This is a genomic window from Streptomyces sp. NPDC028314 (assembly GCF_055565795.1).
Genome location: NZ_JBVHTP010000006.1, coordinates 56216 through 112638, shown reverse-complemented (window position 1 = coordinate 112638; position 56423 = coordinate 56216). Strand labels below are relative to the sequence as shown.

49 protein-coding genes, 1 tRNA gene and 1 pseudogene (2 of these 51 running past the window's edge) are annotated in these 56423 nt (G+C 73.4%); 23 read left to right on the top strand and 28 right to left on the bottom strand.

Translation table 11 applies throughout. The annotated features are described in order from the left end of the window. Positions 1-258: the 5' end (the start) of a Tex family protein gene (locus ACZ4TG_RS15975; protein ID WP_468162921.1), read on the bottom strand. 2199 nt of this gene lie to the left of the window's left edge; only the first 258 of its 2457 coding nucleotides appear in the window; its start codon is at positions 256-258; its stop codon lies beyond the left edge, outside the window. Between the two features lie 114 nt (positions 259-372). Continuing rightward, positions 373-1236 carry an SCO6745 family protein gene (locus ACZ4TG_RS15970; protein ID WP_468162919.1) on the bottom strand — a complete coding sequence of 288 codons (864 nt, stop codon included), beginning with the start codon at positions 1234-1236 and terminating at the stop codon, positions 373-375. 448 nt (positions 1237-1684) lie between these two features. Here ACZ4TG_RS15970 and ACZ4TG_RS15965 point away from each other — a divergent pair, with 448 nt between their 5' ends. After that, positions 1685-3190: a M1 family metallopeptidase gene (locus tag ACZ4TG_RS15965; protein WP_468162917.1), complete on the top strand. Its 1506-nt coding sequence runs from the start codon at positions 1685-1687 to the stop codon at positions 3188-3190. Positions 3191-3226: 36 nt separating this feature from the next. Here ACZ4TG_RS15965 and ACZ4TG_RS15960 read toward each other — a convergent pair whose 3' ends face one another. Then, positions 3227-4123: an oxygenase MpaB family protein gene (locus tag ACZ4TG_RS15960; protein WP_468162915.1), complete on the bottom strand. Its 897-nt coding sequence runs from the start codon at positions 4121-4123 to the stop codon at positions 3227-3229. Positions 4124-4253: 130 nt separating this feature from the next. Here ACZ4TG_RS15960 and sph point away from each other — a divergent pair, with 130 nt between their 5' ends. Then, on the top strand, positions 4254-5243 hold the full coding sequence (sph, locus tag ACZ4TG_RS15955; protein WP_468162913.1) for a sphingomyelin phosphodiesterase: 990 nt from the start codon (positions 4254-4256) through the stop codon (positions 5241-5243). 78 nt (positions 5244-5321) lie between these two features. Here sph and ACZ4TG_RS15950 read toward each other — a convergent pair whose 3' ends face one another. Further along, positions 5322-7154, bottom strand: coding sequence for an AMP-dependent synthetase/ligase (locus ACZ4TG_RS15950; protein WP_468162911.1), 1833 nt, complete (start codon positions 7152-7154; stop codon positions 5322-5324). 79 nt (positions 7155-7233) lie between these two features. Between ACZ4TG_RS15950 and ACZ4TG_RS15945 the strand changes: the two genes are divergently transcribed. After that, positions 7234-7959 (top strand): MerR family transcriptional regulator, encoded by a 726-nt coding sequence (locus tag ACZ4TG_RS15945; protein WP_468162909.1) that lies wholly within the window; start codon positions 7234-7236, stop codon positions 7957-7959. Between the two features lie 175 nt (positions 7960-8134). On the opposite strand, the gene ACZ4TG_RS15940 is transcribed toward ACZ4TG_RS15945, so the two are convergent. The 6 genes from ACZ4TG_RS15940 to ACZ4TG_RS15915 all read right to left on the bottom strand — a co-directional run bounded on the left by ACZ4TG_RS15940 (position 8135) and on the right by ACZ4TG_RS15915 (position 15470). After that, a complete protein-coding gene (locus ACZ4TG_RS15940; RefSeq protein WP_468162907.1) occupies positions 8135-10321 on the bottom strand; it encodes a 3-hydroxyacyl-CoA dehydrogenase NAD-binding domain-containing protein in 2187 nt (728 codons plus the stop codon). 73 nt (positions 10322-10394) lie between these two features. Further along, on the bottom strand, positions 10395-11609 hold the full coding sequence (locus tag ACZ4TG_RS15935) for an acetyl-CoA C-acetyltransferase (protein ID WP_468162905.1): 1215 nt from the start codon (positions 11607-11609) through the stop codon (positions 10395-10397). 24 nt (positions 11610-11633) lie between these two features. Continuing rightward, positions 11634-12776, bottom strand: a complete 1143-nt coding sequence (locus ACZ4TG_RS15930) for an acyl-CoA dehydrogenase family protein (protein ID WP_468162903.1) — start codon at positions 12774-12776, stop codon at positions 11634-11636. 10 nt (positions 12777-12786) lie between these two features. Further along, a complete protein-coding gene (locus ACZ4TG_RS15925) occupies positions 12787-13812 on the bottom strand; it encodes an LLM class F420-dependent oxidoreductase (protein ID WP_468162901.1) in 1026 nt (341 codons plus the stop codon). Continuing rightward, a complete protein-coding gene (locus ACZ4TG_RS15920) occupies positions 13812-14972 on the bottom strand; it encodes a CaiB/BaiF CoA transferase family protein (RefSeq protein WP_468162899.1) in 1161 nt (386 codons plus the stop codon). The genes ACZ4TG_RS15925 and ACZ4TG_RS15920 overlap by 1 nt, the downstream gene beginning before the upstream one ends. A gap of 93 nt (positions 14973-15065) precedes the next feature. After that, positions 15066-15470 (bottom strand): MmcQ/YjbR family DNA-binding protein, encoded by a 405-nt coding sequence (locus ACZ4TG_RS15915; protein WP_468162897.1) that lies wholly within the window; start codon positions 15468-15470, stop codon positions 15066-15068. A 116-nt stretch (positions 15471-15586) separates the two neighbouring features. On the opposite strand from ACZ4TG_RS15915, the gene ACZ4TG_RS15910 reads away from it, so the two are divergent. Beyond that, entirely contained in the window at positions 15587-16798 is a 1212-nt protein-coding gene (locus tag ACZ4TG_RS15910) for a saccharopine dehydrogenase family protein (RefSeq protein WP_468162895.1), read from the top strand. A gap of 160 nt (positions 16799-16958) precedes the next feature. Here the strand turns inward: ACZ4TG_RS15910 and ACZ4TG_RS15905 are convergent, their stop codons facing one another. Next, positions 16959-17642 (bottom strand): endonuclease V, encoded by a 684-nt coding sequence (locus ACZ4TG_RS15905; RefSeq protein WP_468162893.1) that lies wholly within the window; start codon positions 17640-17642, stop codon positions 16959-16961. Positions 17643-17668: 26 nt separating this feature from the next. Here ACZ4TG_RS15905 and ACZ4TG_RS15900 point away from each other — a divergent pair, with 26 nt between their 5' ends. Next, positions 17669-17968: a YciI family protein gene (locus ACZ4TG_RS15900; protein WP_468162891.1), complete on the top strand. Its 300-nt coding sequence runs from the start codon at positions 17669-17671 to the stop codon at positions 17966-17968. A 47-nt stretch (positions 17969-18015) separates the two neighbouring features. Here ACZ4TG_RS15900 and ACZ4TG_RS15895 read toward each other — a convergent pair whose 3' ends face one another. Beyond that, positions 18016-19158 carry a WD40/YVTN/BNR-like repeat-containing protein gene (locus ACZ4TG_RS15895; protein ID WP_468162889.1) on the bottom strand — a complete coding sequence of 381 codons (1143 nt, stop codon included), beginning with the start codon at positions 19156-19158 and terminating at the stop codon, positions 18016-18018. 460 nt (positions 19159-19618) lie between these two features. Here ACZ4TG_RS15895 and ssgD point away from each other — a divergent pair, with 460 nt between their 5' ends. The 7 genes from ssgD to ACZ4TG_RS15860 all read left to right on the top strand — a co-directional run bounded on the left by ssgD (position 19619) and on the right by ACZ4TG_RS15860 (position 26337). After that, positions 19619-20035 carry a spore wall synthesis regulator SsgD gene (gene ssgD / locus ACZ4TG_RS15890; protein ID WP_468162887.1) on the top strand — a complete coding sequence of 139 codons (417 nt, stop codon included), beginning with the start codon at positions 19619-19621 and terminating at the stop codon, positions 20033-20035. Between the two features lie 226 nt (positions 20036-20261). Continuing rightward, a complete protein-coding gene (locus ACZ4TG_RS15885; protein WP_468162885.1) occupies positions 20262-21908 on the top strand; it encodes an ABC-F family ATP-binding cassette domain-containing protein in 1647 nt (548 codons plus the stop codon). 782 nt (positions 21909-22690) lie between these two features. Beyond that, positions 22691-23662 (top strand): acyl-ACP desaturase, encoded by a 972-nt coding sequence (locus ACZ4TG_RS15880; protein ID WP_468162883.1) that lies wholly within the window; start codon positions 22691-22693, stop codon positions 23660-23662. Positions 23663-23734: 72 nt separating this feature from the next. Then, positions 23735-24034: a hypothetical protein gene (locus ACZ4TG_RS15875; protein ID WP_468162881.1), complete on the top strand. Its 300-nt coding sequence runs from the start codon at positions 23735-23737 to the stop codon at positions 24032-24034. Next, positions 24027-25157, top strand: coding sequence for a hypothetical protein (locus tag ACZ4TG_RS15870; RefSeq protein WP_468162879.1), 1131 nt, complete (start codon positions 24027-24029; stop codon positions 25155-25157). Before ACZ4TG_RS15875 ends, ACZ4TG_RS15870 begins: the two co-directional genes overlap by 8 nt. Next, positions 25157-25774: a hypothetical protein gene (locus tag ACZ4TG_RS15865; protein WP_468162877.1), complete on the top strand. Its 618-nt coding sequence runs from the start codon at positions 25157-25159 to the stop codon at positions 25772-25774. The genes ACZ4TG_RS15870 and ACZ4TG_RS15865 overlap by 1 nt, the downstream gene beginning before the upstream one ends. After that, positions 25771-26337: a hypothetical protein gene (locus tag ACZ4TG_RS15860; protein ID WP_468162875.1), complete on the top strand. Its 567-nt coding sequence runs from the start codon at positions 25771-25773 to the stop codon at positions 26335-26337. The genes ACZ4TG_RS15865 and ACZ4TG_RS15860 overlap by 4 nt, the downstream gene beginning before the upstream one ends. Here ACZ4TG_RS15860 and ACZ4TG_RS15855 read toward each other — a convergent pair whose 3' ends face one another. The 3 genes from ACZ4TG_RS15855 to ligD all read right to left on the bottom strand — a co-directional run bounded on the left by ACZ4TG_RS15855 (position 26338) and on the right by ligD (position 28242). Then, positions 26338-26595 (bottom strand): WhiB family transcriptional regulator, encoded by a 258-nt coding sequence (locus ACZ4TG_RS15855; RefSeq protein ID WP_468162873.1) that lies wholly within the window; start codon positions 26593-26595, stop codon positions 26338-26340. It lies immediately after the preceding gene. 79 nt (positions 26596-26674) lie between these two features. After that, positions 26675-27190 carry an HAD domain-containing protein gene (locus ACZ4TG_RS15850; protein WP_468163436.1) on the bottom strand — a complete coding sequence of 172 codons (516 nt, stop codon included), beginning with the start codon at positions 27188-27190 and terminating at the stop codon, positions 26675-26677. A gap of 32 nt (positions 27191-27222) precedes the next feature. Then, positions 27223-28242, bottom strand: a complete 1020-nt coding sequence (gene ligD / locus ACZ4TG_RS15845; protein ID WP_468162871.1) for a non-homologous end-joining DNA ligase — start codon at positions 28240-28242, stop codon at positions 27223-27225. A gap of 75 nt (positions 28243-28317) precedes the next feature. Here ligD and ACZ4TG_RS15840 point away from each other — a divergent pair, with 75 nt between their 5' ends. Next, entirely contained in the window at positions 28318-29391 is a 1074-nt protein-coding gene (locus ACZ4TG_RS15840; RefSeq protein WP_468162869.1) for an ATP-dependent DNA ligase, read from the top strand. A 78-nt stretch (positions 29392-29469) separates the two neighbouring features. Here the strand turns inward: ACZ4TG_RS15840 and ACZ4TG_RS15835 are convergent, their stop codons facing one another. Together ACZ4TG_RS15835 and ACZ4TG_RS15830 are read right to left on the bottom strand one after the other, a co-directional pair. Continuing rightward, on the bottom strand, positions 29470-30882 hold the full coding sequence (locus tag ACZ4TG_RS15835) for an NAD(P)/FAD-dependent oxidoreductase (protein ID WP_468162867.1): 1413 nt from the start codon (positions 30880-30882) through the stop codon (positions 29470-29472). A gap of 135 nt (positions 30883-31017) precedes the next feature. Further along, on the bottom strand, positions 31018-32019 hold the full coding sequence (locus ACZ4TG_RS15830) for an NAD(P)/FAD-dependent oxidoreductase (RefSeq protein ID WP_468162865.1): 1002 nt from the start codon (positions 32017-32019) through the stop codon (positions 31018-31020). A gap of 125 nt (positions 32020-32144) precedes the next feature. Here ACZ4TG_RS15830 and ACZ4TG_RS15825 point away from each other — a divergent pair, with 125 nt between their 5' ends. Then, the gene (locus ACZ4TG_RS15825; protein WP_468162863.1) at positions 32145-32702 is read left to right on the top strand and encodes a nucleotide triphosphate diphosphatase NUDT15; all 558 of its coding nucleotides are present in this window, start codon (positions 32145-32147) and stop codon (positions 32700-32702) included. Positions 32703-32733: 31 nt separating this feature from the next. Here the strand turns inward: ACZ4TG_RS15825 and ACZ4TG_RS15820 are convergent, their stop codons facing one another. The 3 genes from ACZ4TG_RS15820 to ACZ4TG_RS15810 form a co-directional block, all read right to left on the bottom strand. Beyond that, positions 32734-34830 (bottom strand): MDR family MFS transporter, encoded by a 2097-nt coding sequence (locus tag ACZ4TG_RS15820; protein ID WP_468162861.1) that lies wholly within the window; start codon positions 34828-34830, stop codon positions 32734-32736. A 74-nt stretch (positions 34831-34904) separates the two neighbouring features. Beyond that, on the bottom strand, positions 34905-36254 hold the full coding sequence (locus ACZ4TG_RS15815; RefSeq protein WP_468163434.1) for a 6-phospho-beta-glucosidase: 1350 nt from the start codon (positions 36252-36254) through the stop codon (positions 34905-34907). Between the two features lie 150 nt (positions 36255-36404). Then, positions 36405-37277 (bottom strand): helix-turn-helix domain-containing protein, encoded by an 873-nt coding sequence (locus ACZ4TG_RS15810; protein ID WP_468162859.1) that lies wholly within the window; start codon positions 37275-37277, stop codon positions 36405-36407. Positions 37278-37613: 336 nt separating this feature from the next. Here ACZ4TG_RS15810 and ACZ4TG_RS15805 point away from each other — a divergent pair, with 336 nt between their 5' ends. The 3 genes from ACZ4TG_RS15805 (at position 37614) to ACZ4TG_RS15795 (ending at position 40085) form a co-directional block, all read left to right on the top strand. Beyond that, the gene (locus tag ACZ4TG_RS15805) at positions 37614-38282 is read left to right on the top strand and encodes a helix-turn-helix domain-containing protein (RefSeq protein WP_468162857.1); all 669 of its coding nucleotides are present in this window, start codon (positions 37614-37616) and stop codon (positions 38280-38282) included. A 64-nt stretch (positions 38283-38346) separates the two neighbouring features. Continuing rightward, positions 38347-38904: a toxin-antitoxin system, toxin component gene (locus ACZ4TG_RS15800; RefSeq protein WP_468162855.1), complete on the top strand. Its 558-nt coding sequence runs from the start codon at positions 38347-38349 to the stop codon at positions 38902-38904. Then, the gene (locus tag ACZ4TG_RS15795; RefSeq protein WP_468162853.1) at positions 38901-40085 is read left to right on the top strand and encodes an MAB_1171c family putative transporter; all 1185 of its coding nucleotides are present in this window, start codon (positions 38901-38903) and stop codon (positions 40083-40085) included. Before ACZ4TG_RS15800 ends, ACZ4TG_RS15795 begins: the two co-directional genes overlap by 4 nt. A 23-nt stretch (positions 40086-40108) precedes the next feature. On the opposite strand, the gene ACZ4TG_RS15790 is transcribed toward ACZ4TG_RS15795, so the two are convergent. Next, on the bottom strand, positions 40109-40888 hold the full coding sequence (locus ACZ4TG_RS15790; RefSeq protein ID WP_468162851.1) for a bestrophin-like domain: 780 nt from the start codon (positions 40886-40888) through the stop codon (positions 40109-40111). Positions 40889-40944: 56 nt separating this feature from the next. Beyond that, the gene (locus ACZ4TG_RS15785) at positions 40945-41517 is read right to left on the bottom strand and encodes a hypothetical protein (RefSeq protein ID WP_468162849.1); all 573 of its coding nucleotides are present in this window, start codon (positions 41515-41517) and stop codon (positions 40945-40947) included. Positions 41518-41676: 159 nt separating this feature from the next. Between ACZ4TG_RS15785 and ACZ4TG_RS15780 the strand changes: the two genes are divergently transcribed. Then, entirely contained in the window at positions 41677-42813 is a 1137-nt protein-coding gene (locus ACZ4TG_RS15780) for a cytochrome P450 (protein WP_468162847.1), read from the top strand. Here ACZ4TG_RS15780 and ACZ4TG_RS15775 read toward each other — a convergent pair. Beyond that, positions 42780-43676, bottom strand: a complete 897-nt coding sequence (locus ACZ4TG_RS15775; RefSeq protein WP_468162845.1) for a helix-turn-helix transcriptional regulator — start codon at positions 43674-43676, stop codon at positions 42780-42782. The two genes, ACZ4TG_RS15780 and ACZ4TG_RS15775, sit on opposite strands and share 34 nt — an antisense overlap. A gap of 138 nt (positions 43677-43814) precedes the next feature. On the opposite strand from ACZ4TG_RS15775, the gene ACZ4TG_RS15770 reads away from it, so the two are divergent. The 3 genes from ACZ4TG_RS15770 to ACZ4TG_RS15760 all read left to right on the top strand — a co-directional run bounded on the left by ACZ4TG_RS15770 (position 43815) and on the right by ACZ4TG_RS15760 (position 47451). Next, complete coding sequence (locus ACZ4TG_RS15770) at positions 43815-45353, top strand: YfcC family protein (protein WP_468162843.1); 1539 nt, start codon at positions 43815-43817, stop codon at positions 45351-45353. 194 nt (positions 45354-45547) lie between these two features. Continuing rightward, complete coding sequence (locus ACZ4TG_RS15765) at positions 45548-46795, top strand: sensor histidine kinase (protein ID WP_468163432.1); 1248 nt, start codon at positions 45548-45550, stop codon at positions 46793-46795. Continuing rightward, positions 46783-47451 (top strand): response regulator transcription factor, encoded by a 669-nt coding sequence (locus ACZ4TG_RS15760; RefSeq protein WP_468162841.1) that lies wholly within the window; start codon positions 46783-46785, stop codon positions 47449-47451. Before ACZ4TG_RS15765 ends, ACZ4TG_RS15760 begins: the two co-directional genes overlap by 13 nt. Before the next feature lie 335 nt (positions 47452-47786). Here ACZ4TG_RS15760 and ACZ4TG_RS15755 read toward each other — a convergent pair whose 3' ends face one another. The 3 genes from ACZ4TG_RS15755 to ACZ4TG_RS15745 all read right to left on the bottom strand — a co-directional run bounded on the left by ACZ4TG_RS15755 (position 47787) and on the right by ACZ4TG_RS15745 (position 53180). Then, complete coding sequence (locus ACZ4TG_RS15755; RefSeq protein ID WP_468162839.1) at positions 47787-49070, bottom strand: glycosyltransferase 87 family protein; 1284 nt, start codon at positions 49068-49070, stop codon at positions 47787-47789. A 156-nt stretch (positions 49071-49226) separates the two neighbouring features. Beyond that, complete coding sequence (gene metG / locus ACZ4TG_RS15750; RefSeq protein ID WP_468162837.1) at positions 49227-50942, bottom strand: methionine--tRNA ligase; 1716 nt, start codon at positions 50940-50942, stop codon at positions 49227-49229. Between the two features lie 282 nt (positions 50943-51224). Further along, positions 51225-53180: a hypothetical protein gene (locus ACZ4TG_RS15745; RefSeq protein ID WP_468162835.1), complete on the bottom strand. Its 1956-nt coding sequence runs from the start codon at positions 53178-53180 to the stop codon at positions 51225-51227. A gap of 258 nt (positions 53181-53438) precedes the next feature. On the opposite strand from ACZ4TG_RS15745, the gene ACZ4TG_RS15740 reads away from it, so the two are divergent. Together ACZ4TG_RS15740 and ACZ4TG_RS15735 are read left to right on the top strand one after the other, a co-directional pair. Then, entirely contained in the window at positions 53439-54032 is a 594-nt protein-coding gene (locus tag ACZ4TG_RS15740; protein WP_468162833.1) for a sigma-70 family RNA polymerase sigma factor, read from the top strand. A gap of 776 nt (positions 54033-54808) precedes the next feature. Beyond that, positions 54809-55528: pseudogene (locus ACZ4TG_RS15735) on the top strand (IclR family transcriptional regulator domain-containing protein); the annotation flags it as partial. Positions 55529-56073: 545 nt separating this feature from the next. Here ACZ4TG_RS15735 and ACZ4TG_RS15730 read toward each other — a convergent pair. Together ACZ4TG_RS15730 and ACZ4TG_RS15725 are read right to left on the bottom strand one after the other, a co-directional pair. After that, positions 56074-56161 (bottom strand) — tRNA-Leu (locus ACZ4TG_RS15730). Between the two features lie 182 nt (positions 56162-56343). Continuing rightward, positions 56344-56423, bottom strand: partial view of a beta-ketoacyl-ACP synthase III gene (locus ACZ4TG_RS15725; RefSeq protein WP_468162831.1) — the end only. It continues 862 nt past the right edge of the window; only the last 80 of its 942 coding nucleotides appear in the window; its start codon lies off the right edge, out of view; it ends in the stop codon at positions 56344-56346.

Here is a 56423-nt window from a genome sequence, read left to right as displayed (position 1 = left end):
CAGCTCGGCGTCGAGCTTGCCCTGCTCCCGCACGGAGTCGAGGACGGCCGCGCGCCGGTCCTCCAGCTCGCGCAGGTACCGCAGCCGCTCCTCCAGCGTGCGCAGCTGGGCGTCGTCGAGCATCTCGGTCGCCTCCTTGCGGTAGCGAGCGATGAACGGCACGGTGGAGCCGCCGTCGAGCAGCTCGACGGCGGCCTTGACCTGCCGTTCCCGTACGCCGAGCTCCTCGGCGATCCTGCCTTCGATGGACATCGTCACGTGCGGTCCTGCCTGCCTTCGTACGTCTGCATGGGATGCATGGGATGCATAGGAAGGCTGCCAATTGTGGCAGGTGACGGTGTCGGACGTCGGGAGCCGTGTCCGGTCCGGGTCTCAGGCCTTGCCGATGAGGTCGGCGGGGAAGGCTCCGGCGCCGAGGGCCTTCATGGCGAGGGCGCCGCCGAGCTCCGCGAGGCGGGCCAGGCCGGCGGCGCCGAGGTGCTCGTACGGGCCCGCGTCGAGGCGGTCGGTCTCGGTCTCCAGGGCCTCGCGCACGGCCTTGCCCTCGTCGGTGAGTTCGCCGTCGGCGTCGAGGATCCCGCGCTCGCGCAGCCGGTCGGCGGCCGCGGCCAGGTCGGCCGGTTCCCAGCCGCGCGTGGCGGTGAGCCACTTCGGGGTCATGCCGCGGCCGGTCGCGGTGTGGCTGATCAGGGCCTCGACGGGGTCGAGGCCGGCGAGCAGCAGGGCGGCGAGGTGGCCGTCGCCGCGGTGCTCGCGGAGCAGGGTGGTGGCGTGCCACAGCCGCAGGTGCGGCTCCTCGGGTACGGGGAGGTCCGCGTGGGCGGCGTAGAGGGTGCGGGCGTGCCGGGTACAGCCCTCGGCGGCGCGCAGGGCGAGGTCGGCGGTCTCCGCGATTTCGGCGGACCCGATGGTCTCGGTGCCGAGGAGGCGGCGCAGGGTGGAGTCGGCGGCGCGCAGCCTGGCGGCGAGCGCCTGTTCGGGCGTGACGGTGTCCCAGACGGCGGGCAGGTGCCGGGCGACCAGGTCGTGGCGGTAGTTGTAGAAGGTGGCGGCGACCGTGCCGGGGCCGACGGCGCCCATGGCCGCGGACCGGCTGGCGAGGTTGACGGCGACGCGGTCGGTGACGCCGAGGGCGGCGAATTCCTTCGCGAGGTCCGGCGAGAAGTAGATGACGGCGTGCAGCGGGTTGATCGCTGCGTGCCAGCAGTGACGGGCGGCGCGCGGAGGAAGAGTCATACGGGCAGATTACCGACTGCTTAGTATGCGCACTAGGGCGTTCCTCGGCCGTCCCGGCGCGCACGATCACACACCCGGTGGCGCCCGAACCGCCCCGTACGGGAGGGCGGGTTCCGGCCTTTCTCGGGCGGCGCGCGGACCCGGCCGCGGGCCGCCCGCGGCGGCGCCGGACCGGCTCCGGCGCGGCCGCGGCCGGCTCGCACGGCCCCCGCCCGCGCTGCGCCCCCGCCCCCGCTCTCCGGCCCGTCGGCCGCGGTCCGCCGGACCGGGCTGGTTCCGCCGGGTACGTGACGCCCGGCGCGTCGGGGGCCGTACCCACCGGCTGTGACGGCCGAATGGCGATCATGTGACAGCACGGGCCATGGACATGACGTGAGGCGCCACGCGTGAATACGGTCGGACGACCAAGCCCGAACGGACCTGTCTCCCCTACCCCTTGGAGCTCTTCGTGCACCGCAAAGTGATCGCCCCGAGCGTGCTCGCCGCCTCCCTGCTGCTGGTGATCCCGGCATCCGCGGCCAGTTCCGTCCCGGGCGCCCCGGGTGTCGGCGATCCCTACTACCCGGCCAGCGGCAACGGCGGATACGACGTGTCCCACTACGACCTGCGCCTCCAGTACCAGCCGAAGACCGACCTGCTGGAGGGCACCGCCACCCTCCTGACCACCGCCAAGCAGGAGCTGTCCCGCTTCAACCTCGACTTCGGCCTCAAGGTGAGCGAGATCCGGGTCAACGGGGTGAAGGCGAAGTTCGCCACCTCCGGCGCCCATGAGCTGGAGGTGACCCCCGCCCAGCCGCTCCAGAAGGACAAGCAGGCCACCGTCGTCGTCAAGTACGCCGGAAAGCCCTCGGAGTTCAAGATCGACGGCTGGTCGGCCTGGCAGCGCACCCCGGACGGCGGAGTGGCGGCGCAGGAGCCCGATGCGGCGGTCTGGTGGTTCCCGAGCAACGACCACCCGCTCGACAAGGCCACCTTCGACGTCTCGGTCAACGTCCCGGACGGCACCCAGGCGATCAGCAACGGCGTGCTCCAGTCGCAGACGTCGAAGCTGGGCTGGACCCGCTACAACTGGCGCTCCAACAAGCCGCAGGCCACCTACCTCGCCACCCTCGCCATCGGCAAGTTCGACATCACCACGGACAAGACGGCGAGCGGGCTGCCGGTCCTGAACGCCTACAGCAAGGACCTCGGCGACAACGCGGGTGCGGCGCGCGCGAGCGTGGAGCGGACCGGCGAGGTCGCGGAGTGGCTGGAGGGGGTCTTCGGCCCGTACCCGTTCAACGCGCTGGGCGGCTACGTCCCGAACGTGCCCAGCGGCTTCGCCCTGGAGACCCAGACCCGTCCGTTCTACAGCCCCAAGCAGTTCGCGAACGGCGCGAACGTGTCGGTCGTCGTGCACGAGCTGGCCCACCAGTGGTACGGCGACAGCGTGTCCGTGGACAACTGGAAGGACATCTGGGTCAACGAGGGCTTCGCCCGGTACAGCCAGTGGCTGTGGTCGGAGAAGGAGGGCGAGGGCACGGCGCAGGAGCTGGCCGACTGGACGTACGCCTCGCGTCCGGCCGACGACCCGTTCTGGCAGGTCAAGCCGGGTGACCCGGGTGCGGAGAACCAGTTCCACGGCGCCGTCTACGACCGCGGCGCGATCGCCATCCAGGCGCTGCGCAACGAGGTCGGCGACGAGAAGTTCTTCCAGATCCTCAAGGGCTGGCCGACCGAGCGCGCCTACGGCAACGCCAAGGTCGGGGACTTCGTCCGCTACGCGGAGAAGATCTCGAACAAGCCGCTGGCGCAGCTCTTCGAGACCTGGCTGTACACCCCGGGCAAGCCGGCCTTCACCCCGCCGGCCGCCGCGTCGCCGTCGGCGCGGTCCCTCAGGGCGCCGGCCGCCCAGCCGGTGGAGCCGAAGTCCTGGAAGAAGATCGCCGCGACGAACTCGGTCCACGAGCACTGATCCCCGCTCCCGCGCGGATCCGCGCGCCGGCGCCCCTCAGCGGGCGCCGGCGCGCCACCGCGCCCGGGCGGCGCGGGCGATCGGCAGGTAGCGCAGCCGCTCGGGGAGCAGGGGTACGAGGATCCGTACGGCCGTGCTCCACCGCCGGAGCCGGCGCTCCTGGGCCGGGGTCCACTCCAGCCCGATCGCCTCCCGGGCCTCGGGCGGCATGTAGCCGACGGTGACGAAGGCGCGCAGGTGCAGGAACGCCGCCCGCAGGAGGGGCCAGGTCAGCCGCAGCAGCAGCCGGACCGGCAGCGGGCCGCCCTCGGGGCGGGGCAGGGGCGTATCGGTGGCGACCAGTTCGCGGGCGACCGCGGTGGGCTCGATCTCCTCTGCCAGCATCCGGCGGTAGTAGACCCAGTACTCCTCGATGGTCTGCGGCATGTCCCGGTCGTGGATGCCGAGGATCCGGCCGACCTGGAGCCATTCCCGGTACAGCTGGCGCTCCTGGGCGGGGGTGAAGCGGCGCAGCAGGTACCGCCCGGCGTGGAGGTAGACCGGGAAGCCGGTGGCGTGCACCCAGGAGTAGCAGGCGGGGTCGAGCGAGTGGTAGCGGCGGCCGCGGGTGTCGGTGCCCTGGATCTCCTTGTGCAGCCGGCGCACCCTGCGCCCCTCCGCGGCGGCCTCGTCGCCCCCGTACACCCACAGCTGGACGGAGCGCAGCGAGCGCTCGCCGCGCCCCCAGGGGTCGGTGCGGAAGACGGAGTACTGGTCGACACCGGCTCCGATCGCGGGGTGGGCCACCTGCATGGTGAAGGCGGCGGGGAGCATCAGCAGGGCGCGGACGTCCCCGGCGATGGTCCACAGCACTCCGCCGGGCGCGGGCGGCTCGGGGTCCGGGCGGCGCGCGGCCGCGGGTCCGGCGGGGTGAACGGGGTCCGTCTTCGTCATGACACAAGTATGCGAGCACCGGACGGCCGTCCTGCGGACAGAAAGTCGCTGCATGGGTGTTACCCAGAGGTAACTGGTGCTGCTTTTATGACGGCGTCGATCTTCCCCCGCAGGAATGATGGAGACCTTCATGCTGCATACCTCGCCCCGCTCGCGCCGCGCCGCCGCCACGGCCGTCGCCGCGGTCGCCGCAGGCACGCTGGCCGTCACCGCCGCGCCGTCCGCCTCGGCGGCGGAGAGCGCCGCGACCCCGCGGCTCAGCGTTCTGTCGTACAACGTGTTCCTGATGAGCAAGAGCCTGTACCCCAACTGGGGCCAGGACCACCGGGCGACGGAGATCCCCAAGGCCTCCTTCTACCAGGGCCACGACGTGGTCGTGCTCCAGGAGGCGTTCGACAACGGCGCCTCGGACGCGCTGAAGGCCAACTCGGCCGCGCGGTACCCGTACCAGACCCCGGTCGTGGGCCGCAGCAAGAGCGGCTGGGACGCCACCGGCGGCGCGTACTCCTCCACCACCCCGGAGGACGGCGGCGTCACGGTCCTGAGCAAGTGGCCGATCGTGCGCAAGGAGCAGGTGGTCTACAAGGACGCCTGCGGCGCCGACTGGTGGTCCAACAAGGGCTTCGCCTACGTCGTGCTCGACGTGAACGGCGCGAAGGTGCACGTGGTCGGCACGCACGCCCAGTCCACGGACCCGGGCTGCGGTGCGGGCGAGGCGGCGCAGATGCGCAGCCGCCAGTTCAAGGCGATCGACGCGTTCCTGGACGGGAAGAACATCCCGGCCAACGAACAGGTCATCGTCGCGGGCGACATGAACGTCGACTCCCGCTCCCCCGAGTACGCCTCCATGCTCGCGGACGCGGACCTGGCCGGCGCCGACTCGCGCACGGGTCACCCGTACTCCTTCGACACGGCGCAGAACTCGATCGCGAACTACCGCTACCCGACGGATCCGCGCGAGGACCTGGACTACGTGCTCTACCGCAAGGGCAACGCCCGCCCGGCGGGCTGGGAGAACAACGTGGTCAAGGAGCAGTCGGCGCCCTGGACGGTCTCCAGCTGGGGAACCTCCTACACCTACGGCAACCTCTCGGACCACTACCCGCTGATCGGGCGCTGAGACCGCGCGCCGCTCCCGCGGGTGCCGCCCCGGCGGCGGTGCCCCGCGGGAGCGGCGCCCGGAAGGGCGGGCCCGGGGCTACGGGGTCTCGTACGGGGTCTCGTACAGCCCCTCGATAAGCCCGGCGTACTTCTCCCTGATCACGCGGCGGCGCAGCTTGAGCGAGGGGGTGAGCTCCCCTGACTCGGGGCCCCACTCCTCGCTGAGCAGCCGGTAGCGCTTGATCTGCTCCGTGCGGTTGAGCCGGGCGTTGGCCGCCGCCACCGCCCGGGAGACCTCCTCGACCACGGCGGGGTGCCCGGCGAGCGCGGCGAGCGTCGGGGCCTCGACGCCGCGCGCCGCCGCCCAGGCGGGAGCGAGCTCCGGGTCGAGGACCAGGAGGGCGACGAGGTAGGAGCGGCCGTCGCCGTGCACCAGGGCCTGGCCCACCAGGGGGTGCTCCTTGACGGTGTTCTCCACCAGGGCGGGCGAGACGTTCTTGCCGTTCGAGGTGATGATCAGCTCCTTCTTGCGGTCGGTCAGCCAGAGGAATCCGTCCTCGTCGAGCCGGCCGATGTCCCCCGTCGGGAACCAGCCCTCGGCGTCGGCGGCGCTCTCCAGCGTCCCGTCGGGCCGCAGGTAGCCGCCGAAGACGGTGGCGCCGCGGGTGAGTACCTCCCCGTCCTCGGCGACCCTCAGCTCCAGGCCCTCGATGGGGCGGCCCACCGAGCCCAGCCGGAAGGCGTCCGGGCTGTTGACCGTGCACACGCCGGAGGTCTCGGTCAGCCCCCAGGCGTCCATGATGGTGATCCCCCAGCCCGCCCAGAACCGGACCACGTCGATCGGCATGGGCGCGGTCGCGCTGCCCGTCCAGACGAGCCGGTCCAGCCCCGCCAGGCCCAGCAGCGGGTCCAGCACCCGTTCCTTCGCGGTGGCGTACGAGGCTTCGAGCGCGGCCGGGACCTCCTCGCCGCGCTCCCGGTGGCCGGCCCGGGCGCGCGCCAGGTCGCCCGCGGCTTCGATGGCCCGGCGCTGCTCCTCGGGCAGCCCCGCGAGGACCGCTCGTACGGAGGCGGCCAGCTTCTCCCACACCCGGGGCACCCCGAAGAACTGCACCGGGTGCAGCTCGCGGACCGCGCCCGACACGGCGGCGGGATCGGCGCAGAGCCGGACGTGCGCGGCACGCAGCAGGGGGAGGTAGATGCCGAGGATCCGCTCGGCGATGTGCGCGAACGGCAGGTAGCAGATGTGCTCGGCGTGCTCGGGCAGCTCCACGTTCCGGTCGAGGCGGACCGACTGGAGGATGAGGTTGCGGTGCGTCAGCCGGACCCCCTTGGGGTCGCCGGTGGTGCCCGAGGTGTAGACGACGGTGAGGGGGTCCTCGGGGCGGGCCTCCTGCCAGGCCTTCTCGAAGGCGTCGGCGCGGTGCAGCCGGGCGCCGCTCGCGTACAGGGAGCCGTACGTGCGGTGCGGGCCGGCCTCGGCGGCCTCGGCCACCACCAGCCGTTCCAGGGGCACGCTGTCGTCGGCCAGCAGCGGTTCCCACCGGGCGAGTTCGCGGGCGCCCTCGACGACGGCGACCCTGGCCCGGCTGTGGCGGGCGATGTGGGCGATCTGCTCGCGCGCGGAGGTTCCGTACACGGTGACGGGGACGGCGCCGATGTGGACGAGGGCGAGGTCGCTCAGCCAGTGCTCGGGGCGGTTGCCCATCATGAGCAGGACGTGTTCGCCGCGGGCGACGCCGAGGGCGGTGTAGCCGGCGGCGAGGACGGCGACCTTGCGGCGGACCTCGGTCCAGTCGAGGGTCGTCCAGCCGGGGCCCTCGCGCCACGAGAGGGCGGGGAGGTCGCCGTGCTCGGCCGCGTTGCGGGCCAGCAGGGCGGGGAGGGTGAGCTCCTCGGGTCGTCCGGGCAGTCGCAGGTTCGTGGTCATGGGCAGCTCCTGGCCGTTTCACATCATTGGTGCGACAGCAATACTGTTGAACCTAGGTACCGAGAGCGAGGCGGAGACCATGACCACCCAGGCACCCGAACCGACGCTCACCGTCGACGAGCTGGCGGCCCGGGCGGGCGTGACCGTCCGCACCGTTCGGTTCTACAGCACGCGCGGACTTTTGCCCCCTCCCGTGATCGGACCCCGTCGGGTCGGCCACTACGGCCCGGAGCACCTCTCCCGGCTGGCCCTGATCGAGGAGTTGCAGCACCAGGGCATGACGCTCTCGGCCATCGAGCGGTACCTGGACGCGCTGCCGGACGACCTGAGCCCGCACGACCTGGCGATCCACCGGGCCCTGGTGTCGGCCTGGGCGCCCGACGCGCCGCTGGAGTCCTCGCGGGAGGAACTGGAGAAGCGGGCCGGGCGGCCCCTGGCGGACACGGACCTGCGGCGGCTGGCCGCGATGAACGTCGTGACGCCGACCGCGGAGGGTTTCCGGGTGGACGTGGGGCTGCTGCGGCTCGGGGTGGCGCTGCTCGACGTGCCGATCTCGCACGAGACGATCCTTGCCGCGCGCGAGGTGCTGCTGGAGCACGCGCGGACGGCGGCGCACGAGCTGACGGCGCTGTTCCGGGACGAGGTGTGGGGGCCCTTCACGGAGGGCGAGAGCGATCCGGAGCGGGTTGAGGCGATGAAGGCGCTGTCCGCGCACATGCAGCCGATGGTCGTCCAGGCCCTGGTGACGGCGTTCCAGCGGTCGCTGAAGGAAGAGCTGCGGGCGGCGTTCGTCTCCGAGGGGTAGCTCCGAGGCCATGGCGTTCGAGGGCGGGAAACCGCCCGCCCCGCCCGCCCTCCTCCTGGCGCAGCGGCCGGAGGTCTCTGCCACCGCGCGGGGTACGGACGTCCTCGTACCGGGCACGGAGGCGGCCCGGCGGCGGCCGGCCCCGGGCGCGAACCCGGGGCCGGCCGACGGGTGTTCAGTCGCCGTACGTCTCGCCCCGCTCGGCCTTCGCCACCAGCGAAGCGGGCGGGGTGAAGCGCTCGCCGTACTTCTGGGCGAGCTCGCGGGCCCGGGCGACGAAGCCCGGCAGTCCGCCCTCGTAGCCGTTGACGTACTGCATCACGCCACCGGTCCAGGCCGGGAAGCCGATGCCCATGATGGAGCCGATGTTGGCGTCCGCGACCGAGGTCAGCACGCCCTCGTCGAAGCAGCGGACGGTGTCCAGCGCCTCGGAGAAGAGCATCCGCTCCTTCATGTCCTCGAAGGGCACGTCGGCGGCGGAGCCCTGCCCGTCCCGCTTGCCGAAGTGCTCGCGCAGGCCCGGCCACAGGCCGGCCCGCTTGCCGCTCTCGTCGTACTCGTAGAAGCCGGCGCCGCCGCTGCGCCCGGGGCGGCCGAACTCGTCGACCATCCGGTCGATGACGGTGTCGGCGGGGTGCTCGGCCCACGCCCGGCCCTCGGCCTCGAAGGCCTTGCGGGTCTCGTTGCGGATCTTGCGCGGCAGGGTCAGGGTCAGCTCGTCCATCAGGGAGAGCACCTTGGCCGGGTACCCGGCCTGGGCGGCGGCCTGCTCGACGGAGGCGGGCTCGACGCCCTCGCCGACCATCGCCACGCCCTCGTTGATGAACTGGCCGATGACGCGCGAGGTGAAGAAGCCGCGCGAGTCGTTGATCACGATCGGGGTCTTGTTGATCTGGCGGACCAGGTCGAAGGCGCGGGCGATGGCCTCGTCGCCGGTCTGCTCGCCCTTGATGATCTCGACCAGCGGCATCTTGTCGACGGGGGAGAAGAAGTGCAGGCCGATGAAGTCGGCGGGGCGCGAAACCCCCTCCGCCAGGCCCGTGATGGGCAGGGTGGAGGTGTTGGAGCAGAGCAGCGCGTCCGGCTCGATGACGTCCTGGATCTCCTGGAACACCTTGTGCTTGAGGGCGGTGTCCTCGAAGACGGCCTCGATGACGGCGTCGCAGCCGGCGAGGTCCGCGGCGTCGCCGGTCGGGGTGATCCGGGCGAGCAGCCCGGCGCGCTCGGCCTCGGTCGTACGGCCCCGGGAGAGCGCCTTGTCCAGCAGCTTCTCGGAGTACGCCTTGCCCTTCGCGGCGGCCTCGGCGGTGACGTCCTTGAGCACCACCTCGATGCCCGCGCGGGCGCAGGAGTACGCGATGCCCGCGCCCATCATCCCGGCGCCGAGGACGGCCACCTTGCGGACGGTGCGCGGCTCGATCCCCTGGGGGCGGCTGCGGCCGGCGTTGACGGCCTGGAGGTCGAAGAAGAACGCCTGGATCATGTTCTTCGCGGTCTGGCCGGTGACCAGCTCGGTGAAGTAGCGGGCCTCGATGGTCAGCGCGGTCTCGAAGTCCACCTGGGAGCCCTCGACGGCGCAGGCCAGGATGTTGCGCGGGGCCGGGTAGGGGGCGCCGTTCAGCTGCTTCTTCAGGTTCGCCGGGAAGGCCGGGAGGTTGGCGGCGAAGCGCGGGTTCGACGGGGTGCCGCCGGGGATCTTGTAGCCGGGTACGTCCCAGGGCTGGTGCGACTCGGGGTTCGCGTCGATGAAGGCGCGGGCCTTGGCCAGCATCTCCTCGGGCGTGGCGGCCAGTTCGTGCACAAGGCCGTTGTCCAGCGCGCGCCGGGGGCTGTACTGGGTGCCCTGGAGCAGCACCTTGAGCAGCGCGTCGGCGATGCCCATCAGGCGGACGGTGCGGGTGACGCCGCCGCCGGCCGGGAGCAGGCCGAGGGTGACCTCGGGCAGGCCGATCTTCGAGCCGGGGGCGTCGAGGGCGACGCGGTGGTGGGAGGCCAGGCAGATCTCGTAGCCGCCGCCCAGGGCCGCGCCGTTGATGGCGGCGACGACGGGCTTGCCGAGGGTCTCGATGCGGCGCAGGGAGCTCTTGATCGCGGTGCCGGTGTCGAAGGCCAGCTGGGCGTGCTCGGGGCGGAGCCGGATCATGTCCTTGAGGTCGCCGCCCGCGAAGAAGGTCTTCTTGGCGGAGGTGAAGATGATGCCGCGGATGGAGTCCTTCTCGGCCTCGGCGCGGTCGGCGATGGCCGCGATGGAGTCCTTGAAGGCCTGGTTCATCGTGTTGGCGGACTGGTCGGGGTCGTCGAGGACGAGGGTGACGACGCCGGTCTCGTCCTGTTCCCAGCGGATCGTGGTGGACTCGCTCATGTTCGCTACTTCCGTGTCAGACGTGTCAGAGGCGGGATCAGGCACCCGGAGGACTTCGCGGGGTCAGGACGATTCAGAGGCGTTCGACGATGGTGGCGACTCCCATGCCGCCGCCGACGCAGAGGGTGACGAGCCCGTAGCGCTTGTCCTGGCGCTCCAGCTCGTCGACGATCGTGCCGAGGATCATGGCGCCGGTGGCGCCGAGCGGGTGGCCGAGCGCGATGGCGCCGCCGTTGACGTTGACCTTGTCGAGGGACAGGCCCATGTCCTTGACGAAGCGCAGGACGACGCCGGCGAAGGCCTCGTTGATCTCGACCAGGTCGATGTCGTCGATGGTCAGTCCGGCCTTGGCCAGGGCCTTGCGGGTGGCCGGGGCGGGGCCGGTGAGCATGATGGTGGGCTCGGACCCGGACACGGCGGCCGAGACGATCCGGGCGCGCGGGGTGAGCCCGGCCCGCTCGCCGGCCTCGCGGGAGCCGATGGCCACGAGCGAGGCGCCGTCGACGATGCCGGAGGAGTTGCCGGCGTGGTGGACGTGGTCGATCTTCTCGACCCAGTGGTACTTCTGCAGGGCGACGGCGTCGAAGCCGCCGAGCTCGCCGATGTCCGCGAAGGACGGCTTGAGCTTGGCGAGGGTGTCGGCCGTGGTGCCCGGGCGGACGAACTCGTCGTGGTCCAGGACGACCAGGCCGTTGCGGTCGGTGACCGGGACGACGGACTTGGCGAAGCGGCCGTCCTTGATGGCCGCGGCGGCCCGCTCCTGGGACAGGGCCGCGTACTCGTCCACGTCGCGGCGGGAGAAGCCCTCGATGGTGGCGATCAGGTCGGCGCCGATGCCCTGCGGGACGAAGCCGGTGTCCCAGTTGGTCATGGGGTCGGCGAACCAGGCACCGCCGTCGGAGGCCATCGGGACGCGGGACATGGACTCCACGCCGCCGGCGAGGACCAGGTCCTCCCAGCCGGAACGGACCTTGGCGGCGGCCAGGTTGACGGCCTCCAGACCCGAGGCGCAGAAGCGGTTCTCCTGTACGCCGGCCACGGTGTCCGGGAGTCCTGCGGCGATGGCCGCGATCCGGGCGATGTCGGAGCCCTGGTCGCCGACCGGGCCGACGACGCCGAGCACGATGTCGTCGATGGCGGCCGGGTCCAGGCCGGGGTTGCGCTCGCGCAGGGCGTGGATGAGGCCGACGACCAGGTCGATCGGCTTGGTGCCGTGCAGGGCGCCGTTGGCCTTGCCGCGGCCGCGCGGCGTGCGGATCGCGTCGTATACGTAAGCTTCGGTGCTCACTGGTCAAGCCTTTCGAGGGGGAGGTTAGCCGAGCAGGGAACGGCCGATGATCTCTTTCATGATCTCGGTCGTGCCGCCGTAGATGGTCTGGATGCGGCCGTCGGTAAAGGCCCGCGCGACCCGGTATTCGGTCATGTACCCGTAGCCGCCGTGCAGTTGCAGGCAGCGGTCCGCGACCCGCTTCTGGAGCTCGGTGGCCCACCACTTGGCCATCGAGGCGTGGACGTGGTCCAGCTCTCCGTTGGAGTGGTCGGTGATGCACCGGTCGAGGAAGGTGCGGGTGACCGCGCACTCGGTGGCCATCTCCGCGATCTCGAAGCGGATGTGCTGGAGCTTGGACAGCGGCCGGCCGAAGGCCTCGCGGTCCTTGACGTACTGGGTGGTGATCTCCAGCAGGTATTCGGCGGCGGCGATGCCGGCCATCGCGATGCCCATCCGCTCCTGGGCGAGATTGGTCATCAGGTGGACGAAGGCGCCGTTCAGCTCGCCCAGCAGGTTCTCCTTGGGGACGCGGACGTCGTGGAAGAACAGCTCGGCGGTGTCCTGGGCCTTCTGGCCGATCTTGTCGAGGTTGCGGCCGCGCTCGAAGCCCTCCGTGCCGCGCTCGACGACCAGCAGGGACATGCCGTGCGCCCCGCCCTCCGGGGTGGTCTTCGCGACCACGATCACGAGGTCGGCGAGGATCCCGTTGGAGATGAAGGTCTTGGAGCCGTTCAGGACCCAGTGGTCGCCTCGGTCCTCGGCCGTCGTCCGGATGCCCTGGAGGTCGGAGCCCGCTCCCGGTTCGGTCATCGCGATGGCGGTGATGATCTCGCCGCTGCAGAAGCCCGGCAGCCACCGGCGCTTCTGCTCCTCGGTGGCCAGCGAGGTCAGGTACGGGCCGATGATGTCGTTGTGCAGGCCGATGGCGAGCCCGGCGGCGCCCGCCCGGGTGAACTCCTCGGCGATCACGGCGGCGTAGCGGAAGTCCTGGTTCCCGCCGCCCCCGTACTCCTGCGGGACGGCGAGGCCCAGCAGCCCCTGCCGGCCGGCCGCGAGCCAGGCCTCTCGGCTGACGATGCCGTCGCGCTCCCACTGCTCGTAGTGCGGCAGCACCTCCTTGTCGAGGAAGGTGCGGACGGTCCTGCGGAACGCCTCGTGGTCGGCGTCGAAGATCCGGCGCTTCATGATCGGCTCCTCACAGCCAGTTCTTGACGGTCTCGATGAGCCGGGCCGGCTCGGGCCCGACGGGCGTCACGTTGAGCATGGTGACCCCGGCGGCACGGAAGGCCTCGACGCGCTCGCGGACGTAACCCTCGGGCCCGCACAGCGTCATGAGCTCGCAGAACTCGTCCGGGACGGCCGCCGCGGCGTCGCGCTTGCGCCCCGACAGGTACAGCTCCTGGATCTTCCGGGCCTCCTCCTCGTACCCGTACGCGACGGCGAGGTCGTTGTAGAAGTTCTTGCCGGGCGCGCCCATGCCGCCCACGTACAGCGCGATCTGCGGGCGGGCGCGGTCCCGTACGGCGGCGGCGTCCTCGCCGATGGCGAGCAGGCCGCCCGCGACCGTCCCGAGCGGGCCGAGCTCCGGGGCGCGCTTGGCGGCGCCCTCGGCGAGGGCGCCGCCCCACACCGCCCCGGCCTTCTCCGGGATGAAGAGGGTGGGCAGCCAGCCGTCCGCGATCTCGGCGGTCAGCGCCACGTTGGCCGGGCCGAGCGAGGCCACGTACACGGGGATGGTGTCGCGCACCGGGCGGGTGAGGATCTTCAGCGGCTTGCCGTGCCGGCCGCCCTTCTCGGGCGGCAGCGGCATGTCGGTGATGCCGTGGTGGTCGATCGTCTCGCGGCGCCAGATCCGCCGGCACAGCTCGACGGTCTCGCGGGTCCGGCCGAGCGGCTTGTCGTACGTCTTGCCGTGCCAGCCCTCGACCACCTGCGGTCCGGAGGCGCCGAGGCCCAGCATGGCCCGGCCGTCCGACATCGCGTCCAGCCCGGCCGCCGTCTGGGCGATGAGCGCCGGGGTGCGCGAGTAGACGTTGAGGATGGCCGAGCCGATCTTCATCCGCTCGGTGCGGGCGGCCAGGTACCCCATGATCGTCGGGGAGTCGAAGCCCCAGGCCTCCGCAACCCACACGGCGTCGAGCCCGGCCGCCTCCAGCGCCGCCGCCTCGTCGGCGGCCCGGCGCGGGTCTCCCGCGTAGTCGAGCATCATCGACAGTTCCATCAGCTGTCCTTCCCGAGCAGGGCCGGCAGGTCCCAGTCCGCCGCGACGGACTCGGTGTCCGCGCCCGGCATGGCGGGGCCGCTGGTGACGGCGGCCCCGGTCACCGAGAACCGGGGCGCGGGCGCGGGCTGGGTGATCCCGCCGAAGTCGGTGAAGGTGCCGCGGGCGGCCAGGTGCGGGTGGGCGGGGGCCTCGCCCAGCGACAGGACCGGGGCCACGCAGGCGTCGGTGCCCTCGAAGACGGCCGTCCACTCGTCCCGGGTACGGGACTTGAAGCGTGCGGCGACGGCCTCGCGCAGCTCGCCCCAGCGGGCCAGGTCCTTGCGGGCGGGGGCCCGGTCCTTGATCCCGAGGAGTTCCACGAAGGTGTCGTAGAACTGCTGCTCCAGCGCGCCGACGGCCATGTACCCGCCGTCGGAGGTCTCGTAGGTGCCGTAGAAGGGGCAGCCGCCGTCGAGGAGGTTGGCCCCGCGCCGGTCCTGCCAGCCTCCGGCCGCCATCATCGCGAGGATCATCGCGGTCAGGTGGGCGGTGCCGTCGACGATCGCCGCGTCCACGACCTGGCCCGCGCCGCCCGGGGTGCGGGCGTGCTGGAGGGCGGCGAGGACGCCGACGACCAGGTACAGCGAGCCGCCCGCGTAGTCCCCGACCAGGTTGGCGGGGACCGCCGGGGGCTCGCCCGGGTTGCCGATCATGCCGAGGGCGCCGGTGACGGCGATGTACGCGATGTCGTGCCCGGCGGTGTGCGCGAGCGGGCCCTCCTGGCCCCAGCCGGTCATCCGGCCGTAGACCAGCTTCGGGTTGCGCGCGAGGCAGTCGGCCGGGCCGACCCCGAGCCGCTCGGTGACCCCGGGGCGGAACCCCTCGATCAGCACGTCGGCGCGCTCGACCAGGTCCAGGACCCGGGCCGGGCCGTCGGGGGACTTCAGGTCGATCAGTACGGACCGCTTGTTGCGGTTGGTGATGTCGTACGCCGGATCGACCGCGAGCCCGCCGCCGCCGGGCCGGTCCACGCGTACGACGTCCGCCCCGAGGTCCGCGAGCAGCATGGCGGCGAACGGGCCCGGGCCGATGCCCGCCAGCTCCACGACGCGCACGCCCGCGAGCGGGCCGCCGCGCCCGCCGTCGCCCGTCCCGTGCCCGGTACCTGTCGCTGCCATCGAGCCCCCAGCATCCTGGTGTGCATGTGTGACACAACTGATGTAACACCAGCGATGCTAGGAACGTGTTCCACTCAGCACAAGAGCAAGCGCTTAGCCATCTGCCTCGATCCGTGCGTCGAGCTCCTTGACGTGCCGTTTGAGCGCCACCGTCCGGTAGCTCTCCTCCACCCACTCGCACAACACGTCCGCCGACGGCGCGCCCTTCTCCCCCAGCGGTACGAAGACCCACCCGGCCTTGCCGAGGCCGTACCCGGTGGGCTGCGCGCCCGGGGCGGTCATCGCGTGCCCGTGCAGCGCCTCGTCCTTGAGCTTCACGGAGATGCCGGGAGGCTGGGGGCCGTCCGCGTTCCCCAGGAAGACGAAGATCTTCTTGTTGACCTTGACCACGCAGTCCTCGGGGCCCCACGGGAACTCCTCCGCGGCCTCCGGCAGTCCGCGAGCGAACTCGCGCACCTTCTCCCACTTGCGCACCGCAGCCTTCACCGACACCTCCACTCACCGCAGGCAGCGCCGGGCACCCACGCGGTGCGCACCTGGCGCGAACCTGCCCGTACGGACAGCCGTCCCTCACGCTAGCCTCAGCCACCGACACCAGCTGGGAGGAGCGTTCAATGAACGAGCGGGTTCGGCACGGCGACGGGGAACGGGCCTACGACGTCGTGCTTTTCGGAGCGACCGGATTCGTCGGGGCGCTCACCGCCGAGTACCTGGCCGCGAACGCCCCCGCGGGCTGCCGGTGGGCCCTCGCGGGGCGCGACCTCGGCAAGCTGGAGCGGCTGCGCGAGCGCCTCGCCGCCCTCGATCCGGCCTGCGCGTCCCTGCCGCTGATCCGGGCGGACTCCGCGGACCCGCGGGCCCTGCGGGAACTGGCCGCCTCCACCAGGGTGCTGGCCACCACGGTCGGCCCCTACCTCTGGTACGGGGCGGAGCTGGTCGCGGCCTGCGCCCGGGCGGGCACCGACTACGTGGACCTCACCGGCGAGCCGGAGTTCGTGGACCGGATGTACGTCGAGCACGACGCCCGGGCCCGGGAGACCGGCGCGCGGCTGGTGCACGCGTGCGGGTTCGACTCGATCCCGGCCGACCTCGGCGTGTACTTCACGGTGAGCCGGCTGCCGGCCGGGGTCCCGCTGGAAGTGGACGGGTTCATGCGGTCCAACGCCCTGCTGTCCGGCGGAACCCTGGCCTCCGGGCTCACCGTGATGAGCCGCGGCCCGCAGACCCTGGCCGCCGCGCGGGAGCGCCGGCTGCACGAGCCCCGGCTGCCGGAGCGCCGCGTACGGGCCTACGGGGGCGCCCCGCGCTTCAGCCGGGAAACCGGCACCTGGGCGCTGCCGCTGCCGACGCTGGACCCGCGGATCGTGGCCCGTTCGGCGGCCGCCCTGGAGCGGTACGGGCCCGACTTCCGCTACCGCCACTACGCCTCCCTCAAGCACCTCCCGAGCGCCGTGGGCGGCACGGTGGCGGCGGGCGCGACGGTGGCCCTGGCCCAGGTCCCGGCGGCCCGGCGGTGGCTGATGAGCCGCTGGGAGCCCGGCCGCGGCCCGGACGCGGAGCGGCGGGCGCGCAGCTGGTTCACCGTGCGCTTCGTGGGCTCGGGCGGCGGCCGCCGGGTGTTCACGGAGGTCTCGGGCGGCGACCCCGGCTACGGGGAGACGGCGAAGATGCTGGCGGAGTCGGCGCTGTGCCTGGCCTACGACGCCCTCCCGGACACTTCCGGGCAGCTGACCACGGCCGTGGCGATGGGCGACGCACTGCTGGACCGGCTCCAGAAGGCGGGCATCCGCTTCCGGGTCGCGGCCGGCGACCGGGCGGCCGCCTAAGGGCTGTCCCGTAATCCCCGGCGGGCGCACGACGACAGCTACGGCACCTCGCCGCGTTGTCGGAGCGCCCGGATACGCCCAGTATGAGGACGCTCCTCCGCCTTGCGATGCACCGCATCTGACGCCGCGCGCTGATCCACCGGGGATTACGGGACAGCCCTTAGGAAGCCGCGGCTTCGCGCAGGGCGCGCCGGCACAGGGAGTCGGCGTGCCGGGTGGTCTCGGGGATCCGGTAGCGGGGGCTCAGCGCGAGGGTGTGGGCGCAGGCGTTGTCGAGCGAGACCCGGTGGCCCACCGACACGTACACCGGCTTGATCCCGTCCTGCGTGCGCAGGGCCCGCCCGACCACGGTCCCGTCGGGCGCGAGCAGCGGGGCGCTCTCGGCGCGCGGGGCGCCCGGTTCCTCGTACGTGAAGGTGAAGGGGTTCTTCGCGACCCCGATGCTCGGCAGTCCGGTGACCACCCCGAGGTGGCAGGCCAGGCCGAAGCCGCGCGGGTGGGCCAGGCCGTAGCCGTCGCAGACGACGAGCCCGGGGGTGACGGTGAGGGCGTCGAGCGCGGCCAGCACCGTCGGCAGCTCGCGGAAGGCCAGCAGTCCGGGGACGTAGGGGAAGCTGACGTGCCCGACGGCGGTGGTCTGCTCCACCACTTCCAGGGTGGCCGCGTCGAGGACCACGGCGGCGGCCGCGACCAGGTCGCGTTCGTCGTCGTACGCGACGTCCACACCGGCGACGAGCCCGCTCCCGGGCGGCGGACCCGTCTCGTCCAGCACCACGTTCTTGCGCAGTTCGTCCTGTATCGCCCGGGCCTCGGCCTCGTCGGCGGGGGTCTTCGCAGTCGTCATGATGGAGCGAGAGTAGCCTGGCGATCATGTTCGTCATGGAGCTCACCTACACCGCGCCCGTGGAAGCCGTCGAAGAGCAGATGGATGCGCACATCGCCTGGCTGGACGGCTACTACGCGGCCGGCGTCTTCCTCGCCTCGGGTCGCAAGGTCCCGCGCGACGGCGGGATCATCCTGGCCGGCGGGGTCTCCCGTGCGGAGATCGAGAAGATCGCCGCCGAGGACCCCTTCACCGTGGCGGGCGTCTGCGTCTACCGCGTCACCGAGTTCCTCGCCACCAAGACCTCGGCGGACCTCGCCACGGTCCGCGAGAACCCGGCGGTGTAGCGCGGGGCCGGATGCGCGGACCTGGAAGTCCCGCCCCCGGTCCGGCGTCAGCGCCGTTCCAGGCGTCCCACCCGGCCCTTCTCCCCCGAGGCCCAGCAGCTGCCGTCCGCCGCGCAGTCGACCGTGTCGTACGAGCCCGTGTCCAGCGGCCGCCAGGTCCTGCCCCCGTCGAGGGTGACGTCCGTACCCGTCGGGCCCACCGCGAGGGCGGCTGCCCGGGCGTACGGGTGCCAGGCCGCACCCGACCGGTAGGCGGGCGGCGGGGTGGCCGCCGGGCGCCAGGTGCGGCCCGCGTCGGAGGACACGGCCGCGGCCCGGGGCGAGGCCTGGTCCGTGCGGTAGTCACCGCCGACCGCGAGGCCCGTCGTACGGTCGCGGAAGGCCAGGGCGAAGACCCCCCGGGCCGGATCGCCGGCCGGGACGGGGGATTCGGCCGCCCGCCAGGTGCGGCCGCGGTCCGCCGAGTGCAGCACCCGGGCGGCCGCTCCGCCGCCCGTGGCCAGCCAGACGTCCCGCGACCCGGCGCTGACCAGGCACTGGCCGCTCGCCGCGAAGCCCGCCTCGCCGGGGAGGGCGGCGGGCATCCCCGCGTCCGGCAGCACCTGCCAGTTCCGGCCGCCGTCGTCGGTGGACAGGATGCGGAACTTGCCGTCCACGGGGTCGCTCATGGCCAGCCCGTGCCGGGAGTCGAAGAAGGTCAGGCAGTCGTAGAAGGCCCGCGGGTCGGGGTTGCGGAAGCTCTCGGTCCAGGTCGCCCCGCCGTCGTCGGTCCGCAGCACCCGGGAGGCCTCTCCCTCACCGATGGACAGCGCCACCGCCCGCCGCGCGTCGAAGGCCTCGATGTCGCGCAGCTCCAGGCCCTCGGCGACGGCGCCCGGCGGCGAGACGTCGCGCCAGCTGCGCCCCCCGTCGGCCGTGCGCAGCACCGTCCCCTTCGAGCCGGCCACCCAGGCGGTGGAGCGGTTCACGGCCGCGAGCCCGCGCAGCCGTACGGTGTCCTTGCCCGTCGTCTTCAACGCCCAGCCCACGCCCCGCAGGTCGCGCAAGGCCCCGTCCGATCCGGCGTCCCGGCCGGCGTCGGCGGCCGTACCCGCGCCCGCATCCGCGCCCGCACTCGCGCCCGCATCCGGACCGCTGTCCGCCTGCACCGGTGAGGCCGGCACCGCCACCAGCAGAGCCGCCGCGAACATGCCAACTCCCAGAAGTCTCATGGCGCCGGAAGCTAACGCACGCCCGATGCGCCGTCCAGGGCGCGTCCGGCCGCCCCGGCCGACGGACGGGCCGCCCGGAAGCCGGGCCGGCCGACCGGTGTCGAAGGGTCGCCCGTCGGCCGACTGATCGTGCGCGGTGAACCGAGCGTGACGATGCCTGACGGCAGCGTGCGCGCCGGGATCTGAGCCCTGCTTTGCGCCTGTGGAGTGAGCGGGAACCAGCCTTACTGTGCCCACGCCCTGGCCTGCGGCTCCGGCCGGGTTCCTTGCCTCACACCTCCCCCACGGTCACTCTGTGCGATCACACGGGCGCGATCAAGCCAATCGGTGACACAGCTCACGCAACCGCGCGTGCACGGAATTGGCGATTCCGGCGTCTATCCGGTTGCCGGGTTCCACCCCACAGCCCGGCAGCAGATCCGCTGCAAGGGAGCGAGCCTTGATCACTGTCATCGAGCAGGCCGTGCAGGCCCGACTGGTCGCCACCGCACCTAAGGTCGAAACCGTGCCCGTCACGCTCTGCTACGACCGATCGGATCCCTTCGCCGTCCGCATGGCCTTCCCCGCACCGGCCACCCTGGAGGGCATCGAGATCTCCTGGACGTTCGCGCGCGAGCTCCTGGAATCCGGGCTCCAGCGCCCGTCCGGCTACGGCGACGTGCGCGTGCGCCCGTACGACGGCGAGCGGACCACCATCGAGTTCCACGCCACCGAGGGCGTCGCCATCGTCCTGATGACCACGGCCGATCTGCGCCGCTTCCTGGAGCGGGCCTCGACGGTCGTGCCGCCGGGGCTGGAGCACCTCTACCTCGACGTGGACCACAGCCTGGCCGAGCTGATGCGGGGCTCCTGCTGAGGCCCCCCGCCCACTAATCCGCTTGCGGGCGGCTCCGGCCGCCCGTAGCTTCGTGAACGCCCCATCGCCGCCGAAACGGAGCAGGACATTGCTCGTCTGAGGTCCGAGACACCGACCATCGTCATCCCTGTCACCGCCGTCCCCACCCGACCGCGCTGACAGACCGTCATGACCGTCGGCCGTCTCCCCGAGTTGCACGCGCCATTCACGCAACCTGGAGGCCTCCATGAGCCATGCCCCTACTTTTCTCACCTGCTCCGACCTGTCCTTCGCCTGGCCCGACGGGACGCCCGTCCTCGACGACTTCCAACTGACCGTCGGCCCGGGACGGACCGGCCTGATCGGACTCAACGGCTGTGGCAAATCAACCCTGTTGAAGCTGTTCGCCGGCCAGCTGACCCCCTCGGAAGGCAGGCTCTCCGTCGCCGGGACGGTCGGCTACCTCCCGCAGAACGTCACCCTCGACACCGCCCTGTGCGTGGACGAGGCGCTCGGCATCCACACCACCCGCGCCGCGCTCCACGCCATCGAGGCGGGTGAGGCCACGGAGGCGAACTTCACCGCCGTCGGGGACGACTGGGACGTGGAGGAACGCGCCCTGGCCACGCTCGACCAGCTCGGTCTCGCGCAGATCGGTCTCGACCGGACGGTGGGCGAACTGTCGGGCGGCGAGAGCGTCCTGCTGCGGCTGGCGGCGCTGCTGCTCGCCCGCCCGGACGTACTGCTGCTCGACGAGCCCACCAACAACCTGGACCTGCGCGCCCGGCGCCGCCTCTACGCGGCGGTCGAATCCTGGTCGGGGGTGATGGTGGTGGTGAGCCACGACCGGGAACTGCTGGAACGGGTCGACCAGATCGCCGAGCTGCGGGACGGCGAAGTCCGCTGGTACGGAGGGAACTTCACCGACTACGAGGAGATGCTCGCCGCCGAGCAGGAGGCGGCGGAGCGGATGGTCCGGGTCGCGGAGGCCGATGTGCAGCGGCAGAAGCGCGAACTGGCCGACGCCCAGGCCAAACTGGCCCGGCGCAAGCGCTACGGCCAGAAGATGTACGACACCAAGCGCGAGCCGAAGATCGTCATGGGTGCCCGCAAGCGCGCGGCCCAGGTGTCGGCCGGCAAGCACCGCATCATGCACACCGAGAAGCTGGCGGGCGCCCGGGAGCGGCTGGACCAGGCGGCGGAGGCGGTGCGCGACGACGACGAGATCCGGATCGAACTGCCCGCCACCCAGGTCCCGCCGGGCCGCCGCGTCCTGACCCTGAGCGGGCTGCACCTCGCCCACGGAGCCTCGGTCCCGGGCGAGTGGGAACTGCGCGGCCCGGAGCGGATCGCGCTCGTGGGCCGCAACGGCTCGGGCAAGACCACCCTGCTGCGCACGATCGCCGGGCTGCTCCCGCCGGTGTCCGGGGAGGCGGTCACGCACGTGCCGACGCGCTTCCTGCCGCAGCGGCTGGACTCGGCCCTGCTGGTCGACGACCGCTCGGTGGTGGAGAACGTGGCGCGGGTCGCCCCGCACGCGACGAACAACCTGATCCGGGCGCGGCTCGCGCACTTCCTGTTCCGGGGCGCCCGGGCGGACCGGACGGCCGGCACCCTCTCGGGCGGCGAGCGGTTCCGCGCGGCGCTGGCGGCCCTGCTGCTGGCGGAGCCGGCTCCGCAGCTGCTGATGCTGGACGAGCCGACGAACAACCTCGACCTGGCGAGCGTACGGCAGCTCACGCAGGCCCTGGAGTCGTACGAGGGGGCGTTGATGGTGGCCAGCCACGACGTGCCGTTCCTGGAGTCGATCGGCATCACGCGCTGGCTGCTGCTCGACGGCGAGCTCCGGGCGACGACGGCCGAGGAGGTCCGGGAGTCGCTGTGGGACGCGTAGCCCCCGTCTAGCCCCTGCCCGTGCCGTGCGCCCCGCCCGAGCGAGGCGGGGGCGGTAGCCTCCCCGGCCCCCGCGCACTCCCGCCCCGTAGACCCCCCGGTCCCCGCGCACTCCTCGCCCGCCCGGGGCGAGGGGGCGGGATTCCGTTCACCGTCGGCCGCTTCCCGGGGCGCCGGCCGGTCCTCCACCCTCGCGGCCGCCGCCGTGAGCCGGCCGGGCATCGTGCGGCTCGACCGCTCGCACGGCTCGGCGTTTCCGGATTCGCACATGTAGCTGTTGCGCCACCGGGGGCGGCCGGGGCGGCCGCGCTCACCGGCCCCGCCCGCCGACACCTCGCCCGGGAGCGCCCACGGCATCGCGCGGGGGCTCGCGGGGCCGGGCCGCCGCCGCGTCCGCGAAGGCCGCTCCGGTGGCGGCGTCCGAGACCGTCCGGGGCGATCCCTGCGCCGCAGCGGCGTTTGCCCCCACTCCTGCCGGGCAGACGCCGGGCGAAGGAACACCCCGGCACGGCGAGATCCACGGAGCATGTCACCGGCCCGGTCGACGCGTCCCACGCCCTGTCCTCCGCTGTCAAAGCGGCGCAGGCGCACCACCTACTGGCGTGATTCCACTCCTCATTTCGCCCGTCTAAACCCGCCCAAGGGCCCCTGGAACTGCATAGATAACCGGACGTAACCGGACATATGTCCGTTGGGGGCTTGGCTGGCCTTGATGTCGCGCTTAACCTACGACTCCGTAGGCTACGCAACCGTAGGTATCCGCTTGTCCCCCCAGGAGCACCCGTGACGATCACCTCTCCCCACCTCGGCAGCTCGGAGGCGTGGACTGACGCCAAGCTGCTGTTCGCGCTGGAAGAGGTGGTCGAACAGGAACTCAACCGCCACCTGAAGGTCACCAAGGACTGGATGCCCCACGAGTACGTGCCGTGGAGCGACGGCCGGAACTTCCCGGGCTTCTTCGAGGACGGCGAGGCCTGGAACCCGGAGCAGTCCAAGGTCACCGACATCGGCAAGATCGCCCTCGTGGTCAACCTGCTGACCGAGGACAACCTCCCCAGTTACCACCACGAGATCGCGACGCTTTTCGGCCGCAACGGCGCCTGGGGCACCTGGGTGCACCGCTGGACCGCCGAGGAGGGCCGCCACGGCATCGTGATGCGCGACTACCTGCTGGCCTCGCGCGCCGTGGACCCGGACAAGCTCGAAGCGTTCCGGATGCAGCACATGTCGGAGGGCTTCGAGTCCGACAACCGCCACTCGATGCTGCACTCCGTGGCGTACGTCGCCTTCCAGGAACTCGCGACCCGCATCTCGCACCGCAACACCGGCCACCAGTCCGGTGACCCGGTCTGCGACCGGATGCTGGCCCGCATCGCGCAGGACGAGAACCTGCACATGATCTTCTACCGCAACCTGCTGGGCGCGGCCTTCGAGATCGCCCCGGACCCGACGATGCAGGCCGTACGGGACGTCGTGGTCAACTTCCGGATGCCCGGACACGGCATGCCCGGCTTCGAGCGGATGGCCGCGCAGATGGCGATCGGCGGGGTCTACAACCTGCGGATCCACCACGACGACGTACTGAGCCCCGTGATCCGCTTCCTGAAGATCATGGACATCGACGGCCTCGGCCCCGAGGGCCTGCAGGCCCAGGAGGAACTCGGCCTCTTCATGGGCGGCCTGGACTCCGAGGCCCGCAAGTTCGACGAGCGCCTGGCCGCCCGCGCGGCACGCATCGCGGCCCGCAAGGCCTGACCGGTTTCCGCTCGCTCCGGCGGGTGACGCCGATTGCCCTGGCAGAGCCCCGCTCTGCCAGGGTTTCGCGTCATGACCCTGCTCCAGGTGGAAATCGACCAGCTCACCCGTCTGACCCGGGCCCTGGACGCCTCGCTGGTCTCCCTGCGGGAGGCCCGCAAGGCACTGGACCACGTACGGGCCGACCAGCTGGGCACCGCGGACCTCGACGCGGCCTGCGACGGCTTCCAGGAGAAATGGGCGTACGGCACGCGTGAGCTGACCAAACGCGTCAAGACCGTACGGGAGGGCGTGGACCGCAGCGCCGCCGAGTACGCCGAGCTGGACAAGGCCATCCGGGACGCGTTCCTCCGGGCCGCGGCCCATGGCTGAGCACCCCGCGCTGGGCTTCGACCCCGCGCCCGGGCACCCCGCCACCGTGCTGGGCCTGACCAAGAAGCTCAGCTCCTCGGCGGCCTCCCTCGGTGAGGCCTGCCGGGTGGTCGAAGCCCTGGTCGCGCAGAGCTCGGCCTGGCAGGGCGAGGCCGCCACCGCCTTCCGCGCCTCCCTGTCGAGCGAGCTCCCCCGCTACCTCCGCGCGGCCCACGCCTCCCTGGCGGACGCCGCCCGGCACCTCACGGCCTGGCACGACACCCTGCTGGCCCACCGCACCCTGGCGAGCCGCTACGAGTCCCAGGCCGCCGCCGCCCAGACGGACGAGGCCCTCTCCGACGCCCGCCGCCTGGCCCGCGAGCTCGCCTCGGAACACTCCGCGGCGGCCCGCCGCATCGCCAAGACCCTGAACACCGCGGTGGCGAAGCTGGCCCCGAAGGAGCCGGGGGTGCTGGAGTCGGTGTGGAACAAGATCGTGGACGACCCGGCCGACGCCCTGTCGAACGCGTCGGCGGTCCTGGGGGCGGTGGGGGCCGCCGTGGCCCTGTTCTGCCCGCCGGCGGGCCTCGCGGTGATGCTGGTCGCCGGAGGCCTCTCGCTGGCCGCCCTCGGGACCCATCTGGCAGACCCGAAGTTTCGCAAGCCCCTGACGGACGGGGTCACGAAGGGCGAGTTCGACGCGGACTTCTGGAAGAGCAGCGTGACTCTGCTCGGCGACAGCCTGGGTGCGGTCCCGGGTGTGGCTGCCGTGGCCTCCGGCGCCAAGGCCGGCACGGTGGCCGCCCGTGCCGCGATGGCCGTCCCCGAAGCCAGTGCCCTGGCCGGTCTCTCGCCGGGTGCAGGCACCTTCGCCCGCACCACCTGGTCAACGGGGCTCAGTCTCCAGGAGGTCGACAGCCCGCTCACCTCATGGGCCCTGCGGAGCACGGACCCCATGGTCAAGAAGACGGTTGGTGTGGCGATCCCGGCAACGGGCGCGGCAACGGCCGTTGCCGACTACGCCTCGGACAGCGACGCCGTGGAACAGACCTCCACGGGGGTGGACGGGGCGCGCGGCGTCCTGGACGACGGCCCCTCCGCTGCCGCGAAATCCGCCCGCGCCTGGTCACTGATGAGGTCTTGATGAGCCGCACCGCATTGCCACCTGTCTGGTTCAGGCTCCCTCCTGGCTTCCACGACATCGGCCCGGGTGATCGCTCCGCTCTTGACGCGGCAGCCGAGGCGCTCGGCAGCAGTGAGGCCCAGCGGCAGATCACCCAGCTCATGGACAGTCTTGATGAGCTGTCAGGGCACGATGTACTGCACACCGCGATCGGGTTGCACCCCGGCGATCCCGTCGGGATCTGCACCTCGCTCTTCTCACTGGCCGGCCGGCACACGAACGACTCGAACCCGCGGCTGGCCGTGGCGCGCACGGCCCTGGCCATCGCTCGGTCCCGTCTGTGGAACAACTCGATGCGGAGCATCATCGAGTTGCCGTCGGGCCTCCCGTGCTGCCTCGTAGCCGGAACCATGTCCGTGCCTGGCGTGGAGCGGGAGCTGTTCCAGGCCAGGGCCGCCCTGACGGACCCGGCTGGGCGGCACGTCCTGGTTCTCGATCTGACCAGCGCGTCGACCGAGCACGCCGATGCGTACACCGAGATCATCGAGGCCATCACGCACACCGTGTGCTTCGCCGACCCGGATCCCGGCCCACCGGGCGCACCGGGTACGTCGCGCATCTTGGAGGTTCTCCTGTGACGCTCCTGCTGACGAAGGTCGCCTGGGACCACCCTCCTACCGCGCTCGGCTACAGGCGACTCGTCGTCCGGCGCATCGCCTGGCTCCTCGGCCTTGTCACCCCGGTGGTGATCGCGTTGATGTGTCTCGCGTTCGCATGGACCCGGCCTGCCCTGCCCGTCCTGGCTTGCGTGGTCATCGGGCCGTACGTGCCGGTGGTGACCATCGCCTTCTGCCGACGGCAACGCGTCGCATCCGTACTTCAGGCGTACCAGTGGCGCGAAGTAGCCGGCCGGCATGATCCTCGACGTTCGTCGATCATCGACATCCGCTTCACGGATGATCTCGTGCCCGCGTACCGGATGTTTCCCTTCGCCGCCCGGGTCACCAGCGACGATCACCCCGGCCGGATCTGGTTCGCCGGGGATCCCCGGTTCGGTGGGGTCGTGTCGCCCGTCGGGGGGCACTATCCCGTGCGGGTCGTGCCCGACAGGGTGCCGGCGGACGGGTGGGGCGGTGGGGATGACGGGCTCGCGCTGCGGGTGGGGTTGATGCGGCGGAGCGGGAAGGGGACGCAGACCTGATCAGCTGCGCGGGCGGAGGGCGAGGCGCTCGGATTCCGAGAGGCCGCCCCAGACGCCGAAGCGCTCGTCGTTCGCCAGGGCGTACTCCAGGCACGCCGCCCGCCCCTCGCACGCCCCGCACAGCCGCTTCGCGTCGCGCAGCGAGGAGCCGGGCTCCGGGAAGAAGAAGCCCGGGCCCGTCTGGGCGCACAGGGCGAGTTCGTACCAGGCGGGGGCGGCCGTGGCGGTGGTCGGCCGCTCACTCGTGTTCATCGACATGACGCAGATACTGACCGCCGCCGATGGACGTCCGATCAACGCCTGATCAACACCCCGCCGGACAGCGGCGCGCCCGGCCCTACGCCTGCTCGTGCAGCCACTTCTCCAGCGCGGCGAAGTCCGCGTGGGTGAGGCCCGTGCGGGGGTCGACGCGGTGGAGCAGGGCGGGGGCCGGGTGGTGGGCGGCCACCCAGGCCCGGTCGGCGGGGGTGATCTCGTCGTCGACCCAGACGAAGGGCCGTCCGGCGGCCCAGCCGACCAGCGCCCGGGTCTTCCAGTGCAGGCCGGGCGGCTCGTGCTCGCCGGTCTCTTCCGGCCAGCCGACGACCGGCAGGCGTGGCAGGCCGATCCGCGGGGCGACGTACGCGTTCGCGTCGTCCATCCACGTCGTGGCCCACACCAGGTCGCACCGTAGCGCCGTCAGCCGTGCCCCGTGACCGGGGTCGAGCCTGGCCAGCAGCGGGTTCTCGTCCGCCGCCTGCGGGTCGGGGCCCGTGCGGTACCCGCTGCCGCCGAAGGGGATGAGCGGGCCGTCGACGTCGAGGAAGAGGAGAGGCCGGGGCGGGCGCGGGCGCGGGCGGTATCCGGTACTGATCACCAGCGCACGGTAGCGTCCGCCCCCGGCCGTCAGTCCTCGTGTTTCGCCCGGCTCGGCTGCACCCGCTTGGGCTCGCCGGGCATCTTCGGATAGTCCGGCGGGTACGGCATGTCGCCGAGGCCGTGCTCGTGTTCCTGCCGGTCGGCGAGTTCCAGTACCGCGTCCAGCGTGAAGGCGTGATCGTCCATGTCGGCGTGCAGGTCGCCCAGTTCCGCGAAGCGCGCCGGCATGGTGACGATGTCGAAGTCCCGGGGCTCCGCGTCGTCCACCTCGTCCCAGCGCAGCGGAGCCGACACGGGGGCGTGCGGGCGCGGGCGGACGGAGTACGCCGAGGCGATGGTGCGGTCGCGGGCCGTCTGGTTGTAGTCGACGAAGATCCGCTCGCCGCGCTCCTCCTTCCACCAGGCCGTGGTGACCTTGCCCGGCATCCGCCGTTCCAGCTCGCGGCCCAGGGCGATCGCGCAGCGCCGGACCTCGGTGAACGTCCAGCGCGGCGCGATCGGCACGAAGACGTGCAGCCCGCGCCCGCCCGAGGTCTTGGGCCAGCCGCGCAGCCCCAGTTCCTCCAGCAGTCCGCGCAGCTCGTGGGCGGCCGCCACCGCGTGGTGGTAGTCGGTGCCCGGCTGCGGGTCCAGGTCGATGCGCAGCTCGTCCGGCCGGTCGGTGTCCTCGCGGCGCACCGGCCAGGGGTGGAAGGTGAGGCAGCCCAGGTTGGCGGCCCACAGTACGGCGGCCGGCTCGGTCGGGCAGATCTCGTCGGCCGTCCGGCCACTGGGGAAGGCGATGTGGGCGGTCGGGATCCAGTCGGGAAGGTTCTTCGGGGCCCGCTTCTGGAAGAAGGACTCGCCGTCCACCCCGTCCGGGAACCGCTCCAAAGTGGTGGGGCGGTTGCGCAGGGCGCGGGTGATGCCGGGGGCGACCGCCAGGTAGTACTCGGCGACGTCCCGCTTGGTGAGCCCGCGCTCGGGAAAGTAGACCTTGTCCGGGCTGGACAGCCGGACCGTCCGCCCTCCCGCCTCCAGCTCGATGGCATTGCCCGCAGCACCCATGTGCGCCACGGTAGGCGGGCCCGGCCGGGTGCGCATACCGGGCGCGGCCGGACGTACCACCGCACAATCATGGACATGGATCTGCCGGTGATGCCCCCCGTGAAGCCGATGCTCGCCAAGTCCGTGGCGAAGATCCCGCCCGGCATGCAGTACGAGGCCAAATGGGACGGCTTCCGGGCGATCGCCTTCCGCGACGGCGACGAGGTCGAGATCGGCAGCCGCACCGGCAAGAGCCTGACGAGGTACTTCCCCGAGCTGGTGACCGCGCTCAGGGACAATCTGCCGGACCGCTGCGTGGTGGACGGCGAGATCGTGATCGTCCACGACGGCCGGCTCGACTTCGACCGGCTGACCGAGCGGATCCACCCCGCCTCGTCCCGCGTCGAACTGCTCGCCGGGACGACCCCCGCCAGCTTCGTCGCCTTCGATCTGCTCGCCCTCGGCGACCGGGCGCTCCTCGACGCCCCGCTCACCGAGCGCCGTACCGCCCTCGCCCATGCCCTTTCCACCGCCCGGCCCCCCGTCCACCTCGCGCCCTCGACCACCGACCCGGCGCTCGCGCGGGAGTGGTTCGACCGATTCGAGGGGGCCGGGCTCGACGGGGTGATCGCCAAACCCCTCGATCTCCCCTACCGGCCCGATGCCCGCCTCATGTTCAAGATCAAGCACGAGCGTACGGCCGATGTCGTCGTCGCCGGTTTCCGTTTCCACAAGAGCGGTCCGATCATCGGATCGCTGCTCCTCGGCCTGTACGACGACCGCGGCGCGCTCCAGCACGTGGGCGTCTGCGCCGCCTTCCCCATGAAACGCCGGGCCGAACTCGTCGAGGAGCTCGAACCGCTGCGGATGCCCGACCCCGAGGGCCACCCCTGGGCGGCCTGGGCCGAGGAGTCCGCGCACGAGAGCGCGCGGCTGCCCGGCGCGCAGAGCCGCTGGACCGGCAAGAAGGACCTGTCCTGGGTGCCGCTGCGCCCCGAGCGCGTCTGCGAGGTGCGGTACGACCACATGGAGGGCGACCGCTTCCGGCACACCGCGCAGTTCGGCCGCTGGCGGCCCGACCGGACGCCGGAGAGCTGTACGTACGCCCAGCTGGAGGAGGTCGTGGGCTACGACCTCGCGGAGGTGCTGGGGCCGGGCGGCCCCGGCTGACGGCCGGGCCCGCAGCCGCCCGGGAGCAGCCGAGGGGGGAGCCCCCGCCCGCAACCCTCAGCCCTCAGCCCTCAGCCCTCAGCCCCCAGCCCCCAGCCCCCAGCCCTCCGTCAGCTTCTCCCACTCCGCCCGGTCCGGCCCCACCGCGTTCGGCGCGTAGCCCGGCCGCTCCGCCAGCCAGCGCGCCACCCGCGCCCTGATCTCCGGGTCCGCGTACGCCCGTTCCGGCGGGTCGGCCAGGTGCCGGACCCGCGCCCGGGCCCGCATCACCTCCGGGTCCTCCAGCGCGCAGTCGAACAGCGCGGCCACCTCCCGCGCCGGCCCCGTACGCCCGGCCCGCGTCGCGAACCGCTCCCCGATGGCGGAGTCGGCCACGACCTGGAAGTCGAACCACGGCTTCAGGGTCCGCACCGCCCAGGCGTGGTACTCGGCGGCGAACCGGACCGAACCCGGGTCCTGGTGCGCCGTCCGCGCCACCCGGCTCGCGGCCCACAGCGCGAGCGAAGTCCCCTGCCCCAGGGTCGGGTTGGTGTGCGTGACGGCGTCCCCGACGGGCACCATCGCGCTCACGACCGGACCGTTCTCATCGGCCAGCGCGGACCACCGGTTGTCCAGGCTCGCGGTGGCCAGTACGTCGGACAGCGGCTCGCCGCCCAGCGCCAGCCACGCGGCGCCCGGCGGGAAGGAGCGCGCGGCGGTCTCGAAGACACCCGGATCGCGCAGTGCGGAGCGCGTGGGGTCCTCGGTGTGCACGAACAGGGTCACGGCGAAGACCCGGTTGTCGGCGGGGAACACGGCGCACCCGGCGAAGGCGCCCCCGGTGACCGCCCAGGGGCGGCGCGGCCCCTCGTCCATCCCGTCGGGCAGCCGGTACCAGCGGCAGAAGTACGCGAGCCCCGTGCGGTGCCGTTCCACGACGGGCGGACGGCAGCCGGCCGCGGTCAGCCAGCGCTCGGCGCCGCCCCGCCGCCCGCCCGCGTCGACGACGAGGTCGCCCCGGTACCTCCCGGTCTGCGAGGCCACCCCCGTGACCCGGATCCCGTCGGGCTCCGTGACCGTGGTGAGCCCGGTGACCGGCTCCCCGTAGCGGGCGACCACGCCCGGTTCGGCGCGCACAGCCCCGGACAGGGCGCTCTCCAGGACGATGCGCCGGGCCTGGATCATGACGAGGTCCTGGTCGCCGGGGCGTGCGGGCGGAGGTGTGTCGAACCAGTCGAGCTCGTGCCGCTCGCGGGCCCCGAGCCGGAGCATCTCCGCGTGGACGTCGGGCAGTTCGCGGCGCAGCACGTTGCGTGCGGCGCCGAGCAGCGCGTGCGGCTGGGCGGCCTGGGGCACGGAGGGGCGGCGCCAGTCGAAGAAGTCGCGGTCGAGGGCGGGGCCGGGGACCCGGGTGTCGCGTTCGAAGAGCTCGACGGTGTGTCCGCGCCGGGCGGCGAGCAGGGCGGTCGCCTGCCCTCCGATGCCTCCGCCGATGACCAGCAGATGTGCCATTGCGCCCCCCTGAGCCCAGGAACCGTACGACGATCACACCGACCAGAGCCTGCGCGGCCGGACCCTGACCGAAACCCGCACGGTTGTCCGAGTCTCACTCTTCGAACGGTCGGAGCCCGGCAGCGGGGGCTGCGATCACCCGGAGTCCCCCCGGTGCGCCCGAAGCGCGCCGCGGGTCTCCGCCGCGACCAGGTCGGCATTGATGGCGACGGCCGCCCGCACCCCCTGCGCGGCGGAACCCGCGACCTGCTCCATCGGGGCGGTCACATTGCCCGCGGCCCACACCCCGGGCAGGGCGGTCGCCCCGGTCTCCGGGTCCGAGCCGACGCAGGTGCCGATCACCCGGCCGTCCCGCTCGACCTCGGCCACGGCCAGCCCCAGGCCGGTCAGCACCCCGGAACGGGCCACGAACCGCGGAGCCACCACCAGCGCCCGGCAGTCCACGACCCGGCCGCCCGCCAGGACCGCTCCGGCCAGCCGGTCGTCCGCGGCGACGGCCAGGCCCGTCACCTCACCCTCGACCACCTCGACGCCCCGGGCCGCGAGCAGCTCGCGGTCCTGCGCACCCGGCGCCCAGGTGTGGGCCAGCAGCGTCACCCGGTCGCTCCACTGCCGCCACAGCTGCGCCTGGTGCACGGCGAGCGCCCCGCGCTCCCGCACGGCCAGTACGGCGAGCGGCAGATCCCGGACCTCCCAGCCGTGGCAGTACGGGCAGTGCAGCACGTCCCGCCCCCATCGGGCGCGGAGTCCGGGCACCGGCGGAAGCTCGTCCACCAGCCCGGTCGCGACCAGCAGCCGCCGCGCCCGTACGGCCGAGCCGTCCCCGCAGCGCACCAGGAACCCCCCGTCGGGTTCGCGGTCGGCGGCGACGGCGGTACCGGCCGCCCCGGCCCGGATCCGCGCCCCGTACCCGGCGGCCTCCTCCCGGCCCCGGGCCAGCAGTTCGGCGGGGCTCGTGCCGTCGTGGCCGAGGTACCCGTGCAGGTGTGCGGCGGGGGCGTTGCGCGGGCTGCCGGAGTCGAGCACCAGCACCGACCGGCGCGCCCGCGCCAGGGTCAGCGCCCCGGCGAGCCCGGCCGCACCGCCGCCCACGACCACCACATCCGCCTCGTCCACCCCAGTCGTCACATGGTTCATGCCTCCGAGGGTGGCCCCGGCCCGGCCGGCTTGACAAATGTTCTTGCCGAACCGGCAAATGGAGGCACGGCCGCCGACGAACGGGAACGGCGGCGGGCCGCGGACCCGGACCCGGAAGGACGCCCATGACCGCCGGACACACCGGGCACAGCGAGCACGCCGAACGCCCCGAACGCGCCGCCCCCCGGCCCAACGCCGTCGTCGGCGTCGGGCTGATCGTGGTCGCCGCCGACGGCCGGGTGCTGCTCGGCCGGGCCCACGACGGCCGCTGGGAACTGCCGGGCGGCAAGGTCGACCCCGGGGAGGGCTTCGAGCAGGCGGCGGCCCGCGAACTCGCCGAGGAGACGGCGCTGCGGACCGACCCCGACACCATCGAGGTACTGGCCGTCCACATCGACTCCAAGCCCGGCCTGACCCGGCTGACGGCCGCTGCCGTGACCCACACCGCCGAGGGCACCCCCACGGTCACCGAACCACACAAGATCACCCGCTGGTCGTGGTTCGCCCCCGCCGAGATCCCCACCGCCCTCTACGCCCCGTCCGCGGGAGTCCTGCGCGCCTGGCGCCCCGAGCTGGCGGCGGCCGTGCCGCCGGCCCAGACGGCCCGGTCTGCCGAGCCGGCCCAGCCGGCCCCCACGTTCACCTACCCGACCGCGAAGCCCGGGAACGCCGCGAAACCCTGAGGCGCCGTGCCCCCACCCCACCCCACACCCCCTACCGCCGCACCAGCACCCTCGGCGCGAAGTTCCCCTCGCCCAGGTCCTCCGCCAGCAGCCGCTTGGCGATCGCGTCCGCCGCCGCCCGCAGCTCCGCGCTCCGCGGCCGGCCGCGGTCCTTCTCCAGCTGGTCCCCGAGCCACGAGGCCCACGCGCGCGAGATGACCGCCGCCTCCCGCTCTCCGGCCGGGGTGAGCGAGAAGAAGGTGGCCTCCCGGGTCAGGTACCCCTCCTCCACCATCCGGTCGAAGACCGGCAACAGCACCTCCGGCGGGAGCGATCGCCGCGCCGAGATCAGTCCGAGGCTCGCGTACCCGACCGTCCGGGTCAGCAGGTCCACCTGCATCACCGTCCACGCACCCGCCATGTCGAGCCGGGTGTCCGAGGCGCTGACGATCCCGCGCGCCGTCTCCGGTCCCATGGTCCGTACGAGCTTGCCCACCGCCAGCTCCAGCAGCTTCGCCGAGTCCCCCGAGGCCGTGGCCGGCGAGCCGAAGCCGTCACCCATGTCCGTCGACCCGGCCCGGGCGCTGTCGCGCAGCGGGACCTGCTTGAGGAAGAGGGCGACGACGAAGCCGAACACCGCCACCGGCACGGTCCACAGGAACACCGTGTGCAGCGCCTGGGCGTAGGCGTCGATGATCGGTCCGGCGGCGGCCGGATCCAGCCCGTGCACCCCCTGCGGGCTCTGCGCGGCGTCGAACAGCAGCGCTGGGTCCGTTCCGGTCGCCCGCGCGGCCTCCGCGACCCCCGCCTTCAGTGCGGGCCCCAGGCTGTTGGCGTAGATCGTGCCGAAGACCGCGGTCCCGAAGGCGCTGCCGAGCGTACGGAAGAAGGTGACCCCGGAGGTCGCCGTACCGAGGTCGGCGTAGTCGACGGTGTTCTGCACGGCGATGGTCAGGACCTGCATGGACAGGCCGATGCCGGCGCCGAGCACGAACATGTACAGCGATTCCAGCCAGGCACCGGTACCGGGCCCCATCCGCGAGAGCAGGTACAGCCCCAGCCCCATCACGGCGCAGCCCACGATGGGGAAGATCCGGTACCTCCCGGTCTTGCTGGTCGCGTTGCCGCTGAAGACGGAACAGATCAGCAGGCCGATGACCAGCGGCAGGGTCCGTACGCCCGAGACCGTGGCCGAGTCCCCGTCCACGTACTGCAGGTAGGTGGGCAGGAAGGTCATCGCCCCGAGCATCGCGAAGCCGACGACGAAGCTCAGTACGGAGCACACCGTGAAGACCGGGTTCCGGAAGAGCCGCATCGGCAGCATCGGCTGCGCGGCCCGCGTCTCGACCAGGCAGAACAGACCCAGGGCGAGCACGCCGACCGCGAAGAGGCCGATGATGATCCCCGAGCTCCAGGCGTACTCGTTCCCGCCCCAGCTGGTCGCCAGGATCAGCGCGCTCGCGCCGAGCGCGACCAGGGCGATGCCGAGGTAGTCGATGACCGGCTTGCCGACGGCCCGCACGGCGGGGATCGTGCGGGCGGCCGCGACGACGACGAGGATCGCGATGGGGACGTTGACGTAGAAGCACCAGCGCCAGCTCAGCTGGTCGGTGAACAGGCCGCCGAGCAGCGGCCCGATGACGGTGGCGACGCCGAAGACGGCGCCGATCAGGCCCTGGTACTTGCCGCGTTCGCGCAGCGGCACCACATCGGCGATCAGCGCCATCGCGGTGACCATGAGTCCGCCGGCGCCGATGCCCTGGACGCCGCGCCACAGGATGAGCAGGGTCATGTTGCCCGCGAGGCCGCACAGGAACGAACCGGTGATGAAGATGACCGCCGAGATCTGGAAGATCAGCTTCCGCCCGAAGAGGTCACCGAACTTGCCGACCAGCACGGTCGCGACGGTCTCGGCGAGCAGGTACGCGGTGACCACCCACGACATGTGGTCCCCGCCGCCGAGGTCGCCGACGATGGTGGGCAGGGCGGTGCCCACGATCGTCTGGTCGAGTGCGGCGAGCAGCACGCCCAGCATGATCGTGCCGAAGACGACATTGCGCCGCCGCCGGTCGAGCACGGGGGGCGCCGCGGCGACAGCGGGGGCAGTGGTCACATGTCGCACTCTCACAGCGCCCCCGCCGCGCCGCATGCGGCACTAGCCCGTACGGCCGATACCGCCACGGCTGGTGCCCGCCCGCCGCCCGGCACCCCCGCTCGCCCCTGTCACCGCAGGTAGGCGAGCCCCGGATGCTCAGCCGCGTACCCGTCCAGCAGCCGCCGGGCCACGCCCACCGAGTCCACGAGCGGATGCAGCGCGAAGGCCTTGACCGCATCGGCCCGCGAGCCGCTCGACGCGGCGGCGAGCACCTCCCGCTCGACCGCCTTGACCGAGGTCACCAGCCCGACCGCGTGCAGCGGCAGCGGGGCCACGCCCACCGGGTGCGCCCCGTTGGCGTCGACGAGGCAGGGCACCTCGATGACCGCCTCGGCGTCGAGGACCGTCAGGGTGGAGCCGTTGCGGACGTTGAGGATGAGGGTGCTCCGCTCGTCCCGGGCGATGGCCCGCATCAGGGAGAGCGCGACCTGCTCGTAGCCGCCGGACTCCAGGTCGCTCTCGTCCCGCTCGCCGACCCCGGCGGCCTCGCGGTTCTCGGCCATGTACGTGGCCTCGCGCTCGGCCCGGGTCCGTTCCCACGCGGCGAGGGCCGCGCCGCCGGGCTGCCCCGCCCGGCCGGCCTCGGCGTAGAAGCCGCGCTGCTGGTCGCGCAGGAAGGCCCCGCGCGTCTGCTCGGCCTCCTGGTACGCCCGTACGGTGTCGCGGTTGAAGTAGTAGTAGTGCAGGTACTCGTTCGGGATCGCGCCGAGCGAGCGCAGCCACTGGGCCCCGAAGAGCCGCCCCTCCTCGAAGGACTCCAGGGCCTCGTCATCGGCGAGCAGCCGGGGCAGTTCGTCGCGGCCGCCGATGCGCAGGCCCCGGACCCAGCCCAGGTGGTTGAGGCCGACGTAGTCGATCCAGGCCTCCCCCGGGCCGGCCCCCAGCAGCCGGGCGATGCGCCGCCCCAGCCCCACCGGGGAGTCGCAGATGCCGATCACCCGGTGTCCGAGCTCCTCGGCCATCGCCTCGGTCACCAGCCCGGCCGGATTGGTGAAGTTGATGACCCAGGCGTCCGGGGCACTGCGCGCGATCCTGCGTGCGATCTCACGGGCCACCGGGACGGTCCGCAGCCCGTACGCGATCCCGCCCGCGCCGACCGTCTCCTGGCCCAGCACTCCCTCGGCCAGGGCGATCCGCTCGTCGGCGGCGCGTCCGTCGAGGCCGCCGACGCGGATGGCGGAGAAGACGAAGTCGGCTCCGCGCAGGGCCTCGTCGAGGTCCCCGGTGGCCACCACGGCCGGCGCGTCCGGTACCCCGGCGGCCTGGTCCGCGAGCACCCGGGCCATGGCGGTGAGCCGGCCGGGGTCCTCGTCGTACAGCGTCACACGGGTCACCCGGCCCTCGGCGCGGTCACCGAGGAGTGCTCCGTAGACGAGCGGTACGCGGAATCCGCCCCCGCCGAGGATGGTCAGCCGCACGCCCCTACCGCCCTTCGCCAGTGCCACGATCGGTGACACGGATCCGGGGCCCGGACGCGGTGGCGCGTCCGGCGCGACCCCGATCGGTGGCATCCGCCGCACGGCACACGATCAAGGCCTCCAGTGTGCCCCGGCGGAGGTCCGCCGGGGTCAGTCCCCCAGCGACGGCACGGCGCGCAGCCGGGCCCCCTGCTGGTGCGGGAAGGCCGTCCCGCCGCGGACCGGACCGGGCGGCAGGCCCTGCGGCGCCGAGAGGACGAGGGTGATCCGGGTGAAGCCCATCTCGTCGAGCATCCGGCTTGATTCCGCCACCATCCGGCAGCGCACCAGACCCCGGAGCGGGTCGGGGTGGCGCACGGTGCGCACGGCCCCGTCCTGCTCGGCGGCCGCCGCACCGTGGGTGCTCAGCCAGTGCGGGACGCCGTAGCGGTAGGCGGCCTCCATGAACGGGTCACGGGCGACCTCCTGACGGATGCTCCGCAGCCCCTCGTCCTCCGGGGAGGCGGCCAGCGCGGTGGCGAACTGGGCCAGCAGCGGTACGCACCAGGCCGGTTCGTGGTCCTCCAGCACGGCGGCGGCGTCCGGGTGGAACAGCACGAAGCGCAGGAAGTTGTCGTCCGGCAGGGCGGTCGGATGCGGGCGTACGGACTGGAAGAGCTGGTCGAAGGCGGAGTTGGTCAGGGCCACGTCCCAGCGGTGGTCGACCAGGAAGCTCGGGTAGGGCACGGCCTCCATCAGGGCCGCGTAGTCGCACAGGTAGTCGCGCTTGGCCGGATCGCCGGGCAGCCGGTTCTCCTCGGCCGCCCGCCAGGTGGGCGGCGGGTCCCGGTCGACCATGACCCGGAACAGCCAGAAGCACTGCCGCTCGCTCATCTCCAAGGCCTCGGCCAGGGCGAGCAGTTTGCGGTCGGTCCATTCCTTGACCAGGCCGCGTTCCCAGTTTCCGTACGCGCGCACACTGATGCGCAGCCGTGCGGCGAGGTCTTCCTGACTCAGCCCCAGTTCCTCGCGGCGCTGGCGCAAAATCTCCTTGCGTCGCTCCGACCGCACTGCGCCACGGGCGGACTCGTCGCCCGCCAGGCGTTCCTCACCGGCTCGGGCGAGGCCATCGGACGGGCCCACCGCTGCGAGATGTGGCACCGAGAGCTCCCCCTCCTCACGGTCTGGATCTTCATTTCCGTGTGGCGATCCTGCTACCGACTTCATTCGAGTGTCAACTATTGTGGCAATTCCAGCCGGGCGACAGCTCATTCCCGCCACAGCTGTGGCAAGTTCTGGCCCTCGCGCGAGAGACCGGATAGATTCCCTGAGGCCGACCACGTGCCTGTACCGACCTCGCGCGATCTAGGAGAACCACTGGTGACAGACGGCTTCCCGGCTCCCGTCGCGGTGGCCAACGTGTCTCTGGCAGCCACCGTCACGCGGGTAGCCGAACTGGCGGGCAAGCTGGGCCGCGACCTCAACCAGGTCTTCGACCTGCGAAAGCTCTCCGATGCCTCCGGCGTCCCCACGGACGTGGTCAAAACGCTCCTCGACGGCCGGCTGGCCGGCGAACCCGATCTGCAGACGCGCTTCCTCCAGCGGCTCGACCTGCTCCGGCGCACCCGGGTCAAACCCAACGGCCGCCGCTACACTCAGCAGGAGATCGCGGACGGCGCGGGCATGTCGCGGCAGCAGGCGGGCGCTCTGATCAACGGCGACCGGCGGCCCACGATGGAGCACTGCGACGCGATCCAGCGGTTCTTCGGGGTGCACGCGGGCTTCCTCACCGCCCACGACGCCGATGCCCTCACCGACGCGCTCCAGCGGACCGAGCAGCAGCTGCTGCAGGACTTCGCCGGACGCGAGCGGCAAACCGTACCGGCCGAGGCCGCTTCGACGGGCGATCCGCTGGCAAGACTCCTCCAGAACCACGGAGTGCGGGGCATCGCCTGGCGCGCCGCACAACTGCCCAGCGACAAGCACCGGGACAAGGTGACCGAATGGCTGGACATGCTTCTCGAAAGCGTCAAACCGAACGAATCATGACCCAGTCGAAAGTCTGGATCTGATCCTTGAGTCCTGATCCGGATCCGCGCCGACGGGGAGAACGGTGAGCATAGGCAGAGAGCAGCGGCGGTTGTGCGGGGAACTGGTGGCCGGCCTCAAGCTGACCGCCCCCGTGGAACCTGTGGACCTCTACGCCGCCCTCTGCGAGGGCATGAGCAGACACCGCGGGCGCCGGGTGGAGTTCCGGATGGCCTCGTTCCCGCAGGGGACGGCCAGCGGCCTGTGGCTCGACATGGCGGACCGCGATCTGGTGGTCATCGAGGAGCGCACGGCGCCGGACCACCAGCTGGTGATCCTGGGCCACGAGCTGTGGCACATGAAGGCCGGCCACTGCAGCCACCACGTCGACGGCGCCGCCGTCGCCGCCCGGATGCTGACCGGTGAAGCGGATCTCGGCGAGACGGTCCGCAGCGTGGCCGCACGCACGCGCGCCGACGTCCAGGAGGAGACCGAGGCCGAGACCTTCGGCCTGCTCCTGGGCAGCCGGTGCCGGACCTGGCTGGCCGGATCCTCCGGCCAGCGGGCACCCGCGCAGCGCGACCAGCTGGCAGGCCGCATCGAGACCTCCCTCGGCTACCGGGGGCACAGGAACGAGCATTGAACGGACAGGATTACTACATCCCGGCAATCGCGATGGGGATCTCCCTCGTCTTCAAACTGCCGGCGCTGCGGGCCAACTGGCGCGACCCGCTGCTGCGCTCCGTCTGCTTCCTGATGCTCATGGTGGGAGCGGTGTTCACCTTCGCCGCCCCGCCGACCATCGAGGCCGTCAACCGCTGGACCGGAATCACCAACTTCTCCGCCCCGCTGGTGTACTGCCTGATGACGGCCTTCAGCGCGTCCTGTCTCGTACTGATCTTCAACTGGCGCGGCGGGCCGGCGGAGGAGATCCGGCGCACCTCCCGCCGCTGGATCGTCGGCTACTCCGCCGTGATCGCCGTCATCGTCGTCCTGTTCGCGCTCGGCTCCACCCCGACGGAGCGGCTGCGCGACTTCGACACCTACTACGCGAACACCCCGTACATCTGCGCGATGATCGCCATCTACCTGGTGGCGCACAACGTGGCCGCCATGACCATGGTGGCCATGTGCTGGCGCTGGTCCCTCCAGGTGCGCGGCTGGCTGCGCACCGGGCTCGTGATCATCGTGTGCGGCTACGTCTTCAGCCTCACCTACGACGCCACCAAGATGTCCGCGGTCGTGGCGCGCTGGGCCGGGCACGACCTCGACGACCTCAGCACCTACGTGGCCCCGCCGCTCGCCGCGGTGGGCGCACTCGTCAGCGCGGTCGGCTTCGTGGTGCCGCTGCTCTGCCAGCGGCTGTCGGACAGCTGGCGCACCTGGTCGACGTACCGCCGCCTGGGCACGCTCTGGCACGAGGTGCAGCGCACCGCGCCCGCCGGCACGCCCTGCGTGCGGATGTCCTGGTGGTCCCCGGCCGAGATCCGGGTGATCCAGCGCGAGTCGGACATCCACGACGGGTTCCTGCGGCTCGGGCCCTGCTTCGACCGCCGCCACCGGGACCACGCCTACGAACGGGCCCTCGCCGCCGGGGCGGACGAGGCGACGGCCCGCGCGGTGGCCGACGCGGCGATGGTGGCGGCGGCCGTGAGCACCAGCGCGACCGACCCCGACGGCAACGGCATCGGGGACGAGGAGCACCACGTCCTGATCACCGCCGACGGGCCGCGTGATCTCCTGCGGATCTCCCACGCCCTGCGGCACTCACCGGTGGTGGCCGCGGCCCGCCGCGAGGCGGCCCTGTCCAAGGCCGCCCCGTAGCCCCGGGCCGCCGCCCCCTACTCCTACTTCGCCGCGGCCGACACCGACAGCGCCGGGAACAGGTCCTCGAAGGGCTGCGCCGAATCGATCCCGTCCCTGCCGTAGGGGGCGTCGAAGCTCCACACCATGAACAGCAGGAACACGATCAGCGCGCTGAACAGCCCGGCCAGCAGCAGCTCCCGCCCCGACCGCCGGATCTGCAGGGTGAAGATCAGACCCACCGTGACCACCCCGCCGACCAGCAGCCCGAACCACACCACTCCCGGCAGCGTCGACTCGTCGCTCTGCATCCGCGAGTGCCGGGCGTCGTCGGCGGCCGCGATGTGGTCGAGCAGCGGCTGGTACGCCTGCGCCTGGAGCTCGTTGGCCGGGCTCTGGTGGGTGATGTCGCCGCGCAGCTTGCCGAGCAGCGCGGCGCCCTCGGCGGAGGCGGCCTCCCCGGAGGTCAGCCGCGGCCAGTCCACGTCCACCGTGTGGGAGACGTACGCGTTCACCTCGCCGCGGATCCGGTCGCGCACGGGGGCCGGGTAGACGTCGGCGCGCTGGGTGACCTCGTAGAGCGACTGGGCCTCGCGGCGCACGCTGTCCTCGGCGGCGCCGCGCGCCTCCCAGACTCCCGCGATGGCCAGGCCCAGGACGATCGCGTAAACCACGCCGACCATCATCGTCATGTACTCGATGACGTCGGGGGTTTCGCTGGTGTCCTCGTCCTCCGCGACCCGGCGGTGCCTGATCGTGGTGATGCTGAGGACGAGGGCGCAGACGAGCGCCATGGCGATGGCCAGAACCAGCCATTCGGACACGAGGGATCTCCCGTTCGTGGGGTCGGTGGGGAAGGACTGCGAGCGGCCGGGGGCGGCTAGCCGCGGCTCTTGGAGCGGGGGCGCAGCGCGGCGGCGGCCAGTACGGCCGGGGTGGTGACGACCACCATGAGCATCATGGTCGACATGCCGTCCGGGCCCCTGCGCTCAAGGGCCGAGGAGTGGTACGAGCGCATGCGCAGCGGACTCGCGGGCGCGGCGGCCGCCCTGGCCGGAGGCGGAGCGGAAGCGGCGGCGGGCGCCGGTCCCGGTTCCGGCCCGGCAGCCGGCGGAGCCGGCGGGGGCTGCGCGGGCCCGCCCGGCGCCGGGGGCGCGGGCCGGGGCCGCTCGGGGCCCGCCGGGAGGCCCGGGGCCGACCCGGGGTGGTGCACGGTCGGCAGCTGCGCCCCGGGCACGGTCACCCGTACCGAAGGCCGCGCGGCGGGCTCCGGCGCGGGCGGCCCCGGGGCCGGCGGCCCGGGCACCGGCGGCCTGTGCGCGCCGGCCGGCACGCACAGGTCGACCCGGGCCCCGTGGTCGTGGCCGTCCCCGGCGACGGCCACGTGCCCGTGCAGGGGGCACAGGGCGCCCACCAGGCCGGCCCCGGCGACGTACTGCCAAGCACTCACCACGCGGTACAGCCTCCCGATCCGGTTCGTCAGCGGATGCCCGCACGAATGCGGGTCACGGCTGAAGAAACGATCACGGAGCCGCTTCGACACGCGGCAGACAGGTCAAGATCCCTTGTACGAGGGCCTACTTCCGGCCGCCCTCGGCACTACCCTGCCCGGATGGAGGAGTGGGAGCGCTGGGAGCGGCGGCTCCAGACGGCCGCGCACCCCGTGGCGTACCGGCTGCTGAGCGCGGTCGCGGCGCGCGGGCCGGTGGTGCGGGTGCCGCGCGTCGGGGTGGTGGTGAGCGACGCCCGGATCGCCCGTGAGGTGCTGCTGGACACGGAGGGCTACACGAAGACCGGGCCGGGGGCGGCGGCCGAGCTCTGGACCCCGGTGCTCGGTCCGCGGGTGCTGATCAACATGGAGGGCGCCGAGCACGCGGAGCTGCGCAGGAGGCTCGCCCCGCTGTTCACCCCCGGCCATGTGGCGGCCGTCTGCGAACGGGTGCTCGGCGCCCCGCTCGGGGCGCTGGAGCGGCGGCTCGCGGCGGGCGGCGAGGTGGATCTGGTGCGGGTGGTCCGGGAGGGCGCCACCGGGGTGATCCGGGAACTGGCCGGGCTCCCGGACGCCGGCGCCGACTTCGCGGAGGCCTCGGCGGTGATATCGGCGGTGCGGCTGTGGCGGACCTCGCTGACCGGCCGCCAGGCGGTGCGGGCGCGGGCCGCGCTGGCCCGCCTCAGCGAGGCCGCGGTGGCCGCGTACCGGGCCGGCGACGAGTCCACCGTGCCGGGGCGGCTGCGCGCGCTCGGGCTGGACGAGGCCGAAGCGCGGGGCGCGGTCGGGGTGCTGCTGCTGACCGGCACCGAGACGCTGGTCTCCTTCATCCCCCGGCTGATCGCGCTGGTCCACGACACGGGCCGGAGCCCGGACCGGATCACCGACGCGGTGGTGGAGGAGGCCCTGCGGGTGACCTCGCCCACCCCGGTGATGCTGCGCAGCGCGTCCCGGACGGGGCTGCTCGGGGGTGTCCGGGTCGGGGCCGGGGAGCGGGTGGTGATCGCCACGCTGCTCTGCACCCGGGCGCCGGGCCCGTTCCGGCCGGACCGCTGCCCGGCCGGGAGCCGGGAGCTGCGGAGGCTGTGGTTCGGCGCGGGCCCGCACTTCTGCCTGGGGATGCCGCTGGCCATGGCCGAGATCCGGGCCGTGACGGGCGTCCTGCGGGGTTTCCCGGGGCTGGCCGTCACGGGGCGGCGCCCGGCCAGGGGGGTGCTGATCCCGGGCTACGCGCGGCTGTCGCTGCGCGCGACGGACTGAGCCGGGGTGCCCGCCGCGGCCAGGATGTGCAGCGCCGCCTCGGAGGGGGAGCCGGCCTCGGCCGTGTAGGTGATCAGGGTCTGGTCGGGGTCGTCCGGCAGGTTGAGGCTCTCGTAGTCGAGGGTGAACTCGCCGGCCAGCGGGTGCCTCAGGTGGTAGCCGCCGTGCGTCTTCTCGGCCACCTCCTGGGCGGCCCAGAGCCGCGTGAACTCGGGGCTGCGTTCGGTGAGTTCCTCGATGAGGGCGGCGAACCGGGGATCGCCGGGGTGCCGTCCGCGGTCGAAGCGGAGATAGGCGACCAGGTCCCGGGCCTTGGTCTCCCAGTTGACGTACCGGCCGCGCACCTCGGGGTGCAGGAAGACCAGCCAGGCCGTGTTGCGGCGCTCGGGCGGGATCGCGGCGAAGTCCGTGATCAGGCTGGCGGAGAGCGGGTTCCAGGCCAGGATGTCGGTGCGGCGGCCGATGACGAAGGCCGGGGTGGCGGGCATGGACTCCAGCAGCCTGGACAGCCCCGGCCGGACCACTTGGGCCGTCTCGGGCCCGGGAGCCCCCGCGCCGGCGGACGCCCTGCGCCCGCAGTTGCGTACGAGCCGGGTCAGGTGCGCGGTCTCGGCCGGATCCAGCCGCAGTGCGGTGGCGACCGAGCCCAGGACCGCGTCGGAGACGTTCTCGGCCCGGCCCTGCTCGAACCGTGTGTAGTAGTCCACGCTGACCCCGGCGAGCTGCGCGAGCTCCTCCCGGCGCAGGCCCGGCACCCGGCGGCGGGCGCCGAAGGAGCGCAGTCCCGCGTCCTCGGGGCCGATCCGTGCCCGGCGGGACCGCAGGAAGTCGCCGAGCTCTGCTTTCGGGCCTGTCGCGTTCATGAGGCCGATCCTAGGTTCACGGCTGCTGCACCGATAACGACCATTCACCCTCCCGGCTTATTCCGCCACGGCACCCGCCCCGCCCCCGCCCCATGCTCGGAGGAGCGAATCCGCGTACGGCCCCGGCGGGAGAGCCCGATGACCACGACGCCCCCGCTCCCGCCCCCGCCCCCGGTCCTGGAGGAGGAGCCCCGGGCCAAGCGGTTCGGCTTCCCCAGCGCCCTGACTGTCCTGGCCGTCGTCACGGTGGCGATCTGGCTGCTGGCCTTCCTCGTCCCGGCCGGCCAGTACGACCGCAACGACAGCGGCGCCCCCGTCTCCGGCACCTACCACCGGGTCGAGGGCACGCAGAGCTTCACCGACCGGCTGAACGACCTGTTCCTGGCCCCGGTCAACGGCCTCTACGGCATCCAGGACGAGACGACCCACGAGGTCGGCCCGAGCTTCACGGGAGCGCTCTACGGCAGCGCGGGCGTCTTCCTCTTCGTCCTGGCCATCGGCGCGTTCATCACCGTCGTCTTCGCCACCGGCGCCCTCGACCGGGGCATCGCCCTCCTCGCGCACCGGCTGCGCGAGCGCGGCGCGCTGCTGATCGCCGCCGTGATGCTGGTCTTCTCCGTCCTGGGCACGGTCGAAGGCTTCGCGGAGGAGACCCTCGGCTTCTACGGCCTGCTGGTGCCGATGATGCTGGCCCTGGGCTACGACCGGCTGGTCGCGGTCGGCGCCGCCATCCTGGGCGCCGGAATCGGTGTGCTGTGCTCGACCGTGAACCCGTTCGCGACGGGCGTGGCCTCCTCGGCCGCCGACATCTCGCTGGGCGACGGGATCGTGCTGCGCTTCGTGATGTGGGCCGTGCTCACCACCGTCACGATCCTGTACGTCATCCGCTACGCGCGGCGCGTCCAGAGGGACCCGGCGAAATCCCTGTGCGGTTTCCTGCCCGGCGACCGGATGGAGAAGGCCGCCGCAGACTCGGCCGTGGCACCGGAACTGACCCGCCTGCACAAGGCGGTACTGGTGCTGCTCGTGCTGGTCTTCGCCTTCATGATCTTCTCGGTGGTGCCCTGGGCGTCCGCCCTCACCGGGAAGGCGGACGCGGCCCCGTACCCGTGGGAGCTGGACTGGTCCTTCCCGCAGCTCTCGGCGCTCTTCCTGTGCGCCGCGGTGCTGGTGGGGCTGGTGGCGCGGATGGGCGAGGCCAGGCTGAGCTCCACGATCATCCAGGGCGCCGCCGACTTCATGTCGCCGGCGCTGGTCATCATGCTGGCCCGCGGGGTCACCGTCATCATGAACAACTCGAAGATCACCGACACCGTCCTGCACTCCATCGAGGGGGTGGTCGAGGGCACTTCGTCCAGCCTGTTCGCGGTGATCGTCTTCCTGGTGAACCTGCCGCTGGCCTTCCTGATCCCCTCCACCTCGGGCCACGCCACCCTCGCCATGCCGATCCTGGCCCCGCTCGCCGACTTCGCGGGAGTCTCCCGCGCGGTGGTCGTCACGGCCTGGCAGTCGGCCAGCGGCTGGATGAACCTCTGGGTCCCCACCACGGCCGTCACCATCGGCGGCGTCGCCCTCGCCAAGGTGGGGTACGACAAGTACCTGCGCTTCGTCTGGCCCCTGCTGGCCATCCTGCTGGTCCTGATCTGCGGCTTCCTCGCGCTGGGCGCGGCCGTGTGACCCCGGCGGTCGCCGGCCCGCGACAACCGGCGTACGCCGCCTCCTGACGCCCCGGCACCCCACGCGCCGTCACATAGGCTGACGGTATGTCTGACTCCTCCGCCGCGCCGGAGCCGACCCACGAACCGCCGGCCCACGAACCGCCGGCCCCGGAGCCGGCGGCCGCCGAGCAGCCGGTCGCCGTATGGGCGGCGATGCGGCGCCCGGCGCGGTTCCTCGTGTCCTGGTGGCCCTGGCGGTGCTGGGGGTACCTCGCCGGCGGGTGCGTGCTCGGGTACCCGGTCCTGCTCGTGCTGGCGGTGCTCGTCGGGCTCGGGCTGCTGCTGGCCGTGGTCGGCGTCGGACTGCTGCTGCTGACCGCCGCCGTGGCCGGCGGGGTGCCGCTGGGCCGGCTGGAGCGGTGGCGGCTGCGCCTCGTCGAACCCGCCCCGGTCGGGAACCCGCACACCTCCCTCGCCGGGGCCCGCCCGGCCGCCTGGCTGCGGACGCGGCTGCGGGAGCGGGCCACCTGGCGGGAGTTCGGGTACGCCGCCCTGCTCGGGCCGGCCTTCGGGGCGGCCGGGTTCGCGGTCGTCACGCTGCTGGCGTTCTCGCTGATCCTCGTCGCGGCCCCGGTGATCGCCTGGGCCATCGCCCCCGACACGATGATGCTGATCCCCGGCAGGCCGGTCTCCGGCCCGCTGGAGGCCCTGGGCGGCACCGCGGCCGGACTCGTCGGCCTGGTCGTGGCCGCGTACGCCGGGGCGCTGCTCACCGGGGCCCAGGTGAAGACCGCCCGGCTGCTGCTCGGCCCGCGCGAGGAGGATGCGCGGGTGCTGGAGCTGACCCGGTCGCGCGTGCGCCTGGTCGACGCCTTCGAGGCCGAACGGCGGCGCATCGAGCGGGACCTGCACGACGGGGCCCAGCAGCAGCTGGTCGCCCTCAGCATGACGCTGGGGCTGGCCGAGTTGGAGCTGCGGAAGGTCCCGGCGGTCGCGGACGCCGCCGAACTGGTGGGCCGTGGCCGCCGGGAGGCGAAGCTGGCGCTGGAGCAACTGCGCGACCTCGTACGGGGCATCCACCCGCAGGTGCTCACCGACCACGGGCTCGCGGCGGCCGTCGCGGAAGTCGCACAGCGCCACCCGCTGCCGGTGACGGTGGATCTGGACGTGCCCCGGCTGCCCGACTCCGTCGAGATCACGGCCTACTTCACCGTCACGGAGGCCCTCGCGAACGCCGCCAAGCACAGCGGGGCAGGGCGCGTCGGCATCGCCGGTAGGGTCGAGGGCGACCGGCTCACTCTCACCATCACCGACGACGGCCGCGGCGGGGCCGATCCCGGCGCGGGAGCGGGCCTGGCGGGTCTCGCGGACAGGGTGGCGATGTTGCAGGGCAGGCTGGTGGTGTCGAGTCCGGTGGGCGGACCGACCGAACTCCGGGTGGAGGTACCGTGCTCCGGCTGATCCTCGCGGAGGACTCGGTGCTCCTGCGGGCGGGCCTGACCGAGCTGCTGACCCGCGGCGGCCACCAGGTCCTCGCCGCCGTCGGCGACGCCGGGGAGCTGGTACGGGCGGTGGAGGCGCAGCGGCCCGACGTGGTCGTCACCGATGTGCGGATGCCGCCCGGCTTCCATGACGAGGGGCTGCGGGCCGCGCTCGAACTGCGCTCCCGGGACGCCTCGTTGCCCGTGCTCGTGCTCTCCCAGTACGTGGCCACGGCGTACGCGGCCCAGCTCCTCACCGCCGGTACGGGGCCCGGGGGCCCTGCCGGGCTGGGCTACCTGCTCAAGGACCGGGTCGGGGAGGTGGCCGAGTTCCTCGACGCCCTCCAGCGGGTCCACGACGGCCAGACGGTCGTCGACCCCGAGGTGGTCCGCGTCCTGCTGAGCGCGCAGACGGCGGACCGGCCGCTGTCCCGCCTCACCCCGCGCGAGCGCGAGGTCCTGGCCCTGATGGCGGAGGGCCTCAACAACCAGACCCTGGCGGCCCGCCTCTGCATCACCGAGGCGGCGGTCGTCAAGCACGCCGGGAGCATCTTCATGAAGCTCGACCTCGACCCGACCGAGGGCAACCGCCGCGTCCTGGCGGTGCTGGCACACCTGCGCGGCGCGCAGGCCTGACCGCCGCCGGCTTCCGGGGCCGGGTGCCGGTGCCGGTGCCGGGTGCCGGTGCCGGGTGCCGGGCCAGGGGGTCCGGGGCCCAGGGCCCGGTGCCGGAGCCGGGCGGCCCGAGACCCAGCGCCCGCTGCCGGAGCCGGGTGACCCGAAGCCCAGGGCCCGGTGCCTGAGCCAGGTGACCCGAAGCCCAGGGCCCGGGGCCGGGTGCCGGGTGCCGGGTGGCCCGAGGCCGGAGGCTCGGCGCCGGGGGGCCTGGCCGGGGCCGCAGGCCGGAGGCTCGGCGCCGGGTGGCTTGCCGGGGCCCGAGGGCGGGGTCACTTGCCGGGGCCCGAGGGCGGTCAACGGCCGCCTCCCGGCGCATGCCGCGCGGGGGTCGGCTGGGGGTTGCGGCGCGGCGGGGGGTCGCTCGGCCGGGGGTCCGCCGCCGGGCCCCTCCTCGTCTGCGCCGGGAGCGGGCCGGCGCCCGGGGCCCGCGGGGCGCGGGCGCTCGGCCGCCCGGCGGAGCCCGTCACGATGAGGGAGCCGGTCGGCAGGGTCATCGAGCGGGCCCACAGCGAGAGCAGCAGCGGCAGCGCCAGGTAGCCGAAGCGGCCCGCCGGGGCGAGGAGGAAGGCCAGGGTGAGGCCGAGGGCGAGGCGGTCGGCCGCGGACACCAGCGTGCGGGGCGGGCGGACCACCAGGGAGACCGCCACCGCGACCCCGCCCGCCGCCAGCAGGACCATCGCCAGGTACCAGCCCCACGCCCCGAGTCCGGCCAGCAGATGCCCCGGAAGGGGGCTGCTCGCCGGGGTCGGGACCTCCGCGCGGCCCGTCGGGAAGGCGAACACCTGCCGCCACAGCTCCCCCGGCTGGAGCAGCGCCCCCGGCAGCACCAGCACCCCCGTCCCGAGCCCCGCCGCCACGGCGCATCGCACCGCCGCCCGCCGGCCCCGGCAGGCCGCGAGGACGGCCACCGCCACCGCCACCGCGGGCAGGGCCGTCCACTTCAGGGCGCACGCCCCCGCGAGCGCCGCCCCGGCGAGCACCGGCCGCCCGGCCACCGCCGCCGCCAGCGCCAGGCAGCACAGCCCGGCCAGCGGCAGGTCCACCCCGCTCACCGCGAGCGGCAGGGCCAGCGCCGGCGAGGCCACCAGGGCCGGCAGCAGCGGGCCCCTGGGCGCCCCGCCGAGCAGCCGCCGGCCCGCCCACATGCCGCCGAACAGGGCTGCCGCGCACCAGAGTCGGGCGTCGCCCAGCCGGCCGAGCAGGGTGTGCGGAATGCCGAAGACCGCCATGCCCGGCAGGTAGGGGGTGTACTCCTCGACCCGCGCGGGCTGGTCCACGTACAGCCGCCCGGACTCCAGCAGCAGCCGGCCGGACCGTTGGATGACCATCACCTCGGACTGTCCCTGCCCGGTCAGCACCAGCCACAGCAGCGGCACGGCAACCGCTCCCGTCAGGGCGGCCACGACGGCGGCCCGCGGCCGCCGGGCGGTCAGCGCGGCGGCCGCGAGGTAGCCGGCCGCCGCGCACCAGCCCCAGAGCCGGTGCGGCGCCAGCGTGGAGAACAGCGGGAAGGACAGCGCCCACGCGGCGGCGAGCAGCCATCCGGCGGTCCACCAGGAGGTACGGGAAGGGGTCATGGACCCATTGCAGCCGCCCGGCCCCGGCCGGGTCTGCACGCCCAGGTGGACACTTCGGGGTGGGGTTTCCCCTACCGTCCCGGGACAGCCGAAAGGGGCGCGCCCCCGGGGTGCTTCCCCGGGGACGCGCCCCCGTGTCGGTCGAAGCCGCGGGCCTCAGGCCTCAGGCGAACCGCCGAAGCGCTCGCGGTAGGACTCCAGGTCCTCCTCGGTGATCTTCGCGAAGAGCACCGGCGGCACGGTGAACGGCGTCCCCGCCGGAACCGCGTCCAGGGACCTGGCCTGCTCCGGGGTCACCCACGCCGCGGTGTCGTCGGCGAGTGCGAACGCGGAGCGCATGGCGCGCGCCGAGGCGGGGATGAACGGCTCGGAGACCACCGAGTAGAGGTGGATGAGGTTCATCGCGGTGCGCAGGGTGAGCGCCGCGCCCTCCGGGTCGGTCTTGATCTCCAGCCAGGGGGCCTTCTCCTCCAGGTAGGAGTTTCCGGCCGACCACAGGGCGCGCAGGGCGGCCGCGGCCTTGCGGTACTGGAGCGCCTCCATGTGGCCCTCGTACTCGGCGAGCAGCTCGGCGATCTGCTCGCCCAGCTTGGTCTCGGGGTCGCCGGCGGCGTTGCCCGCCGGGACGTCGTCGCCGAAGCGCTTGCGCGAGAAGGAGAGCACGCGGTTGACGAAGTTGCCGAGGGTGTCGGCGAGGTCCTTGTTGACCGTGGCCGTGAAGTGCTCCCACGTGAACGACGAGTCGTCGGACTCGGGCGCGTTCGCGATGAGGAAGTACCGCCAGTAGTCGGCCGGGAGGATCTCCAGCGCCTGGTCGGTGAAGACGCCGCGCTTCTGCGAGGTGGAGAACTTGCCGCCGTAGTACGTCAGCCAGTTGAAGGCCTTGACGTAGTCGACCTTCTTCCAGGGCTCGCGGGTGCCGAGCTCGGTGGCCGGGAACATCACCGTGTGGAACGGGACGTTGTCCTTGGCCATGAACTGGGTGTACCGGACGTCCTCCGCCTCGTACCACCAGGACTTGTAGTCGCGGCCGGCCGGGTCGGCGTCGGCCCACTCCTTGGTGGCGGCGATGTACTCGATCGGCGCGTCGAACCAGACGTAGAAGACCTTGCCCTCGGCGGCCAGCTCGGGCCACGTGTCGGCCGGGACGGGGACGCCCCAGTCGAGGTCACGGGTGATCGCGCGGTCGTGCAGGCCCTCGGTCAGCCACTTGCGGGCGATGGAGGACGCCAGCTGCGGCCACTCCTCCTCGTGCTCCGCGACCCAGGCCTCCACCTCGACCTGGAGCTTGGACTGGAGGAGGAAGAGGTGCTTGGTCTCGCGGACCTCCAGCTCGGTGGAGCCGGAGATGGCCGAGCGGGGCTCGATCAGGTCCGTGGGGTCCAGGACGCGGGTGCAGTTCTCGCACTGGTCGCCGCGCGCCTTGTCGTAGCCGCAGTGCGGGCAGGTGCCCTCGACGTAGCGGTCCGGGAGGAAGCGGCCGTCGACCGGCGAGTAGACCTGCCGGATCGCGCGCTCCTCGATGAAGCCGTTCTCCTGGAGCCGGCGCGCGAAGTGCTGGGTGATCTCGGCGTTCTGCCGGGAGGAGCTGCGGCCGAAGTAGTCGAAGGACAGCTGGAAGCCGTCGTAGACCGCCTTCTGGGCGTCGTGCGCCTGCGCGCAGAATTCGGAGACCGAGAGACCGGCTTCCTTCGCGGCGAGCTCGGCGGGCGTGCCGTGCTCGTCGGTGGCGCAGATGTAGAGGACGTCGTGGCCGCGCTGGCGGAGGTACCGGGAGTGCACATCCGCCGGAAGCATCGACCCGACCATGTTGCCCAGGTGCTTGATCCCGTTGATGTAGGGAAGCGCGCTGGTGATCAGGTGTCGAGCCATCCTCGGATGCTCCATTCGTTTCATTTATGCGGATTCATGCGTGACGGCGTGCCGTGACGGATTGTGATGCTGTTCATCGTATCGAACCGTCGAAAGCACCCGCGCCGCATTTCCTACGGGTGGATAACGCAAAAGCGAGGGCAGTGACCTCTCCGTCACGGCCCTCGCGATCGGGCCCATGCTACAGCCGCACGGCCGGGCCCCTGACCGGTGGCCGGAGGGTGGACGCCCGCACGGGCCGGGGCCGGTTCAGTCCCGGCCGCCGCACGGGCCGGGGCCGGTTCAGTCCCGGCCGCCGCCCGAGCCGTCGAGGGCGGTGATCGCGGCGCCGCTCGCGAGCCGGCCCGTCAGCGAGACCGCGGCGCCCTCCGGCCCGGCCGGCACGGCGAGGCTCCGGCCCGGTGTCCGCGCCCGGACCGCTCCCGTCGCGGTGATGCCGGTGACCTCCCGGCTGCCCGCGGCGAGCTGGTACCAGCGGCCCGCCGGGGAGCGCCACCGGGTGCCCGCGAGCAGGTGCCGGCCGAAGCGCCCGCAGGCGGCGGTGGCCCGGGCCCGCGCCACGTCCTGCGGCGGCCCGGCGGGCGGGCGCAGCTGGACCAGGACGTCGCCGGGTCCGGCCCAGCCGGAGGCCCGGGTGCAGGACCATACGGCCCGGCCGCCGCCGTCGGGGAGGTCCGAGTCGGCGAAGTCCCAGATGTTGACGGCCCGTACCGCGCCGCCGGTCAGCTCCCGGAGCCGGCAGGCGAGGGGCGCCCAGGCCGCCCGCGCGGCGGCGCCGACGGCCTCGCGCGGCTGCCGGGCGGCCACGGCGCCGGGCCCGTCCGGCAGCGGTGTGTAGGTGAGGTGTACGGGGGTCAGCGCGCCCAGGTCGGCGAGTACGAAGGCGTGCTTCTCCACGATGCGGGCCGAGGAGGTCAGTTCCAGCGCCGGCCAGGCATCGCAGCCCCCGGCGGTACGGGGCGTTCGCGCCGGGGCGGTGACCCCGTCGGGCGCGACCTCCAGCGGCTTCGCCTCCTCCCCGGCCCGCATCAGGTCGCGGGTGCCCGCCGTGGCGACCCACGGCGCGAGCAGGTAGCGCGCGGCGGGCCCGCTGCGGCCCAGGGTGAGCGCGGCGGCCGTGGTCACCCCGGCCCCGTCGGTACGGGCGAACGCGAGCTCCCGACCGCGCGGCCCGTCCGCGGCCTCGGCGTAGCGCACGACCCGGTCCCCGTCGAGGAGGAGCACGACCGCCCGGCCGTCGCTGTCCCCCGCGTACAGCAGCCGGGGCGGGCGCGCCGGCGGGTCGGTGGGGGTCCCGGGCGCGGCCGTCACCGGCACCCCGCGCGGCCGCGCCGCCCATGTGCCGAGGGCCCGGGCCAGCAGGGCCCGGTCCCCGGTGCGCGCGCCCCGGGCGGGCCAGGCGGTGAAGTCCACCCGGGCGGTGTCGGCCCAGGCCCCGGCGGGTGCCCGGACCAGCCTGCCGGGGTCGAGCGTCCCGGCGGCCACCGGTCCGGCGAGCGGCCGCGCCCCGGGTCCGCGCGAGGAGGCGTCGGCCGCCAGTACCCCGCCGGCCAGGGCGAGCGCGGCCGCGGCGGCCCAGGCGGCCCGGACCCGGCGGCGCCGGCGCAGCAGGTCGGTGGGCCGTGCGCTGACCACGCTGGAGTCGAACCCGGGGTTGCGCAGGGCCCGCAGGAGCGTTTCGCCGCCCGGGTCGCCGGGCTGCCCGAGCGGCACGGCCGCCGCCTCCCGCACCGCGTCCGCCGCTTCGCCCGCCCCGGCCGCGCCGAGCAGGCGTACGGCCGTCTCCTCGGGCAGCCCGTCCAGCCGGTGCAGTACGAAGGCTGCCCGTACGGGTCCGGGCGCGTCCGCCAGCAGCCGGGCCGCCTCGTCGATCCCGCCCGCCGGGGGCCAGAGCCGCAGCCCCCACACGAAGGGCGGGGCGGGGGGCCACCCGGCCCGCGCCAGGGCGGCCCGGGCCCGGCCGGCCGGAGCGAGGGTCGCGCGCAGGACGCGTACCCGCACCTCCTCCAGCGGACCGCCCGGGCTGTCGGGGCCGCCGGGCCCGGCCGGTGCGGCGCCGCCCCCGGCGCGCGGGAGCGCGCGCTGTACGGCCCGGTGCGCCAGCAGAACGCGTGTGTGCCGCCCCAGGGAGCCGGGGAGCGTCAGATAGGCGAGGCGTACGAGTTGGGGGTACTGCTCGACGAGGACCGCCTCGGCCTGCTCCACGCCGGGGGAGCCGAATCGCTGTGATGTGCCCACGCTCCGGCAAACGAGTGAATCTTGGGATGGTCACATGCCGACGGCGCGGGCCCCGCGTTGCCGGACGCGGGGGTCTCGCAGGCGGCATATGCGAATGCGCTGCTTGAGGGGCCGTGTGATCGGAGTTGGTCACAAGCCGATCATCACCACACCGATTGCTTCCAGGTTTCTTCTCTGCGCCCTCCGGGTGCGCCCGCGCTGACAGGCTGACGGCGAGAGCGCCCAGGGGATGCAGGGCTCAGGGGATGAGGTGGAGCGGTGAGCGATGGCGGACCGGAGGAATCCGGCGGGGCCGTGGGACTGCCGAGCCGGCGACGGCAGCCGACTCCGATGACCCAGTGGGATCCGCCCGCGCGCCTGTCGTACTGGGCCTTCCACACCAACAGGCGCCCCGCGTACATGCGGTTCGCCTACCTCCAGCTCGGCACGGACGCGGCCGCCGAGGACGCGGTGGACGCCACCTTCGACTCGATCATGAACGAGTGGCTCCGGATGCTCCACATGGACCGGCTGGACGCCTACGCCTGGACCGTCCTCAAGCAGCGGATCGTCGACCGGCAGCACCGCCGCGTCCCCTGCCCGGAGCCGATCGACATCAGCGCCTTCGAGGCGGCCCTCAAGGAGGCGCACTCCGACCGGTACGAGGTGCTGACCGACACCATCCGCTTCTACTCGGCCGTCTCCCGGCTCGCCGAACGGCAGCGGGACACCGTCATCCTGCGCTACGGGCTCCAGTGCACCCCCGGAGAGGCCGCCTCGATGATGGGCGTCGACGAGGCCACCGTCCGCTCGCAGCTCGGCCAGGCGCACCGCCGGCTGGCCCGCCTGCTCGACGCGTCCGGCGAATCATGAGGCCGCGCGAGGGCCAGGACTGCGACGGAACCCCCCGCTCCCTGGCCGAGTTCCTGGCCCGGGCCAGTGTCCGCGACCGCTACCGCCACTACGACCTCGGTGCCGCCGAGGCCCGGCTGCTGCGCGCCCCGCGCACGGCCGCCGCCACGGGCCACGCCCGGCGCGGCTCCCCCGGCGGCTGGAGCGATCCGGCCCGGGACATGCCGCTCGACGCCGAACGGGCCCGGCGCGACCTCAAGGCGGCCTGCCTGGCCGCCGTGTGCGATCCGAAGGCCGAAGCCCGGCTGAGCTCCTTCGCCGGCCGCGGGCACACCGACCTGGCCGGCGCGGTGGTCTTCGGCTGCCTGCTGCACCTGTCCGGGCTGCGCGAAGGGGCCCGGTTCTGGTGGCAGTTCGCCGCCGGTTCCGGGCGGGCGCGCACCGCTGCGGCCGCGTACTGCCTCTTCCTCGACCACTCCCGCCGCGGCGAACACCACGACGCCCGCGTCTGGGCGCTGGAGCTGGGCCGGCGCGGCTACCGGCCGGGCGGCCGCCGGGACCTGCGGGAGGTGCGGCTGTGCGCGCAGGCGGCCGTCCTGCGCTACGTCGACCAGCTCGACGACCCCGATCTGGGCCCGGTGCCGCTGCCCAGGCCGGGGCTGGCCTCGGTACTGGCCGCGTTCCGGCCCCCCGCGGCCGCCTCCGAGCCGACCCGGCTGGGTACCGGCCCGCTGCGCCACCCGTCCCTGACGGCGGCCGCCCGCTCGGGCGCGGCCGGTACGGGCACCGGCGAGGCCCTGGCGCATGCGCGCCGCGCGCTGGCCGTCGTACGGGTCCTCGAACGGCATCCGCTGGGCGTACGGGCCTCCCAGCTCGGCCGGGAGGCGGGCCTGGCCGAGGCGGAACTCGGGCCGCTGCTGTCGATGCTGTGCGACGAGGAGTACGCGTGCCGCCCCGCCGCCGGGGTCTACGCCCGCGGCGCGGCCCTGGGCCGGCTCGCCGCCCCGGGGGGCGCGGGGCTGGCCGGCCAGCTCCAGCGCACCCTGGCCCTGGCGCGGGACAGCGCGGGCGCCGCCGTCTACCTGAGCCGGTACGCGGAGGGCGAGGTCCGCATCACCCAGATGGCGGACGGGCCGGGGACCCCGCCGGTGCGGGAGTGGGTGGACTTCCGGGCGGCCGCGCACGCCAGCGCCGTCGGGAAGTGCCTGCTGACCCAGCTCGACCACGACCGCCGCGCCGACCACGTGGCCCGGCACCGCCCGACCCGGCTCACCCCGCACACCATCACCGACAGCCGGCTGCTGTTCAGCGCCCTCGACGCGCTGGCCCCGGGGGCCCCCGTCTTCGACCTGCGCGAGTACTCCCCCGGGGTCGTCTGCTCGGCGGTCCCGATCGCGACGGGCGACGCCGCCGGGAGCCTCGCGCTCTCCCTGCCCGCGGCCCACGCCCACCGGCTCGGGCACGCCACCGAGGCCCTGCGCCGCAAGGCCGTCCCGGTCCTCCTCGCCCTGCTCCTGTCCGGCGCCATCCCGCCGGACGCCCCCGCCGTCCCGGCCGCCGCCGAGATCCCGGGGCCCAGGGCGGACGCCCCCCTTCCGGCGGCCCCCGCACCCTCGCCGACCGGTATCACCCCGGAGACCCTGCGGCACCTGCGCAAGCTGTTCCGCACCCCCCTCACCGGCAGCGCCGGCGCCGCCCCGGACGGCCCGCACCTGGTGAGCGACCCGGCCACGGCGGCCGCCTACCTGTTCGCCGCCGCCCCGGACGACGCCGACCAGCCCCGGCTGTCGCTGCCCCACACCTTCGCCCCGCTCACACCCGGCAGCCTGCCCACCCCGGGCGGACTGGTGGTGCTGGGGACCTGCGAGGCCTGACCCGCCGGCGGCGGGGGCCCCTGCGGTGTCCTACGCCGCCGGAACTCCGTTTTCGTGCCGGCAGAGGTCGAAGGTGTGCGGGGGCCCTGCGCCGCGGTGAAGCCGTTCCAGGTCAACTCCCCCGGGGCCCGTTCATGGCCCTGATGGCGCACAACGCAAAAAACCCCACCGGAGTGGGGTCTTCTTGCTGGTGTCCGAGGGGGGACTTGAACCCCCACGCCCGATAAAGGGCACTAGCACCTCAAGCTAGCGCGTCTGCCATTCCGCCACCCGGACCAGGTGGTCGGCCCCGGTTTCCCGCGGCGACATGGACAACAATAGCAGGGGATCGACGTGGTTCCGACCAGGTATTCGGCGCCGGGGGGATCCGACGCGCCGCGCTGACCTGCGGGCATGCCCCCGCGGCCATGACGAGACGGAGCGTCTCGCCGCAGGGGGTGCGGAGCGGGCGGGTCGGGCTACGGGCAGCGGATGACCTGGCCGGCGTACGAGAGGTTGCCGCCGAAGCCGAAGAGGAGGACCGGGGCGCCGGAGGGGA

Bases quoted from the DNA above. Each gene is read 5' to 3' on its own strand.
- ACZ4TG_RS15970 (WP_468162919.1), bottom strand. From the start codon at position 1,236: ATGACTCTTCCTCCGCGCGCCGCCCGTCACTGCTGGCACGCAGCGATC.
- ACZ4TG_RS15960 (WP_468162915.1), bottom strand. From the start codon at position 4,123: ATGACGAAGACGGACCCCGTTCACCCCGCCGGACCCGCGGCCGCGCGC.
- sph (WP_468162913.1), top strand. From the start codon at position 4,254: ATGCTGCATACCTCGCCCCGCTCGCGCCGCGCCGCCGCCACGGCCGTC.
- ACZ4TG_RS15950 (WP_468162911.1), bottom strand. From the start codon at position 7,154: ATGACCACGAACCTGCGACTGCCCGGACGACCCGAGGAGCTCACCCTC.
- ACZ4TG_RS15945 (WP_468162909.1), top strand. From the start codon at position 7,234: ATGACCACCCAGGCACCCGAACCGACGCTCACCGTCGACGAGCTGGCG.
- ACZ4TG_RS15940 (WP_468162907.1), bottom strand. From the start codon at position 10,321: ATGAGCGAGTCCACCACGATCCGCTGGGAACAGGACGAGACCGGCGTC.
- ACZ4TG_RS15930 (WP_468162903.1), bottom strand. From the start codon at position 12,776: ATGAAGCGCCGGATCTTCGACGCCGACCACGAGGCGTTCCGCAGGACC.
- ACZ4TG_RS15925 (WP_468162901.1), bottom strand. From the start codon at position 13,812: ATGGAACTGTCGATGATGCTCGACTACGCGGGAGACCCGCGCCGGGCC.
- ACZ4TG_RS15920 (WP_468162899.1), bottom strand. From the start codon at position 14,972: ATGGCAGCGACAGGTACCGGGCACGGGACGGGCGACGGCGGGCGCGGC.
- ACZ4TG_RS15910 (WP_468162895.1), top strand. From the start codon at position 15,587: ATGAACGAGCGGGTTCGGCACGGCGACGGGGAACGGGCCTACGACGTC.
- ACZ4TG_RS15905 (WP_468162893.1), bottom strand. From the start codon at position 17,642: ATGACGACTGCGAAGACCCCCGCCGACGAGGCCGAGGCCCGGGCGATA.
- ACZ4TG_RS15900 (WP_468162891.1), top strand. From the start codon at position 17,669: ATGTTCGTCATGGAGCTCACCTACACCGCGCCCGTGGAAGCCGTCGAA.
- ACZ4TG_RS15895 (WP_468162889.1), bottom strand. From the start codon at position 19,158: ATGTTCGCGGCGGCTCTGCTGGTGGCGGTGCCGGCCTCACCGGTGCAG.
- ACZ4TG_RS15885 (WP_468162885.1), top strand. From the start codon at position 20,262: ATGAGCCATGCCCCTACTTTTCTCACCTGCTCCGACCTGTCCTTCGCC.
- ACZ4TG_RS15875 (WP_468162881.1), top strand. From the start codon at position 23,735: ATGACCCTGCTCCAGGTGGAAATCGACCAGCTCACCCGTCTGACCCGG.
- ACZ4TG_RS15870 (WP_468162879.1), top strand. From the start codon at position 24,027: ATGGCTGAGCACCCCGCGCTGGGCTTCGACCCCGCGCCCGGGCACCCC.
- ACZ4TG_RS15865 (WP_468162877.1), top strand. From the start codon at position 25,157: ATGAGCCGCACCGCATTGCCACCTGTCTGGTTCAGGCTCCCTCCTGGC.
- ACZ4TG_RS15855 (WP_468162873.1), bottom strand. From the start codon at position 26,595: ATGTCGATGAACACGAGTGAGCGGCCGACCACCGCCACGGCCGCCCCC.
- ligD (WP_468162871.1), bottom strand. From the start codon at position 28,242: ATGGGTGCTGCGGGCAATGCCATCGAGCTGGAGGCGGGAGGGCGGACG.
- ACZ4TG_RS15840 (WP_468162869.1), top strand. From the start codon at position 28,318: ATGGATCTGCCGGTGATGCCCCCCGTGAAGCCGATGCTCGCCAAGTCC.
- ACZ4TG_RS15835 (WP_468162867.1), bottom strand. From the start codon at position 30,882: ATGGCACATCTGCTGGTCATCGGCGGAGGCATCGGAGGGCAGGCGACC.
- ACZ4TG_RS15830 (WP_468162865.1), bottom strand. From the start codon at position 32,019: ATGAACCATGTGACGACTGGGGTGGACGAGGCGGATGTGGTGGTCGTG.
- ACZ4TG_RS15825 (WP_468162863.1), top strand. From the start codon at position 32,145: ATGACCGCCGGACACACCGGGCACAGCGAGCACGCCGAACGCCCCGAA.
- ACZ4TG_RS15820 (WP_468162861.1), bottom strand. From the start codon at position 34,830: ATGCGGCGCGGCGGGGGCGCTGTGAGAGTGCGACATGTGACCACTGCC.
- ACZ4TG_RS15780 (WP_468162847.1), top strand. From the start codon at position 41,677: ATGGAGGAGTGGGAGCGCTGGGAGCGGCGGCTCCAGACGGCCGCGCAC.
- ACZ4TG_RS15775 (WP_468162845.1), bottom strand. From the start codon at position 43,676: ATGAACGCGACAGGCCCGAAAGCAGAGCTCGGCGACTTCCTGCGGTCC.
- ACZ4TG_RS15770 (WP_468162843.1), top strand. From the start codon at position 43,815: ATGACCACGACGCCCCCGCTCCCGCCCCCGCCCCCGGTCCTGGAGGAG.
- ACZ4TG_RS15765 (WP_468163432.1), top strand. From the start codon at position 45,548: ATGCGGCGCCCGGCGCGGTTCCTCGTGTCCTGGTGGCCCTGGCGGTGC.
- ACZ4TG_RS15755 (WP_468162839.1), bottom strand. From the start codon at position 49,070: ATGACCCCTTCCCGTACCTCCTGGTGGACCGCCGGATGGCTGCTCGCC.
- metG (WP_468162837.1), bottom strand. From the start codon at position 50,942: ATGGCTCGACACCTGATCACCAGCGCGCTTCCCTACATCAACGGGATC.